The following is a 57,179-nucleotide window of genomic DNA, read 5'->3' as shown; positions in this document are numbered from 1 at the left end:
CGCATCGTGGTCATCCGGGCCGCCGCGGGGCTGTGCGCCTACCTGCGCGACCAGGGCGCCGCCGACGGCGCGAGCGTCGTGATCGGCTACGACGCGCGGCACGACTCCGACGTGTTCGCCCGCGACACCGCCGAGGTCGTCGCCGGCGCCGGCCTCACCCCTCTGCTGCTTCCGCGACCGCTGCCCACGCCCCTACTGGCCTTCGCGATCCGCGAGCTCGGCTGCGTGGCCGGGGTGATGGTGACCGCCAGCCACAACCCGCCGCAGGACAACGGCTACAAGGTCTACCTCGGCGACGGCTGCCAGATCGTGCCGCCCGCCGACGCCGGCATCGCGGAGCGGATCGCGGCCGTCGGGCACCTCGCGGGCGTCGTCCGCGTGCGGGTGGAGGAGAGCGGGGGGCGGGTGCTCGGCGAGGACGTCGTGGACTCCTACCTCGACACCGTCGCGGCCCTGGCCACCGACGGCCCGCGCGACCTGGAGATCGTCTACACCCCGATGCACGGGGTGGGCGGCGCCGCGCTGCCCGCCGTCCTCGAGACGGCCGGGTTCACGTCGGTGACCGTCGTGCCGGAGCAGGAGGCACCCGACCCCGACTTCCCGACCGTGGCCTTCCCGAACCCCGAGGAGCCCGGCGCGATGGACCTCGCGCTCGCGCTGGCGGCCCGCAACGGCGCCGACCTGGTCATCGCCAACGACCCCGACGCCGACCGCTGCGCCGCCGCCGTGGAGGGCCCCGACGGGTGGCGGATGCTGCGCGGCGACGAGGTCGGCGCGCTGCTCGCCGACCACCTGCTGCGCGCGGGCCAGGAGGGGGTGTACGCCACCTCGATCGTGTCGTCCTCGCTGCTCGCCCGCCTCGCCGCCGCCCACGGCGCCCCGCACGCCGAGACCCTCACCGGCTTCAAGTGGATCGGCCGCATCCCCGGCCTCGCCTTCGGCTACGAGGAGGCGCTGGGCTACTGCGTCGACCCGGCCCGCGTCTCCGACAAGGACGGCGTCTCGGCGGCCCTGCTGCTGTGCCAGATCGCCGCGCAGGCCAAGGCCGACGGTCGCACGCTGCTCGACCTCCTCGACGACCTCGCCCGCACCCACGGGCTGCACGCCACCGACCAGCTCTCGGTGCGCGTCGACGACCTGGCCCGCATCGGCGAGGTGATGTCGACCCTGCGCACCAGCCCGCCCGCACGGCTCGGCGGCTCGGAGGTCGCCCAGGTCGACGACCTCGCCTCCCCCGGTGACGACGCCGACGCGCTGCCGCCCACCGAGGGCCTGCGCTACCGCACCGCCGACGGCAGCCGCGTGATCGTGCGGCCGAGCGGCACCGAGCCCAAGCTCAAGTGCTACCTCGAGGTCGTCGTGCCCGTGGCCGAGGACGCCGACGCCGACGCGCTCGCCACCGCCCGCGCCGAGGCCAGCGCGCGACTGCTCGCCCTGCGCACCGACATCGCCGCCGCCGCCGGCCTCTGACGCGGCCCGCCGTCGTCCGCCGGTGGCGCTGGGGCGCCGCCAGGGCGGTGGGGCGCCGCCAGGGCGCTGGGGATGGTTGGTGCCGCCGGGAATGGTTGGCGCCGCCGGGGCCGGCCGCCGGGGCCGGCCGCCGGGATGTAACACGCCGTCCACCCGACTACCTGACACTTCTCAGTCGTTCTGAGCCCGGATCCGGACCCGAAGCGACCGACAACCGGCGGGCAGTCGGGTGGACGGCGTGTTACATCGCGGCCCCGCGCGAGCGGGGCCCAGCGACGCAGGTCGGCGCGGGGGTGGTGCGTCAGAGCAGGGCGAGGACGACGGTCAGGCCGGTCAGCGCGGGCAGCGTCACGAGCAGCCAGGTGGTGCGCTCGACCTCCACGGGGCGGGGGTCGTCGGCGAGGCGACGAGCGTCCTTAGCCCGGCGGGCGATGCGGTCCTCGACGAGGGCGGCGAGCGAGACCCGGTCGACGCGCTGGGGGCCGGCAGCGTCACGGCGCATCCGGGAGCGGCTGCGGCCGAGACCGTTGCAGGTGAGCGCGAGCGAGGCGTCGTCCGCGGTGCCGCCGGGCGGGTCGACCTCGACGACGGTGAACTGCTGCACCGCGATGCGGCGGATCCTGGCGTAGGGGACGGTGGCGACCGACAGGCTGTTGCGCAGCACGATGTCGTCGGGCCCCACCACGATCGCCGGGCGCAGGAGCACGATCCAGATGAGCAGCAGCGCGAGCGCCGCGGCCGTGACGCCCCACGCGGGCGGCGCATCGCCCTGCAGGAGGGGCCCGGCCAGGAACACGAGGACGACGCCCGCCCCGGCCACCGCGCTCGCCGTCCCGCCCGACCGGTGGGTCTGGGTGGCGCTGACGGACTCGGGGCCGGTGGAGCCACCTCGGAGGAACCTCATGGGATTCGAGCCTAGTCAGCGCCGCTCACGCGCAGCGGAAGCGGCTCCCGGGCGGTCGGCTGCCTATGCTGGATCGGTGAGTGCACCCACCCCGAACACCGCGATCGACACCATCGCGCGCGACGACCTCGCGGCGATGATCGACCACACCCTGCTCAAGCCCGAGGCCACCCGCGCCGACGTCGAGGCCCTCGTGGCCGAGGCCGTCGAGCTCGGCACGTTCTCGGTGTGCGTGTCGCCCTCCATGCTGGCCACGGCCCGCGCAGCGCTGCCGGAGGGCACACAGGTGAAGCTCGCGGTCGTGTGCGGGTTCCCGAGCGGCAAGCACGGCAGCGCGATCAAGGCGGCCGAGGCCGCTGAGTCGGTGGCCGGCGGCACCGACGAGATCGACATGGTCATCGACATCGGCGCCGCCCTCGAGGGCCGCTTCGACGACGTGCGCGACGACATCGCGGCCGTGCGCGCGGCGGCGCCGGCGCCCGTCGTCCTCAAGGTGATCATCGAGTCGGCCGCCCTCACCGACGACGCGATCGTCGGCGCCTGCCGCGCCGCAGCCGACGCCGGCGCGGACTTCGTGAAGACCTCCACCGGCTTCCACCCCGCGGGCGGCGCCACCGAGCACGCCGTGCGCCTGATGGCCGAGACCGTGCCGCAGCTGCAGGTGAAGGCCTCGGGCGGCGTCCGCTCCGCCGAGCAGGCCCGCGCGATGATCGCCGCGGGTGCCACCCGGCTGGGCGTGTCCGGCTCGCGCGCCCTCCTCGAGGACGCCGCCGGCACCGCTGCCGCCCCGTCCTCCGACGGCGGGTACTGAGCGCCGATGCTCGACCGCGGACCGGGTGATCGCTGGGGCTCCGGCGGGTCGGGCGGCCCCGAGCCGGACCCCGACGACGCCGAGGGCTTCGAGCCCGAGCGCACCGGACCCCGCGGGGTCGACCGCCAGCGCGCCTACTTCTGGATCATGGGCACCTGCGCGGTGCTCGTCGTCCTGGCGTGGAACGTCGTGCGGCTCTTCTCGGTCCCGCTGGCGATCGCGATGAGCGCGGTGGCGGCCGTGCTGCCGCCGGTCGCGGTCGTGGTCGCGAACTGGCGCCGCCGCCCGCGCGACTGATCGCTCCCCCGCCGCCCACCGAAGACGGTGACGCACCTGCCTATCCTGGGTCTCGTGCGGGGATGGCGAGGACTCATGAGGAGCGTGGTGGCGCTGCTCGCGGTCTCCGGCGTGCTCGCGATGCACGGCCTCGCCCTGCACGGATCGGCCACGGCGGCGCCGTCCGCCTCGGCGGTGGTGATGGGCGAGCCGGCGAGCCCGTCCTCGCCGACAGCGACCCACGCCGGAACGCAGCACGATCACCACGCGAGCGCGCCGCCGCGGTCGCAGGCCCAGACCATGCTCGCGAGCCCCGCCTACGACTCAGACTCCGACTTCGCCTCCGCCTCCGCCTCCGCCTCCGCCTCCGCCTCCGGTGGCGAGGGTCACCTGCACCACGGGATGCACGACGCCATGGCGGCGATGTGCCTGGCGGTGCTGCTGCTGGCGCTGGCCCTGCTGCTGCCCGCCGGCGGACGCGGCCTCCTCGTCGGGCTCGATGCTCGACGTCCGCCGCGGTTCGTGCCGCCGAGCCTGCGGCTCGCGCGCGATCCACCCGACCTGCACGCCCTCTCGATCCTGCGCTGCTGACAGGCACCCGGACGACGCCGCGGACGACACCCGTCCGTCGGCGCCTCCGACCGCGCCCGCCCCAGCAGCGCCACTCGACCGAGAAGGAACACCGACATGACCAGCACGACCAGCACCAACGCGACCACCGCCGCCCCCTCCGCCCGCCGACGCCTCGGCCGCGTCGGCGCGCTGGCGCTCACCGCCGTCCTCGCGCTGAGCACCGCCGCCTGCGGCGGCCACGACGGCTCTCACTCGCCGGCGAAGGGCGAGGGCGCCTCGTCCTCCTCCGTCCCGGCCTCCGAGCCGTTCAACACCGCCGATATCACCTTCGCCACCGACATGATCCAGCACCACGCGCAGGCGCTGGTGATGGTCGACCTCACGCAGGGACGCACCCTCAGCGCGGCCACCTCGAGGCTGGTGGAGGCGATCCGCGAGGCCCAGACGCCCGAGATCGAGACCATGACCGGCTGGCTGCGGACGTGGGATCGCCCGGTGCCCGCCACCGTGCGCGACCACGTCAACGGCGGGCACAGCATGGAGGGCATGGACGGCATGGACGGCATGGATCACGGCGGCGCCCACGACTCGATGCCCTCGATGCCCGGCATGATGAGCCAGCAGCAGATGGACGACCTCGCCGCCAGCTCGGACGCCGACTTCGAGCGCCTCTGGCTGCAGATGATGCTCGAGCACCACGAGGGCGCGGTGACGATGGCGCGCACCGAGGTGAAGCAGGGCGAGGACGCCGACGCGGTGGCCCTCGCGCGCAGCATCATCGCCTCGCAGTCGGCCGAGATCGACCAGATGAGGAAGCTGCTGGACGCGTGACGCCGCGGGCCGTGCGGCCGACCGGACTCCGCGGCCGCACGACCTCCGGCTCCGGCCGCGCTCGCGCGGTTTGGCAGACTACGACCCCATGAGGGCCCGCGTGATCGTTCTGGCAGGCCCCTCCGGCTCCGGCAAGTCGCGCCTGGCCGAGCGTCTCGGGCGCAGCCGCGGCTGGCCGACGCTGCGCCTCGACGACTTCTACCGCGACGGCGACGAGCCCGACCTGCCCCGCATCGCGGACGGCGCCAACGCCGGCCTGGTCGACTGGGACCACCCCGGTAGCTGGCACTGCGACGACGCGGTGGCCGCGATCCGCGCCCTGTGCGAGCAGGGGCGCACCGAGGTGCCCGAGTACTCGATCGCGCAGAGCCGTCGCACCGGCACGCAGAGCCTCGACCTGGGCGGGGCTCGGGTGTTCTGCGCCGAGGGCATCTTCGCCGACGAGGTCGTCGAGCGGTGTCGCGCCGAGGGGCTCCTCGAGGCCGCCTACTGCATCACCCAGCACCCGCTGGTCACCTTCGTGCGTCGGCTCACCCGCGACCTGCGCGAGCGGCGCAAGCCCCCGCTCGTGCTGGTGCGCCGCGGGTGGGCGCTGCTGCGGGCGCAGCGGCGCGTCGTCCGCCGTGCCGTGCAGGTGGGGTGCCGCGTGGCCACCGGCGACCGCGCGCACGCCGAGCTCACCGGCCGGGCGGGCGGAGGGAGCAGCCATGTTCTGGCCGGCTGACCTCGACCCCGCCGTGCTGCGTCAGCCCGACGCCCTCAGCTGCGGGGCCTCGAGCGTGGCGGCCGCGCACGTGCTGGTGGCCGGCTGGCGCCCCATCGACGCCCCCGCGCAGATCGCCGCCCTGCACCGCGAGCTGACCTCCACCCGCAGCGCCCGCGACCGCTTCCAGACGCCGTGGCCGAGGTCGCTCGGCACGCCGCCGTGGGCGGTGGCGAACGCGCTCAACGCCCTCACGGAGCGGCGCATCGCCACGGTGAACGTGCGCCCCCGCCCGCAGGTCGGCTTCGAGGTGCTCGCCGAGCAGGTGGCGCTGCGACCGACCGCCGCCTACATCGGCAGCCGGTGGCTGCCACGCCACGTGGTGCTGGCGGTGCGGCGCATCGGCGATGCGATCGAGGTCTTCGACCCCGCCGCCGGCGCGCTCGTGCGCGTCGAGGAGGAGCGGTGGAGCACCCACACCGTCGGCGTGGCCGGGTGGAGCCACTTCTGGTTCGTGGTCTGACCCCGGGGCCGGGCGCCCGCGGCCGTGACCGACCGCGGGGCGCAGGTCAGCGACCGAGGCGCTCGGCGTACCAGGGCTTGATGGTCTCGGTGATCATCCGGTAGCGCTCGTCGTAGGGCAGGAAGGCCGACTTCATGGCGTTGACGGTGAGCCACTCGACCTCCTTCCAGCCGTAGCCGAAGGCGTCGCTCACCAGCGCGAACTCGTCACTGAGCGTGGTGCGGCTCATCAGCCGGTTGTCGGGGTTCACCGTGACGCGGAAGCGCAGCGAGGCCAGCAGGCGCAGGGGGTGCTCGGCCAGCGAGGACGCCGCACCGGTCTGCACGTTGGACGACGGGCACATCTCCAGCGGGATGCGCTTGTCGCGCACGTAGGAGGCCAGGCGTCCCAGCCGCGGCGTGCCGTCGGGTGCCACCGTGATGTCGTCGACGATGCGCACGCCGTGGCCGAGGCGGTCGGCGCCGCACCACTGCACGGCCTCCCAGATCGACGGCAGGCCGAAGCCCTCGCCGGCGTGGATGGTGAAGTGGAAGTTCTCGCGACGCAGGTACTCGAAGGCGTCGAGGAAGCGGGTGGGCGGGAAGCCGTCCTCGGGGCCGGCGATGTCGAAGCCGACCACACCCCGGTCGCGCCACGCGATGGCGAGCTCGGCGATCTGGGGGCCGCTGGCCGCCTGGCGCATCGCGGTGAGCAGGTGGCGCACGACGATGCGGCCGCCGCTGGCCGCCTCCCCCTGCTCGAACCCGGCGGCGACCGCCGCCACGACCTCCTCGAGGGAGAGGCCACGCTGCAGGTGGAGCTCGGGGGCGTAGCGGATCTCGGCGTACACGACGCCGTCGGCGGCGAGGTCCTCGGCGCACTCGCGCGCGACCCGGGTGAGGGCCTCGGCGGTCTGCATGACGCCCACGGTGTGGGCGAAGGTCTCGAGGTAGCGCTCGAGCGATCCCGAGTCGGCCGACTCGGCGAACCAGCGGGCCAGCGCATCGACCTCGGTGGCGGGCAGCTCGTGGCCGACCGCCGCGGCGAGGTCGATGATCGTGGCCGGGCGCAGTCCGCCGTCCAGGTGGTCGTGGAGCATGACCTTCGGCGCCGGTCGCAGCTGCTCGACGCTCAGCGGGGTCGGGTTCGCGGCGTGGACGCCGTGGGATGCCGGGGTCATGTCAGCCTCCGATGCTGATGCGGTCGAGGACGAGCGGACGCGGAGTGAACGGCTCGCCGGCAGGTGCGATGTCGTAGCCGCCCTCGAGCGCGGCCAGGGCCCGGGCGAAGCGCTCGGGCGTGTCGGTGTGCAGCGTGAGCAGCGGCTCCCCCGCGCGGACGACGTCACCGGGGCGTGCGTGCCAGACGACGCCGGCGCCGGCCTGCACGGGATCCTCCTTGCGCTCGCGTCCGGCACCGAGGCGCCAGGCGGCGACGCCGACGGCGAGGGCGTCGAGGCGGGTGAGAACGCCGTCGGCGGGCGCGGCGACGACGTGGGTCTCGCGCGCGGTGGGCAGCGGGGCGTCCGGGTCGCCGCCCTGGGCGCTGATCATGCGGCGCCAGGCGTCCATCGCGGAGCCGTCGGCCAGCTTGTCGGCGGGGTCGACGTCGCCGCGGCCGGCGGCGGCGAGCATCTCGCGCGCCAGGGCGAGGGTCAGCTCGACGACGTCGGCCGGGCCGCCGCCGGCGAGCACCTCGACCGACTCGGCCACCTCGAGGGCGTTGCCGGCGGTGAGGCCGAGCGGCGTCTCCATGTCGGTGAGGAGCGCGACGGTGGTGACACCGGCGTCGGTGCCCAGGGCCACCATCACCTCGGCGAGCTCGCGCGCCTTCTCGACCGACTTCATGAAGGCGCCGCTGCCGACCTTGACGTCGAGCACCAGGGAGCCCGTGCCCTCGGCGATCTTCTTGCTCATGATCGAGGAGGCGATGAGCGGGATCGCCTCGACCGTGCCGGTGACGTCGCGCAGGGCGTAGAGCTTCTTGTCGGCCGGAGCCAGGCCGTCGCCGGCGGCGCAGATGACGGCGCCCACGTCGTCCAGCTGGGCGAGCATCTCGGCGTTCGACAGCAGGGCGCGCCAGCCGGGGATCGACTCGAGCTTGTCGAGGGTGCCGCCGGTGTGGCCGAGTCCGCGGCCCGACAGCTGCGGGACGGCGACACCGCACGCCGCCACGAGAGGCGCCAGTGGCAGGGTGATCTTGTCGCCCACACCGCCGGTGGAGTGCTTGTCGGCGGTGGGTCGGCTGAGCGAGGAGAAGTCCATGCGCTCGCCGGAGGCGATCATCGCGGCGGTCCAGTCGGCGATCTCGCGGCGGTCCATGCCGTTGAGCAGGATCGCCATCGCGAGGGACGACATCTGCTCGTCGGCCACTGCGCCCCGCGTGTAGGCGTCGATCATCCAGTCGATCTGCGAGGTCGAGAGCTCGCCGCCGTCGCGCTTGGCGTGGATGACCTCCACGGCGTCGTGGTCGGACACGGGTGCTCCTTCGTGCGGTTCGGGTTCGGGTACGGGAGGTGCCGCGGCGCTCAGCCGGCGGCGACGGGAACGGCGGTGTGCCCGCGCAGCACGAAGGTGCCGCGGGAGCGGGGTTCGCCGGCCAGGTGCAGCGAGGGGAATCGGCCGAGCAGGGCGGTGAGCGACTCGGCCAGCTCCATGCGGGCCAGGGGCGCGCCGAGGCAGAAGTGCACCCCGACGCCGAAGGCCAGGTGGGGGTTGCTCGCCCGTTCGGGGTCGAAGGTGTCGGGGTCGTCGAAGACCGCCGCGTCGCGGTTGGCCGAGCCGAGCAGCACGGCCACCTTCTGCCCCGGTTCGATCACCACGCCGGCGAGGTCGACCGGCTCGGTCGCCGTGCGCTCGAAGAGCTGGAGGGCCGAGTCGTAGCGCAGCATCTCCTCGACGCAGCGAGCCGCGGCTCCCCCGTCGTCCTCCCCCGCGGCGGGCAGCTGCGGCAGGCGCCCGGCGCGCAGCATCGCCACCGCGCCGTTGCCGAAGACGTTGACCGAGGCCTCGTGACCGGCGTTGAGCAGCAGGACGACGGCGGCGACGACCTCGTCGTCGCTGAGCTCGGTGGCCACGAGGTCGGTGATGAGGTCGGCGGCCGGGGCGCGGCGGCGGGCCGCGGCGAGATCGCGCACGAGGGCGGCGAACTCCGACGACGCGCGCACGGCGTCGTCCACGACGGCGGCGGAGGGGGCGGGCTCGTACATGCGCACGATCGCCTGCGACCAGCGGCGCAGGTCGTCGGCGTGCGTCGCGGGCACGCCCAGCAGCTCGGCGATCACGAGCACCGGCAGGGGCTCGGCGAAGTCGTGCACGAGGTCGAACCCGGCGGGATCGACGGCGTCGAGCAGCTCGGCGGCCAGCGCACGCACCCGCGGACGCAGGCGCTCGACGTGGCCGCGGGCGAAGGCACCGGCCACCGGACGACGCAGCCGCGTGTGCTCGGGCGGCTCGTTCTCCATCATCTGGTGGCGGTGCAGCAGGTTGAACGGCGCGAGCTGCTCGGCCGGCTCCCGGTCGCTCCAGAGCCGCCCGAGACGCCGGTCGCGCTGCACTGCGCTCACCGCCGCGTGGCTGAACACCAGGTAGGACGACGACGCCTCGTGCCAGGCCACCGCGTGCGCAGCCCGCTCCCGCGCGAGGTGCGGGTAGGGGTCGGCGACGAGTGCGGGGTCGGTGAGGTCAAGCGAGGTCGTCGGCACCGAAGGCATCGGGCAGGACCTCCTCCATGCGGCGCACGCCGGAGCGGGTCATCACCTCGAGCGTCGGCCCGCCGTTCTCCCACAGCAGCTGGCGGCAGCGCCCGCAGGGCATGAGCACCGCGCCGTCGCCGTCCACGCAGACGAAGTGGGTCAGGCGCCCGCCGCCGGTGAGGTGCAGCTGGCTCACCAGGCCGCACTCGGCGCACAGCGCCACGCCGTAAGCGGCGTTCTCGACGTTGCAGCCCGCCACCACGCGGCCGTCGTCCACGAGGGCGGCGGCGCCGACGCGGTAGCGCGAGTAGGGCGCGTAGGCGTGCTGCATCGCCTCGGTGGCGCTCTGCTGCAGCGCGGCCCAGTCGACCGCGCCGACAGCGCCGTCGGGCTCGCTCACCCCGCACTCCCCTTGCGGTAGATCTGCCCGTCGGCCGCCGGCATGCGTAGTCGTTGCGAGGCGAAGGCCAGCACCAGCAGGGTGATCACGTAGGGCGTCATCGAGGTGAAGTCGCCGGGCACCTCGTCGATCGCGAGGTACAGCCCGAGCAGGGCCACGCCCACCACCCCGAGGACGACGCCCAGGCGCGCCTGGCGCCGGTAGACCTGGTAGGCGGCCAGTGCCAGCGCGAGCACCGCCACCGCGAGCAGCAGCGCGTGCACCGACGAGCCGCCCTGGCGCAGGCCGAGGGTCTGGGTGTAGCCGAACAGGCCCGAGCCGGTGAGCAGGCCGCTGGGGCGCCAGTTGCCGAAGATCATCGCCGCGAGACCGATGTAGCCGCGCCCACCGGTCTGCCCGTCGCGGAAATTCGAGGAGGCCACCATCGCCAGGAACCCGCCAGCGAGTCCGGCGAGACCGCCGGAGATGAGCACGGCGGCGAACTTGTAGCGCAGCACCGCCACACCCACCGACTCCGCGGCGGCGGGGCTCTCGCCCACCGAGCGCAGGCGCAGGCCGAAGGAGGTGCGCCACAGCACCACGTAGGTGACCACGAGCAGCAGCAGCGACAGCACGACGAGCAGCGAGAGGTCGGTGACGAGCGCGCGGAGCACGGCCGCGATCTCGGAGACGAGGAAGACGTCCTTGCCCTCGAGGTCGCCCAGTGCGTCGCTGAGCGGCCCGATCGTGATGGCCTGGACGTCGGGCAGGGTCGGCGACTGGGTCTGACCACCACCCGGCAGGCCGACGAAGGTGCGCGAGGCGAGGTACTGCACGGCACCGACCGCGATGATGTTGATCGCGACGCCGGAGATGATGTGGTCGACTCCGAAGATGACGGTGGCGATCGCGTGCACCAGGCCGCCGACCATGCCGAGCACGATCGCGCCGACCACACCGGCCCACGCACCGTAGTGGTAGCCGAAGTAGCCCGCGCCGTAGGTGCCGAGGATCATCATGCCCTCGAGTCCGATGTTGACCACGCCGGCCCGCTCCGACCACAGGCCGCCGAGGCCGGCGAGCATGATCGGCACGAGGGCGATGAGCGTGGCGCGCACGGTGCCGCTCGAGAGCAGGTCGTCGGCGCCGGTGACCAGGCGCAGCACGGAGAGGCCGAGCAGGATCACGGCGGCCAGCACGAGCGGCCACCAGCGCGGGAGCCGGCGGCGGCCGACCGCGGCGCCGGGCTTGGGACGCGAGACGGTCTGGGTCACGCTCATGCGGAGACCTCCTTCGACGACTCGGTGGGACCGGAGGGGTCGACCGGGGCGGCGGCGCGCAGCTGCGCGGCCACCCGGGCCTGCTCGAGGCGCAGGCCGTAGCGGCGCACGACCTCGTAGCTGATGACGACGGTGAGCACGATGACGCCCTGGGTGATCGCGACGATGTCGGGCGAGACGTCGGCGATGATCTGGAGCGGGTTCGACTGCTCGTCGAGGAAGGCGAACAGCAGCGCGCCGAGCGCGATGCCGATCGGGTGGTTGCGCCCGAGCAGCGCGATCGCGATGCCGGCGAAGCCCAGGCCCGACTGGAAGGTCGAGCCGTAGCTGTAGGCGTCGCCGAAGAGGATCGGCAGGCCGACGAGGGCGGCCACTCCGCCGGAGATCATCATGGCGCCCACCGTCATCCGACCGACCGAGATGCCGCTGGCCACGGCCGCGGAGTTCGAGCGACCGGTGGCGCGCAGGTCGAAGCCGAAGCGCGTGCGGTTGAGCAGGAACCAGTAGCCGGCGCCGACGAGCACGGCCACGAACAGGAACCCGTAGACCTCGGTGGCCGCGCCGTCGCCGATCTGGAAGCCCGGGATGCGGCTGCCCTCGGGGATCTGCTTGGTGCCGAGGCTGTTGCTGCCCTCGCTGCGCACCGCGACCTTGCGCAGCAGGTAGGCCACGAGACCGGTCGCGATGAAGTTCAGCATGATCGTGGCGATCACCTCGCTCACGCCGCGGGTGGCGCGGAGCAGGCCCGCGATGCCGGCCCAGGCGGCGCCCACGAGCACGGCGGCGGCGATCGCGAGCAGGGTGTTGAGGTAGCCCGGCAGCCACGCCTCGCCGGCCACGGCGGCCGCGGCGAAGGCGGCCACACGGTACTGGCCGTCGACACCGATGTTGAACAGGTTCATGCGGAACCCGATGGCCACCGCGATGCCCGAGAGGTAGAGCACGGTGGCGTTGTTGATGATGTTGGCCTGGTTGCGCGGCTGCGGCCAGCTGAGGATCGTGCTCCACACCTCGCCGACCGGGTCGCCGGCGACGATGAGCACCAGGCTGGTGATGGCGAAGGCCAGCACGATGGCGAGCACCGGGGCGGCGATACCGAGCCCCAGGCGCACCAGGCGCGGGTCGAGACGGTCGATCACTCGGCACCTCCAGCACCGGTCATGGCGGACCCGAGCGTCTCGGGCGTGACGTCGTCGGGGTCGAAGGAGGCCACCAGGCGACCGCGCAGGATGATCTCGATGCGGTCGGACAGACCGATGAGCTCGTCGAGGTCGGCCGAGATCAGCAGCACCGCGAGGCCGTTGCGTCGGGCCGTGCGGATCTGGTCCCAGATCGCGGCCTGGGCGCCGACGTCGACACCGCGGGTGGGGTGCGAGGCGATGAGCACGAGCGGGTCACCGCTCATCTCGCGGCCCACGATCAGCTTCTGCTGGTTGCCTCCCGAGAGCGCGCGGGCCAGCACGCCCACGCCGGGGGTGCGCACGTCGTACTCCTCGACGATGCGCTCGGTGTCGCGACGCGCGGCGCCGCGGTCGATGAGGCCGCGCCTGACCAGCGGTGCGCGGGTCTGGTGGCCGAGCACGCGGTTCTCCCACAGCGGCGCGTCGAGCAGCAGGCCGTGGCGGTGCCGGTCCTCGGGCACGTAGCCGATGCCGGACTCGCGGCGCACCCGCGTGGACGCCGCACTGAGGTCCTCGCCGGCCAGCACGACCGAGCCGGTGACGCCCGCGCGCATGCCGAGGATGGACTCCACGAGCTCGGCCTGCCCGTTGCCCTCGACACCGGCGATGCCGAGGATCTCGCCGGCGTGGATGGTGAGCGAGACGTCGTCCACGAGGGGGCGGTTCTCACCGGCCAGGGTGAGGTCGCGGACCTCGAGCACCACGCGGTCGGTGACGGTGGAGGCCTCGGTGGACGGCGTGGGCAGCTCGGAGCCGACCATGAGCTCGGCCAGCTGGCGCGAGGTGACCTCGGCGGGGCTGACGCTCGCCACGGTGGTGCCGCGGCGCACCACGGTGATGGTGTCGGCCACCGAGCGCACCTCGTCGAGCTTGTGGCTGATGAAGATCACGGCGAGGCCCTCGGCCTTCAACTCGCGCAGGTTGGCGAAGAGCTCGTCGACCTCCTGCGGCACGAGGACGGCGGTGGGCTCGTCGAGCACGATCACCCGCGCGCCGCGGTAGAGGACCTTGAGGATCTCGACCCGCTGGCGGGCACCGACACCGAGGTCCTCGACGAGTCGGTCGGGCTCGATGCCCAGGCCGTAGGCGGTGGAGAGGCGCTCGATCTCGGCGCGCGCCTTGGCCCCGATGCCGTGCAGCGACTCCGCACCCAGCACGACGTTCTCGAGCACGGTGAGGTTGTCGGCCAGCATGAAGTGCTGGAAGACCATGCCGATGCCGCTCTTGATCGCATCGGCCGGGGAGCTGAAGGAGACCGTCTGGCCGTCGACCTCGATGGTGCCCGAATCGGGCGGCTGGACCCCGTAGAGGATCTTCATCAGCGTCGACTTGCCGGCGCCGTTCTCACCGACGATGGCGTGGATGGTGCCGCGGTCGATGGTGATGTTGATGTCGTCGTTGGCGATGACGCCCGGGAATCGCTTCCCGATGCCGCGCAGGCGCACCACGGGCACGCCGGACGCCTGCGGCACGGCTGAGGTGTCGACCACCTCGGACCTCCTTGTCGATAGCGGCGGCGGGGCCTCGTCGGCCCCGCCTCAGCACCCTATGCGGGGCAGCAGGCGCTGGTGCAACCGGACGGGGCCACGTGCCGGATGCACCGGCACGTGGCCCCGTCACAGGGTTTCGTCGGTCGATCAGGGGGCGGTGGGCACCGTGATCTTGCCGTCGATGATCTGCTGCTTGTAGTCGTCGAGCTTCGACTTGATGTCGTCGACCTTGCCACCGCTGGTGGAGTAGCCGACGCCGTCGACCTTGAGGTCGTAGGAGGTGATGCCCGTGGGCACATCGCCGTCGACGACCTTCTGCAGGTAGTTGTAGACCGCCACGTCGACGTTCTTGAGCATCGAGGTGAGGATGACGTCCTTCACCGACGGGTCGGCGGTGTTGTACTGGTCGGAGTCGACGCCGATGGCCAGCTTGTTCGCGGCCTTGGCAGCCTCGAACACACCGGCGCCGGAGCCGCCGGCGGCGTGGTAGACGATGTCGGCGCCGCCGTCGAACATGCCCTCGGCAGCGGTCTTGCCCTTGGCGGGGTCACCGAAGCCGGAGAAGTCGGGGGCCTGGGTCAGGTAGGTGACGTCGACCTTGATGCTGGGGTTGACGGCCTTGGCGCCCGCCTCGTAGCCCGCCTGGAACTTCTGGATGAGCGGGGTCTCGACGCCGCCGACGAAGCCGACCTCGCCGGACTTCGACTTGAGCGCTGCGGCCGCGCCGACCAGGAACGAGCCCTGCTCCTCGGCGAAGACGAGGCTGGCCACGTTGGCGACCTTCTCGTTGGCGCTGTCGTCGATGATGGCGAAGTTGACGTCGGGGTACTCGGCCGCGACCTTGCCCACGGCCGCCGAGTAGGCGAATCCGACGGCGATGATCGGGTTGTAGCCGGCGTCGGCGAAGGTGCGCAGGCGCTCCTCGCGGGCCGACTCCGACTCGCCGTCCTCGGCCTCGGACTCCTGCGAGTCGAGGCCGAACTCCTCCTTGGCCTTGTCGAGGCCGGCGGCGGCGGAGTCGTTGAACGACTGGTCGCCACGGCCGCCGACGTCGTAGGCCATACCGACCTTGACGTCGCTCTTGGCGGCGCCGCCGCCGTCGCTGCCGCCGTCACCGTTGTCGGAGCCGCAGCCCGACAGGGCCAGCATCGCCACCATGGCGGCTGCTGCGAAACGAGCCGTCTTCTTCACGGCCGACCTCCATCTGCTCTGAGTACGCCCGACAGGCTCGCGGGCACTGGCGCTCACCCTAGGGTTCGCAGCGGCGCGTGGGGCGTCCGGCGAGAAGTTTTATCGCGTCGTTACCGGATAGTGACCCGCGAGCGGCCGGATCGGGGCGCCGCGCCGTACGTCGTCCGTTCACCGCGTCGTCACCCACTGGTCGTCACAGGACGACGCAGCGCCGGCTGAGCGGGCCGGCTCAGTCGGCCAGGGTGCGCAGCGCAGCGCCGGCGAGCATGCGCGCGCCGTGACCGATGGCGGACTCGTCGACCTCGAGGTCGCCCTGGTGCAGGTCGTAGCGCGGGCCACCGGGGGCGCGGGTGCCGAGCCGGAACAGCGCCCCGGGCACCTGCTCGAGGTACCACCCGAAGTCCTCGCCGCCGAGGCTCTGCTCGGCCTCGGTGCGGTGCAGCGGGCCGAGCACGCGGTCGGCGGTGGCGGCGAGGATCGCCACGCTGGAAGCGTCGTTGACCACCGGCGGCACGCCCTGCAGGTAGTCGACCGTGGCGGTGACGCCGTAGGGCCGCACGATGTCGAGCACCGCCTCGCGCACCACCGCCTCGCACGACGCCCACGCGCCGGCCTCGAGGATGCGCACGGTGCCGCTCGCCACGCCGTGGTCGGGGATGACGTTGGCGGCCGCGCCCGCGCGGATGACCCCCCACACCACGCTCACGCCGGCGCGGGGGTCCATGCGGCGGCTCAGCACCGACGGCAACTCGGAGATGATCTTGGCGAGGGCGAAGGTGAGGTCCTCGGTGAGGTGCGGGCGCGAGGTGTGCCCGCCGCTGCCCTCGAGCCGCACGTCGACGCGGTCGGCGGCGCTGGTGATCGGACCGCTGCGCAGCGCGACGGCGCCGACGTCGACCGACGGGTCGCAGTGCAGGGCGAAGATGCGGTCGACGCCCTCGAGGGCGCCGTGGCTGATGAGGTGCTTGGCGCCGCCGGGCATGACCTCCTCGGCCGGCTGGAACAGCAGCCGCACGCGTCCGGGCAGCAGCCCGGCGCGGTGCACGTCGGCCAGGGCGAGGCCCGCGCCCACCAGCGCCGAGGTGTGGACGTCGTGCCCGCAGGCGTGCGCGACGCCCGCCACCGAGCTGCGCCACGGGTCGTCGGTGAGGTCGGCGACCGGGAGGGCGTCGAGGTCGGCGCGCAGGGCCACGCGTCGTCCACCCTCGCCGAGGTCGGCCACCACGCCCGATCGCGGGGTGCGGGTGATGGACCACCCGGCCGGCTCGAGCTGCTCGATCACGCGGGCGACGGTGCGCTGCTCGTGCCAGGCGAGCTCGGGGTGGCGGTGGAGGTCGCGGCGCAGCTCCACGAGGTCGTGCTCGTGCTTCTCCACGACGGCAGCGGCGAGTGCCGTCGACTCCTCGACTCCGGTGGGCTCCACCCGCTCAATCTACGCCTGCCACGAGGAGCCGGCGCAGGCGCCGCTCAGCCCTCGTCGTAGGCGGCGAGCAGGCGGTCGGCAGCCAACGGCGCGGTGAGGTCGCCGCCGAGCACCGCCGCGCGCACCTCGGCCTGCACCGCGCGGACGCCGGGGTGGTGGCGCAGCCGCTGGTCGAGCTCGTCGCGCACGAGGGCCCAGGTGAAGTCGAGCTGCTGCTCGGCGCGCTTGCGGGCCAGACCGGCGTGGCCCAGGTGCTCGCGGTGCGTGCCGATCTGCTCCCACACCTCGTCGACGCGCGCTCCGGTGAGGCCCGAGCAGGTGACGACGGGCGGCGCCCACTCGGCGTGGCCGCGCACGAGGCGCAGGGCGCCGGCCAGCTCGCGGGCGGCGCCGCGGGCCTCCATCTCGCGGGCGGGGTCCTCGGGGTCGGCCTTGTTGACCGCGATCACGTCGGCGATCTCGAGGATGCCCTTCTTGATGCCCTGCAGCTGGTCGCCGGTGCGGGCGAGGGTGAGGAACAGGAAGGTGTCGACCATGCCCGCCACGGTCACCTCGCTCTGGCCGACGCCGACGGTCTCGACGAGGACGACGTCGAAGCCGGCCGCCTCGAGCACGGTCATCGCCTGCGCGGTGGCGCGGGCGACGCCGCCGAGGGTGCCGGCCGACGGCGAGGGACGGATGAAGGCACCCGGGTGGGTCGAGAGCGTGGCCATGCGCGTCTTGTCGCCCAGCACCGAGCCGCCGGTGCGCACGCTCGAGGGGTCGACCGCGAGCACGCCGACGCGGTGCCCCGCCTCGACCAGCTGCGTGCCGAGGGACTCGATGAAGGTCGACTTGCCGACGCCCGGCACACCCGAGATGCCGACCCGCGTGGCCAGGGGCGCGGATGCGTCCGTGCCCTCGGCCAGCGTGGTCAGCAGCTCCCGAGCAGCCTCACGGTGTCGGGGTGCGGTGGACTCGACGAGGGTGATGGCACGCGCCACCTGGGCCCTGCGGCCCTCCCGGATCCCCTCGACGAGCGCAGCGACGTCCACGCCCGCGCGCTCAGTGACCGAGCTCGGCGCGGAGCTTGGCCAGCAGGTCGAGCGCCGACTCGGCGATGACCGTGCCGGGCAGGAACACCGCGGCGGCGCCCATCTGCTTCAACGTCGGCACGTCGTCGGGCGGGATGACGCCACCGATGACGACCATGATGTCGTCACGGCCCTGCTCGGCCAGCGCCTGCTTGAGCGCCGGGAGCAGGGTGAGGTGGCCGGCGGCCAGCGAGCTGACACCGACGATGTGCACGTCGGCGTCGATCGCCTGCTGCGCGACCTCCTCGGGCGTCGAGAACAGCGGGCCCACGTCGACGTCGAAGCCCATGTCGGCGAAGGCCGACACGACGACCTTCTGGCCGCGGTCGTGGCCGTCCTGGCCCATCTTGGCCACGAGGATGCGCGGGCGGCGTCCCTCGGCCTCGGCGAACTCGTCGGTGGCGTCGCGCACCTGGCCCAGCAGGGTGTCTCCGGCTTCGTTGGCCTCGTCGCGGTACACGCCCGAGATCGTACGGATCACCGCCTGGTGGCGGCCGTAGACCTTCTCGAGCGCGAGCGAGATCTCACCCACGGTGGCCTTGGCGCGCGCGGCGTCGACGGCCAGGGCGAGCAGGTTGCCGTCGAGCGATCCGCCGCCGGCACCGCCGCGCTCGGCGGAGTTGGTGAGCGCCTCGAGTGCGGCGTCCACCTGGTTCTGGTCGCGCTCGGCGCGCAGGCGCTCGAGCTTGGCGATCTGCTGGCGGTAGACCTCGTCGTTGTCGACCTTGAGGACGTCGAGCTTGTCCTCGGCGGCGAGGCGGAAGGTGTTGACGCCGATGACCTTCTGGGCGCCGGAGTCGATGCGCGCCTGGGTGCGGGCGGCCGCCTCCTCGATGCGCATCTTCGGGATGCCCTGCTCGATGGCGGCGGCCATGCCGCCGGCGGCCTCGGCCTCGGTGATGTGCGCCCACGCGCGCTCGGCGAGGTCGTGGGTGAGCTTCTCGACGTAGTAGGAGCCGGCCCACGGGTCGATCGAGTAGGTGGTGCCGCTCTCCTGCTGCAGCAGCAGCTGGGTGTTGCGGGCGATGCGGGCCGAGAAGTCGGTGGGCAGCGCGATCGCCTCGTCGAGGGCGTTGGTGTGCAGCGACTGGGTGTGGCCCTGGGTGGCGGCCATCGCCTCGATGCAGGTGCGGCCGACGTTGTTGAAGACGTCCTGCGCGGTGAGCGACCAGCCGGAGGTCTGGCTGTGGGTGCGCAGCGAGAGCGACTTCGGGTTCTGCGGGTCGAACTGGCGCACCAGCCGGCTCCACAGCGCCCGGGCCGCGCGCATCTTCGCGACCTCCCTGTAGAAGTTCATGCCGATCGCCCAGAAGAACGACAGGCGCGGCGCGAACTGGTCGATCGTGAGGCCCGACTCGAGGCCCGCGCGGATGTACTCCACGCCGTCGGCCAGGGTGTAGGCGAGCTCGAGGTCCGCGGTCGCGCCGGCCTCCTGCATGTGGTAACCGGAGATCGAGATCGAGTTGAAGCGCGGCATCCGCTGGCTGGTGAAGGCGAAGATGTCGGAGATGATCCGCATCGACGGCGCCGGCGGGTAGATGTAGGTGTTGCGGACCATGAACTCCTTGAGGATGTCGTTCTGGATGGTCCCCGACAGCTGCTCCGGCGTCACCCCCTGCTCCTCGGCAGCGGCGATGTAGAGCGCGAGCACCGGCAGTACGGCGCCGTTCATGGTCATCGACACCGACATCTGGTCGAGCGGGATGCCGTCGAACAGGGTGCGGGTGTCGTAGATCGAGTCGATCGCCACGCCGGCCATGCCGACGTCGCCGCGCACGCGCGGGTGGTCGGAGTCGTAGCCGCGGTGGGTGGCGAGGTCGAAGGCCACCGAGAGGCCCTTCTGACCGGCCGCGAGGTTGCGGCGGTAGAAGGCGTTGGACTCCTCCGCGGTGGAGAAACCGGCGTACTGCCGGATCGTCCACGGCTGGGTCGTGTACATCGTGGGGTACGGCCCGCGCAGGAACGGGCTCAGGCCCGGCAGCGTGTCGAGACCGTCCAGGCCGGCGAGGTCGTCGGGGCCGTAACCGCCCTTGACCTCGATGCCCTCGGGGCTGCGCCAGGTCTCGCCGCCGGCCGGCGTGGACGCCGTGCGGGCACTCTCGCCGATCAGCGGCAGGCCGGAGAAACTCTTCGGAACGCTCATGCCAGGGCCTCCCGGGTGCGGTTGAGGAACGCGAGGGCGTCGACGCCCATCGCGGCACTGTCGTCGACGTAGTCGCTCGCCTTGCCGGCCACGATCACGCGGGTCGCGCCCGCCTCGCGGAGGGCGGAGGCGACCTCGGCGCCCCGCTCCTCGTAGGCGGCGTCGGTGCCCGCCAGGCACACCACGGGCGGCGCGCCGGCGGCGGTGTAGGCCGCCACGACGTCGTCCACGGCCGAGGTGGGGCCGGCCTGCTCGACGGCGATGCCGCCGGCAGCGAACAGGTTGGAGATGAACGTGGCGCGGGCCGTGTGCTGGGCGATCGTGCCGAGCGTGGCGAGGAACACCGGTCGCTCGGCGGGGGCGTCGCGCAGGGCCTCGAAGGCGGCGCCGTAGCGGCGGACGCGGTCGTTGAGCGGGTCGGCGGCGCGCTCGGGCAGCGTCTCGGCGAGGTTCGGGAACTCGCTGACGCCGGTGAGGGGGCGCTTGCGCTTCGCGATGTCGGCGTCGCGGCGGGCCACGACGTCGGCGATGCGGGCCAGGAACGGCGCGAGGTCGCGCGAGCCGTCGGCCCACTCCTCCTCGAGCCGGCCGAACTCCGCCCAGCCGGCCTCCGCGAGGTCTCCGGTGAGCTGCTCGACGGCGTAGGAGCCGCCGGCGGGGTCGGCGACGACGGCCACGTGCGACTCGTCGATGAGCAGGTGGCTCACGTTGCGGGCGATGCGGCGACCGAAGCCCTCGGGGCGGCCGTTGGCGCTGTCGAAGGGCAGCACGGTGACGGCGTCCGCGCCTCCGACGCCGGCGGCGAAGGCCGCCACGGTGCCGCGGAGCATGTTCACGTAGGGGTCGTACTTGCTGAGCATCGGGCGGCTCGTCGTGGCGTGCTGGCGCTGGGCCGGCGCGTCGTCCAGACCGCTGAGCTCGAGCACCCGCGCCCACAGCACGCGCGCGGCACGCAGCTTGGCGATCGTCGGGAACTGCTCGTCGGTGGCGGCGTAGCGGAACTCGATGAGCCCGGCCGCCTCGGCCACCGAGAAGCCGGCGTCCACGAGCTCGCGCAGGTAGCTCACGCCCGCGGCGATGGACCAGCCGAGCTCCTGGGCGTCGCTGGCGCCGAGGTCGTGGGCGGCGGTGGCGTCGACCACGATCGCGCGGACGTCCTGCTGGCGGGCGGTGCGGGCCAGGGCGACGAGGTCGAGCGCAGGAGCGCTGATCTCGCGCAGCGCAGCGCCGAGCGGGTCGGCGCCGAGGTTGGAGTCGGGGTGCTTGGCACCCGGGAGGGCCAGGAAGGCCTCGGCCACCGCCGCCGTGGCCGTGGGCGCCTCGAGGACGACGGGGGCCAGGTCGAGCAGCACGCTAGCGAGCGTGGCAGCCAGATCGGTGTCGGCGTCGGCCGCGACCCACAGGCTGGTGACGCCGCCCTCGAGGTCGACGAGCGCCTCCTCGTTGGCCGTCTTCTCGCTGCCCGCCGGGTGGGCGACGAGCGCGCGGATGTCCCACGCGCCCTCGCGCGCCGGGCGCACCGGGGCGGCCTCACCGCCGGGCAGGCCGAGCGGGGTGATGCCGATGCCGTCGAGCGTGGTGCGGGTCAGCTTGTCCCACACGGCGTCGTCGGGGTCGGTCTCGCCGAGACGGCGCGACTTGCGCAGGACGGCGGCGGTGGCGGCCTCCCAGTCGGCGCGCGTGTGCGCGTCCTCGGGTTGCGCCAGCGTGAGGGGCGAGTCGGTCACGAGAGCAAAGGGTAACCGTGACACCACTGGTGTCACCGGCGCGCGCCCACTCTCCGAGCCGACGACACGCAAGCGATCTAGTCTGCGGCCGTGAAGGTGCGCGATCCCGAGGGTCAGGTGTGGCGGGTCACCCGCCGCTGGGTGCCGTGGCGCTGGCGGCGGCGCCGCCCCGGCATCGACCTGGCCGATCTCAGCCTGGGCGAGGACCTCTTCTCCTTCGTGATCTTCCTCGTGCTGGCGATCCTCGTGGTGCCCCTGCTGGGCGCACTGATCATCGGCGTCCTCGAGGGGCTGCTGCTGCTGGCCCTCGTGCCGGTGCTCGCCGTGGTGCGCATCGTCTTCGGGCGCCACTGGTGGGTCGAGGCACGTCGCGGCTTCCGCCCCTACTGGGAGACCGAGGCCGGAGCGTGGGTCGAGTCGAAGACCGTCATCCGCGACACCGCCCACCGCATCGAGCGCGGGGACCCGCCCCCGCATACCCTCGGGCTGCCGCCGGCGGAGGGCGGGACGGGCGCCGAGGGCGAGGCGGACGACCCCGACGCGAAGGCTCGCTAGTCCGTCTCGGGGCGCGAGCGCCACGCGCGGTTCGCCCGTTCGTCACCTCGACCATGCACACGCGCAACATCGGCCCACCAGGCTCGGGCCATGCGCATCGTCCTGGTCACCGAAAGCTTCTACCCGGCCGTCGACAGCACCACCACCACGCTCAAGGCGGTGGTCGACCGCCTCGTCGACCTCGGGCACGACGTCCGCATCATCGCTCCCGGGCCGGGTCTGGCCACCTACCGCGGCTGCGACGTCGTGCGGGTGCGACCGCTCGAGCCCACGGGCGCCCAGGTGCGCGAGGCGATCGCCTCCTTCTCCCCCGACCTCGTGCAGGCCCACTCGCCGCGCGCGGTCGGCCGCAAGGCCCTCAAGCACGCTCGCCGGCTCGGGGTGCGCACGCTCGTGGTGGAGCAGTCGCCGGTGCTCGACCTCGCTGCGGACTACTGGCGCGCCAAGGTCGCCGAGCGCGCGGACGACGTGCTCGTCACCGCTCCCTGGATGGTCGAGCGGGCCGCCGAGTTGGGCGTGCGCGCCTCCCTGTGGGCTCCCGGCGTCGACACCGACGCCTTCACCCCCGCCCTGCGCGACCAGTGGCTGCACGGGTCGTGGTCGCGCAAGGGCGAGCAGGTGGTCGTCGGCTACCTCGGCGGACTCCACCGCTCGGCCAACGTGCGGCGCCTCGCCGAGCTCACCGCGGTGGACGGCGCCCGCCTCGTCGTCATCGGAGCCGGACCCGAGCGCGAGTGGCTGGCCCGACGCATGCCCGGCGCCCGCTTCACCGGCCCGCTGAGCACCGGCGACCTCACCGTCGCGCTGCCCACCCTCGACGTCCTCGTGCACCCGGGCGAGCACGAGACCGACTGCCACGCGCTGCGCGAGGCGGCCGCAGCGGGCGTGCCGGTGGTGGCCCCGCGCGCCGGCGGCGCGCGCGACGTCGTCCGCCACCTCGAGACGGGCGTGCTCTACGACCCCGCCGACCAGCGCGACCTCGTGCGCGCGGTCGGTGCGGTGGTGGCCGACCGACACCGCCGACTGCTCGGCGAGGCCGCCCGCGAGCACGCGCTCACCCGCACGTGGGACGACGCCGTGGCCGAGCTGCTCGAGCGCCACCTGTCGCCGCTGGCCTCCGCCCGCGCCTGAGCCCGCGCCGGGCGCGTCTCGCGGGCCGTCCGGCAGCCGTCGCCGGCGGGGCAGCGAGGTGATATCCATGCACCATGATGCTGCGCCAGCTGGAGTACCTCGTGGCGCTCGCCCAGGAGGGGCACTTCGGGCGTGCGGCGCAGGCCTGTCACGTCACGCAGCCGGCCCTCTCGGCGGGCATCCGCAAGCTCGAGTCCGAGCTCGGGGTGCGCGTCGTGCGACGCGGGCAGCGCTTCGAGGGGTTCACCCCCGAGGGTGCGGAGGTGCTCACCTGGGCCCAGCGGATGCTCGCCGAGCGCACCTCCCTCACGCAGACGCTCGACTCGATGCGCGACGGCCTCTCCGGCACCCTGCGCATCGGCGCCATCCCCACCGCGCTGAGCATGTCCGCGCTGTTGACCGGGAGGGTGCGCCAGGAGCACCCGCTCGTCCGCTTCCGCATCGAGTCGTCGACCTCGCGCGAGATCGTGCGCCGCGTCAACGACTACGAGATCGACGCCGGGCTCACCTACATCGACGGTGAGCCGCTCGGCACCGTCCGCACGGTGCCGCTCTACCGCGAGCGCTACCTCCTGCTCTCCCCCGCCCCGGAGGGTGCAGCCGAGGCCGACGCCGCACCCGGCGTCGACGACGAGCCCGCCACGTGGGAGGAGGCCGCGGCCTCGCCGCTGTGCCTGCTCACCCCCGACATGCAGAACCGCCGCATCCTCGAGGGCCACCTCACCGAGGCGGGCGGGCCCGTCGACGTGATCGTCGAGGCCGACACCATCTCCGCCATCTACGCCCACGTCGTGGCGATGGGCCTCAGCAGCGTCGTGGCGCACACCTGGGTGGCCACCCTCGGGATCCCTGCAGGCATGAGGGTGCGCCGCCTGCCCGACCCTAAGCGCGGGGTGCACGTCGGCATCGTGCTCGCCGGCCAGGGGCCCGAGCCGCTGCTGGCCCGCGCACTCGTGGACGCCGTCCGCGATCTCGACCTCGACGGGCTGCTGAAGCCGGCGGTGGATCCCCTCGGCGCACCGCTGGGGTGACACCCTCCTCGGCAGTCACCCTGCTCGGCCGGCACCCGAGTTGGAGGACCGCGCGACGATAGATGCCGGTGATGGCGGCATGAGCAGCACTTCTTTGACCGACGTCACACCGGCTGCCTACGTTGGCAGGCGATCTCGGGCGCCATGGCGCCTCTCGGAGCACTGGCGAAAGGTGGGCGCATGGCCGCGCTGTCATTCCTCGATCGGGGACGCTCGGTGGCGAAGCCGGGCCACAGCAGGTGGCTCGTGCCACCCGCAGCCCTGGCGATCCACCTGTGCATCGGCCAGGTGTACGCCACCAGCGTCTACAAGGACGCACTGGTCGACCACTTCGACACCAGCCTCACCGCGGTCGGCCTGATCTTCTCGATCGCCATCGTCGCGCTCGGCCTCTCGGCGGCGGTGTTCGGCACGTGGGTCGACCGGGTCGGCCCACGCCGCACGATGTTCGCCTCGGCCTGCTGCTGGGGCGCCGGCTTCCTCGTGGCCGCCGCCGGCATCGGACTCGAGCAGATCTGGCTGGTGTACCTCGGCTACGGCGTGATCGGCGGCATCGGCCTCGGCCTCGGCTACATCTCGCCGGTCTCCACCCTCATCAAGTGGTTCCCCGACCGCCCCGGCCTGGCCACCGGCATGGCGATCATGGGCTTCGGCGGCGGCGCGATGGTCGCCGCACCGCTCTCGCGCGAGCTGCTCGCCCGCTTCGGCGGCGCCGCCCCCGACGGCGACGCCGTGATGAAGCTTTTCCTCACCCTCGGCGTCGCCTACTTCATCGTGATGATGTTCGGCGTCTTCACCGTGCGGGTGCCCGCCCCCGGGTGGACGCCGGCCGGTTTCGACCCCTCCACGGTGGCGGCGAAGCCGATGGTCACCACCGCCAACGTGTCGGCGGCCAACGCCATTCGCACGCCGCAGTTCTGGCTGCTGTGGGTGGTGCTGCTGTGCAACGTCACCGCCGGCATCGGCATCCTCGAGCAGTCGGCCGAAATGATCCAGGACTTCTTCCGCAGCGCCGCCGACCCCGCGAACTCGGGCGTCACCGCGGCGGTGGCCGCCGGCTTCGTCGGCCTGCTGTCGCTGGCCAACATGGGCGGGCGCATCGTGTGGTCGAGCACCTCGGACCGCATCGGGCGTCGCAACACCTACGTGATGTACCTCGGCGTCGGCATCGTCCTCTACGTGCTGCTCGCCACCGTCGGCTCCAGCTCCACCGCGCTCTTCGTCGTGCTGTGCGCCGTCATCATCAGCTACTACGGCGGCGGCTTCGCCACCGTGCCGGCCTACCTGCGCGACCTGTTCGGCACCTACCAGGTGGGCGCCATCCACGGTCGCCTGCTGACCGCCTGGTCGACCGCCGGCGTGCTCGGGCCCCTCATCGTCAACGGCGTGCTCGACTCCCGCACCGGCGTCGAGATCCCGGACGCCGAGACCGGCGGCACCGCCCGCGTCCTGCTCGCCGACGACTACCGCGTCGCGCTGCTCATCATGGTCGGCGTGCTCGCGGTGGGCTTCGTGGCCAACCTGCTCATCCGCCCCGTCGACGCCCGCTTCCACGAGACCTCGCCGGTCACCGACGCCGCCGACGGCGCCACCGCCCCGGCCACCCGCTGAAGGAGCCGCATCATGAGCACCTCCCCCACGCCCTCGCACGACGCCCAGCACACGACGACCACCCCCGCCCGCAACCAGGCCCCGCTCGTCGCGGGCGCCTGGGCGGTCGTCGCCGTCCCGCTCGCCTACGGGCTCTACAACGCGGTCAAGGCCGCCACCCAGCTCTTCACCGGCTGAGCGAGCGAGGGACGCACGCCCCGCGGGACTAGCCGCGAGGGGCCTCGCGCCGCTCCTGCAGGCGCGCCTGCGCCTCGGGCAGGTACGCCAGGCAGGGCGCCTCCGCCTCGGGGTGGCGGGCGGTGAGGTGCAGGATCCAGCGGTCCATCGCCGCCAGGTACCCGTTGTCCTCACCGCGCCGTTTCGTGCTCCACGCACGGGTGCCCGTGCCGGGCCTCGGGACCTCGCACTCGGTGCAGGAGATCGTGTAGACGAACGAGTCGTCGGCATCGACGTCGATGCGCACGCTCGCCAGCCCGCCGGCGTCGACGCCGGCCTTCCTCTGACGGGCGGAGCGGCTGGCGGGCACGGGTGAACCTCTCGGGCGGGCGGACGACGGGTCCTCAGCCTAGGCGGCCGATCCGCCCGTACCCCCACGCCCGTCGAACGGGGCTGCTCAGGACGGCTCGGAGCGGATCAGGACAGGTCGATGCGCTGCGCGCCCGCGTAGACGTTCATCGACTCACCGCGCAGGAAGCCCACGAGCGTGAGCCCGAGCTCCTCGGCCAGCTCGACGGCGAGCGAGGAGGGCGCCGACACCGCCGCGAGTGCCGGGATGCCGGCCAGCGCCGCCTTCTGCACCAGCTCGAAGGACGCTCGCGAGCTCACCATGAGCACCGTCTCGCGCAGTGGCAGCAGCCCCGAGCGGGCGGCGTGGCCGATCACCTTGTCGACGGCGTTGTGGCGACCGACGTCCTCGCGGGCGGCGATGAGGCGGCCCTCGGAGTCGAACAGGCCGGCGGCGTGGATGCCTCCGGTGCGGTCGAACACCTGCTGCGCGCGCCGCAGGGCGGTCGGCAGCACGGCGAGTCGCTCGGGGGTCAGGCGCAGCGGGTCGTCGTCCACGGCCCACGTGGTGGTGGCGCGCACGGCGTCGAGGCTGGCCTTGCCGCACAGCCCGCACGAGGAGGTCGTGTAGAAATTGCGCTCCACCGACGCATCGGGCGGGGTCACGTGGGGGGCGAGGGTGACGTCGACGACGTTGTAGGTGTTCGTGCCGTCGGCCGTGGCTCCGGCGCAGTAGCGGGCGGCCAGCACGTCGTCCGCGCTGCGCACCACGCCCTCCCCCACCAGGAAGCCGACGGCGAGGTCGAAGTCGTCGCCGGGGGTGCGCATGGTGATCGTGAGCGGGCGTCCGCCCACCCGGATCTCCATGGGCTCCTCCACCGCTAGGGTGTCGGGACGCCGGTCGACACCGCCCTCGCGGATGCGGAGCACCGGACGCCGAGCCGTCACGCGCCCCATCGCTCAGCCCGCCCGCTTCTCGAGCCGCACGATGACGCCCTTGGAGGTGGGCGTGTTGCTGACGTCGGCAACGCTGTCGAGCGGCACGAGCACGTTGGTCTCGGGGTAGTAGGACGCCGCCGAGCCCCGCGCCGCCGGGTAGGCGACCACGCGGAAGCCCTCCGCGCGACGCTCGCGGCCGTCGGTCCACACGCTGACGAGGTCGACCAGGTCGCGGTCGGCGAGGCCGAGCTGCGCGAGGTCGTCGGGGTTGACCAACACCACGTGCCGCCCGCCGTGGATGCCGCGGTAGCGGTCGTCGAGGGCGTAGGGGATGGTGTTCCACTGGTCGTGCGAGCGCAGGCTCTGCAGCACCAGGTGGCCCTCGGGCGCCTCGATGGTCTCCATCGGGTTGCAGGTGAGCACGGCCTTGCCCTGCGGGGTGGTCCAGCGGCGCTCGTCCACCGGGCTCGGCAGGCGGAAGCCGCCGGGCTCGGCCAGGCGCTCGTTGAACCGCTCGAACCCGGGGACGACGCGCGCCACGCTCTCGCGGATGCGTCCGTAGTCGCGGGTGAAGTCCTCCCACGGCACCGGGTGCTCGGGGCCGAGCACGAGGCGCGCGAGGCGGCACAGGATCGCGACCTCGCTCAGCAGGTGCTCGGACGCCGGCTCCAGGCGCCCGCGCGAGGCGTGCACCTGGCTCATGGAGTCCTCGACCGTGACCTCCTGCTCGCCGCTCTCCTGCACGTCGCGGTCGCTGCGGCCGAGCGTGGGCAGGATCAGCGCGGTGGTGCCGGTGACGGTGTGCGAGCGGTTGAGTTTGGTGGAGATCTGCACGGTGAGGTCGAGCTTGCGCAGGGCCTCCTCGGTGACGTCGCTGTCGCTCATGGCGCGCACGAAGTTGCCGGCCACGCCGACGAAGATCCTGGCCCTGCCGTCGGCCATGGCGCGGACGGCGTCCACGGAGTCGACGCCGTGCTCCCGCGGCACGTCGATGGCGAACTCGTGCTCGAGGGCCGAGAGGAACCACTCGGGCATCTGCTCCCAGATGCCCATCGTGCGGTCGCCCTGCACGTTGCTGTGGCCGCGCACCGGACACACGCCCGCACCGGGCCGGCCGATGTTGCCGCGCAGGAGCAGGAAGTTGACGATCTCGCGGATCGTGGGCACGCCGTGCTTGTGCTGGGTCAGGCCCATCGCCCAGCACACGATGATCTTCTTCGACTCCAGCACCATGGCCAGGGTCTGCTCGATCTCCTCGCGGGTCAGGCCGGTGGCGGCGAGCACGTCGTCCCACTCCACCTCGCGCAGATGCGCCTGGAGCTCGGCGAGGCCGATCGTGTGCTCGTCGAGGAACTGGCGGTCGAGCACGGTGCCGGGGGCGGCGTCCTCGGCCTCGAGGAGCAGCCGGTTGAGCATCTGGAAGAGCGCCAGGTCGCCACCCGGGCGGATCTTGAGGAAGTGGTCGGCGATCGCGGTGCCGCGACCGATGACCCCGCGCGGCTTCTGCGGGTTCTTGAATCGCTTGAGGCCGGCCTCGGGCAGCGGGTTGACCGCCACGATGCGCCCGCCGTTGCGCTTGGTGTGCTCGAGCGCGGTGAGCATGCGGGGGTGGTTGGTGCCGGGGTTCTGCCCCACGACGAAGATGAGGTCGGCCTCGTAGATGTCGTCGAGGGTCACCGTGCCCTTGCCGACGCCGAGCGTCTCGCCCAGGCCCGCACCGCTGGACTCGTGGCACATGTTCGAGCAGTCGGGCAGGTTGTTGGTGCCGAAGGACCGGGCGAGCAGTTGGAGCACGAACGCGCCCTCGTTGCTCAGGCGCCCCGAGGTGTAGAAGATCGCCTCGTCCGGGCTGGCCAGTCCCCGCATCTCGTCGGCCAGGAGGCCGAGGGCCTCGTCCCAGCCGAGCGGCTCGTAGTGGGTGGCGCCCGGGCGCAGCACCATCGGCTCGGTGAGGCGCCCCTGCTGGTTGAGCCACATGTCGCTCTGCGTGGCGAGCTCGGCCACCGAGTGGCGGGCGAAGAACTCGCGCGTCACGCGCTTGGTGGTGGCCTCGTCGCTGACGTGCTTGGCGCCGTTCTCGCAGTACTCGTTGGTGGTGCGGTGGCCCGGCTCCGGCCAGGCGCACCCGGGGCAGTCGATGCCGTCGACCTGGTTGAGGTTGAGCAGCGTGAGCGCCGTGCGCTTGGGCCCGGCGGTGGGCAGCGCGTACTCCATCGCATGCGCGACCGCGGGCACGCCGGCGGCCCACTCCTTCGGCTCACCGACCTTCAGCTTCTCCTCGAGGGCGGGCAGCGGTGCCTCGGCGGGTGAGGAGGCATCGGGCGAGGCGTCGGGGGTGGCCATGCTTCGAGACTGCCTCGCCCCTGGTGAGGCGTCAAAGAACCTTCGCGGATGGGTCGATAGGCGGCCGCGATCGCAGCAGGCCGAAACCGGTCCTACGAACGGGCTGCACCTAAGGTTCCCCTAACGGACATATGTCACATGATCCGCGTCACCTACTCCTCGGTAGCGCAGGTACCGTTGGTCCTTGTGGCAACGACGACGCGTCCCGAACTGATCAAGGGCTCCCGAGCAGCCCGCTCCACCATCGCCTTGAAGCTCACGATGGCGGTCAGCGGCCTGCTGTTCATCGGCTTCGTGCTGGGGCACATGTACGGCAACCTCAAGGCCTTCGGCGGCGAGGAGAAGTTCAACGAGTACGCCGAGCACCTGCGCACCCTCGGCGAGCCGCTGCTCCCCTACTCCGGCCTGCTGTGGATCATCCGCGTCGGCCTGATCGCGGCCCTCGTCGTCCACGTCACCAGCGCGGTGCTCCTCACCCGCCGCGCTGCCGCCGCGCGCCCGGTGAAGTACGCCGTCAAGCGCAACGTCGGCACCTCGCTCTCCTCGCGCACCATGCGCTGGGGCGGACTGACCCTGCTGGTCTTCATCGTCTGGCACCTGCTCAACTTCACGATCACCAAGATCGACGTGAGCAACGGCGCGACGGGCGTGGACAACCCCTACCAGCTGATGGTGTCCAACTTCGAGGTCTGGTGGCTCACCGTCATCTACCTCGTGGCGATGCTCGCGCTCGCCTTCCACCTGCACCACGGCACGTTCAGCTCCCTGCAGACGCTCGGGCTGACCAACTCCGCGACCGCACGAGCCCGAGCCCGCGCTGCCGGCTGGGTCGTGGCCATCGTCGTCGCGGGCGGGTTCTCGCTCATCCCGCTCTCCGTCCTCACCGGCATCATCGAGAAGTAAGGAGCACCCCTCATGGCAGGCAGCACCCTCCACGACGGACTCACCCCGCTGAACCAGGCGCCGGAGCAGAAGTCCGACGACGCCCGCGGCTACTACACCCCCGGTGAGAAGATCGTCGACGCCGCAGCCCCCACCGGCCCGATCGCCGACCGCTGGACGACGCGCAAGTTCGAGAACCGCCTGGTCAACCCGGCCAACCGTCGCAAGCTCGACATCATCATCGTCGGCACCGGCCTGGCCGGCGGCGCCGCCGCCGCCACGCTCGGCGAGGCCGGCTACAACGTGAAGTCCTTCTGTTACCAGGACTCGCCCCGCCGCGCCCACTCGATCGCCGCCCAGGGCGGCATCAACGCGGCCAAGAACTACAAGGAGGACGGCGACTCCGTCTTCCGCCTCTTCTACGACACCGTCAAGGGCGGCGACTACCGCAGCCGCGAGTCGAACGTGTACCGCCTCGCCGAGGTCAGCACGAACATCATCGACCAGTGCGTGGCCCAGGGCGTGCCCTTCGCCCGCGAGTACGGCGGCCTGCTCGACAACCGCTCGTTCGGCGGCGTGCAGGTCTCGCGCACCTTCTACGCCCGCGGCCAGACGGGCCAGCAGCTGCTGCTCGGCGCCTACCAGGCCATGGAGCGCCAGGTGGCGGCCGGCACGGTGCAGCAGTTCACCCGCCACGAGATGCTCGAGCTGATCGTCGTCGACGGCAAGGCCCGCGGCATCATCGCCCGCGACCTCGTCAGCGGCGAGATCGAGACTCACCTGGCCGACGTCGTCGTCCTCGCCTCGGGCGGCTACGGCAACGTGTTCTACCTCTCGACCAACGCGATGGGCTCCAACGTCACCGCCGCGTGGCGCGCGCACCGCAAGGGCGCCTACATGGCCAACCCCTGCTACACGCAGATCCACCCCACCTGCATCCCGGTCTCCGGCGAGCACCAGTCGAAGCTCACGCTCATGTCCGAGTCGCTGCGCAACGACGGTCGCATCTGGGTGCCGAAGAACAAGGAGGACTGCACCAAGGACCCCCGCGACATCCCCGAGGAGGACCGCGACTACTACCTGGAGCGGATCTACCCCTCCTTCGGCAACCTGGTGCCCCGCGACATCGCCTCGCGCCAGGCGAAGAACGTCTGCGACGAGGGTCGCGGCGTGGGCCCGATGGTCGGCGACTTCCGTCGCGGCGTCTACCTCGACTTCTCCGACGCCATCAAGCGTCTGGGCGAGGACGCCGTGCGCGAGAAGTACGACAACCTCTTCGACATGTACGAGCGCATCACGGGTGAGAACCCCTACGAGGTGCCGATGCGCATCTACCCCGCCGTGCACTACGTGATGGGCGGCCTGTGGGTCGACTACCACCTGCAGTCGAACATCCCCGGCCTGTTCGTCACCGGCGAGGCCAACTTCTCCGACCACGGCGCGAACCGCCTCGGCGCCTCGGCCCTCATGCAGGGTCTGGCCGACGGCTACTTCGTGCTTCCGAACACCATCCGCGACTACCTCGCCGACGGCCCGTTCGAGAAGGTCGACGAGGGCCACCCGGCCGTCGTCGAGGCCCAGCAGGCGGTGCAGAACCGCGTGGAGAAGTTCCTGTCGATCAACGGCACCCGCTCGGTCGACTCCTACCACCGCGAGCTCGGCCACATCATGTGGGAGTACTGCGGCATGGAGCGCACCGAGGCCGGCCTGCGCAAGGCGATCGACATGATCCGCGAGCTCAAGGCCGACTTCTGGACCAACGTGCGCGTGCTCGGCGCGGCCGACACCCTCAACCAGAGCCTCGAGAAGGCCGGCCGCGTGGCCGACTTCATCGAGCTGGGCGAGCTCATGTGCATCGACGCCCTGAACCGGCGCGAGTCCTGCGGCGGCCACTTCCGCGCCGAGTCGCAGACCGACGACGGCGAGGCGCTGCGCCACGACGACGAGTTCGCCTATGTGGCGGCCTGGGAGTGGGGCGGCGACGAGGGCCAGCCCGTCCTCCACAAGGAGGATCTGATCTACACCGCCATCGAGATGAAGCAGAGGTCGTACAAGTGAGCGCCGGCAGCATGAACCTGACCCTCAAGATCTGGCGTCAGGCCGGTCCGGAGGCCCAGGGCGGCCTGCACACCTACCAGGTGTCCGGGATCTCCGAGGACATGAGCTTCCTGGAGATGCTCGACATCCTCAACGAGCAGCTCAACGAGCAGGGCGAGGAGCCCGTCGCCTTCGAGCACGACTGTCGCGAGGGCATCTGCGGCTCGTGCTCGCTGATGATCAACGGCCAGGCCCACGGTCCCGAGGTCACCACCACCTGCCAGCTGCACATGCGCTCGTTCAAGGACGGCGACACCATCACCGTCGAGCCGTGGCGCGCGGCCCCGTTCCCGGTGGTCAAGGACCTCGTGGTCGACCGCTCGGCGTTCGACCGCATCATCCAGGCCGGCGGCTTCATCTCCGCCAACACCGGCTCGGCGCCCGAGGCCAACTCGGTGCCGGCGCCGCGTGACAAGGCGATGCGCTCGTTCAACATGGCCACCTGCATCGGCTGCGGCGCCTGCGTGGCGTCGTGCCCCAACGGCTCGGCCTCGCTGTTCCTCGGCGCGAAGATCACCCACCTCGGTGAGCTGCCGCAGGGCCAGCCCGAGCGTTACTCGCGCGTGGTCGACATGGTCGGCCAGCACGACCACGAGGGCTTCGGCGGTTGCACCAACATCGGCGCCTGCGCGCAGGCGTGCCCGAAGGGCATCCCGCTCGACGTCATCTCGCAGCTCAACAAGGACCTGCGCACCGCGCTGAAGCAGGGTCTCTGACCCCGCTCCCGTCCGCACGCCGCGGCCCGGTTCGTCTCCACGAGCCGGGCCGCGGCGCTTTTCGAACGCCCGACGGCGCCCCGGCCGAGGTCTGGCAGCATGACCTCCCGTGGCGGTGGTGACGGGCTTCAGGTCGGCGGCGACCTGGGTGCAGGAGCAGCACCACCAGCTGCACATGCAGCGCTGGATGCTCGACTTCGACGAGGCCGAGGCGGAGGAGGACTTCCGCGCCTACGACGACCTCATGGGGCTCGCCCAGGCGTGGTTCGCCCTCGCCATCGCGCTGCTCCTCGACGTCGGCTACGGCGTGGTCGACGTCCTCCTCCTGGACGACGGCCTGGCGGAGGCCCTGCTCGTGCGCGCCGGCGCGGCGGCCCTGATCGTGGTCTCCGGCCTCGTGATGGCCCGCTCCACGACCGTGAGCCGACACCCCCAGTTCGCGAGCTTCCTGCTCCTCACGTTCCTGCTGCTCTGGCTCGGCACCGGGCTCGGGCTGGCCGCCGACTTCCCACTGGAGTACCTGCGCACCTCCTGCACGATCACCCTGCTCGGTGCCGTCGGCCTGCTGCGCCTGCGCATGCACGCCGCCCTCGGCATGGCCGGCGCCTACGTGGTGGTGTGCCTGACCCTGCCGGGCACCGGCGGACTGGGCCGCGACCCCGGCGTGATCGCCGCCGAGGTGACGCCGGTGCTGGGCCTGGCGGCGATCGCCGTCCTCGTGGCCTACGCGCTCGAGCGGGTGCGGCGCACCGAGTTCGAGCGCCAGCGCGAGGTCGAGATCGAGCAGGCGCGCAGCGACGAGCTGCTCCACAACGTGCTGCCCGTGGCGATCGCGAGCCGGCTGCGCACCGCGCAGGGCACGATCGCGGAGTCGGCCGAGGAGGTGAGCGTGCTGTTCTCCGACATCGTCGGCTTCACCGCGATCGCCGAGCACCTGCCCGCCGAACGTCTCGTCGGGCTGCTCGACACGATGTTCCGCGAGTTCGACGCCCTGTGCGATCGGCGGGGCGTGGAGAAGATCAAGACCGTCGGCGACGCCTACATGGCCGTCGCCGGCCTCCCGACCCCGGACGCCGACCACGCGTCGTCCTTGGCCGAGCTCGCACTCGACATGCAGCGCGCCTCCGCCCGCCTCGCGCGCGACTGGCCGGGCCCGATCGCGATGCGCATCGGCATCGCGAGCGGTCCGGTGGTCGCCGGCGTGATCGGGCGGCGCAAGTTCACCTACGACCTGTGGGGCGACACGGTCAACACCGCCAGCCGCATGGAGTCGCACGGGCGCCCGCACCGCATCCAGGTGTCCGAGCGCACCCACGAGCTGCTGGCCGACCGCTACGCCTTCAGCGACCCCCAGCAGGTCGAGGTCAAGGGCAAGGGACCGATGACGACCTACTTCCTGCTCGGCCGCATGCCCCTGTGAACCCCGGTCGGGCCGTCCCTACCGCTCCTGGTAGCCGCGCCCGCTGTGGACGTCGGCCTTGCCCTCGGCGATCTGACCGAGCATCGCGTTGTAGGCGTTGAGCTCGGCGTCGCCGTCGCGGTCGGCGGCACGGTCGCGGCGACGGGCCTCGCGCTGGTCCGAGCGCCACCACTGCAGCAGCAGCACGATGATGACCATCACCATCGGCACCTCGCCGAGCGCCCAGTTCATCGCCCCGGCGAGATTCTGGTCGTCGAGCAGGCTGTCGATCCACGGCACGTCGAGCAGGCGGTAGTACTGCTCGCCGATGATGCGGTCCGAGCCCATCACCGTGACCGAGAAGAAGGCGTGGAACGGCATGCTCACGAGCAGCATCAGCAGGCGCCCGACGTAGGTGAGCCGGTGGCCCGGTCCCTCGCCGATCAGCACCTCGAAGAACAGCAGCCCGGCGAGCAGGAAGTGCACCTCCATCGCCACGTGGCCGAGGTGGTTGCGCATGAGGGCGTCGAATAGGCCGTCGCTCAGGTAGACCACCCACAGGCTGCCGATGAGCAGCAGCGAGGCCGTGACGGGGTTCATGAACACCTTGGCCACGCGGGAGTCGAGCACCCCGGCGAGGAGCTGACGCGGCCCGGTGCCGCCCGGCACGTCGCTGCCTGGCAGCGCCCGCAGGGCCAGCTGGATCGGGCGTCCGCTCACCAGGAAGATCGGCGCGACCATCGACAGCGCCATGTGGCTGGCCATGTGGGCGCTGAAGGCGACCTTGGCGTAGACACCGAGGCCGCCCATCGTGGCGTAGGCGACCACGAGGATGCCGGCGAACCACAGCACCGTGCGCCCGACCGGCCACGCGTCGCCACGGCGCCGCAGGGTGCGCAGCCCGGCGATGTAGGCGGCAGAGCCCAGCAGCACCACGAGCATCCCGAGCCCGGAGGGGGTGAAGGAGAACAGCAGGCGTCCGAGCGTCGGCTCGGGGGGCACCGCGCCGCCGATCAGGCTCTGCGCGGCTGTGGGGTAGAGCGAGTCGGGCACGGGCGGGGGCGTGCGGCTCAGCGCCACGCCGAGCCCGATGGCCGTGGCCATCACGATCACCTCGAGGCCGGTGAGGCGCAGGAGGAGGGCGGCGTCCTGCACGGGCGCGGCGATGACGCGCCGGCGCAGCTGCAGGGCGACCAGGCCGACGAGCGTGACCAGGACCAGCTTCACGCCCGCTGCCGCGCCGTAGGCCGAGGCGAGGCCGTCGACGCCGCCGGTGCGCACGAGGGTGCCGATGACGCCGGAGATCACCACGGCGGCCAGGCACCAGCTGGCGATGCCGGAGAAGCGGTGGAGCGCACGCTCGCGCATCTTGCGCGACAGCGCCAGGTGCCACCACAGCGCCACCACGCCGCCGACCCAGATGACCGCGGCGATCACGTGCACCACGACGCCGATGACGGCCGTGTCGTGGTTGCCGGCGCCCGCGGCGTGGCCGGTGAGCAGGGGCGGCACGACCGCGGCCAGGGCGAGCACCAGCAGCGCCAGCACCGACCGGGTGAGCAGCACCCAGCGCGAGACGACGACGAGCGCGAGCACCAGCCCCGCCTGGACGAGCAGGGACTTCGCCTGGTCAGCGGTGGTGAGGAAGCCCCGCAGCTCGGTCCAGCCGACCTGGCTCAGCGGCACGGCGAACTGGTCGGAGTAGGTGAGCACGATCTGCGCGAGCACCGCCACGAACCAGCCGAGGGCCAGCAGCCGCACGCTGCGCAGACCGCGGAAGGCCGAGGCGCCGACCTCGTCGCCGATGCGTCGCATGGTGAGCGGGGTGACCAGGAGTCCGCCGATCACGGCCACGGCCAGGAGGTCGGCGGCCAGCCGTACGGCGGGGAGCCCCCACCCGACGACCGGGCCGGGGTCGGGCAGGCCCGCGATGGGCTCCTGGGGGCCCCCACCGCCGAGCGCCAGCAGCAGGACGGCGGCCGCCGCCGAGGTCGCGACGGCGACCAGCGCGACCACGGGGTCGCGACGCACCCCCGCACCGGCGGGCTCAGGGGCCGGGGCCGTCTCCTGCTGCTGGTCGACACTCATGCGCGCTGCCTCCTACTGAACCAGAAGAGTCCGCCGGCGACGACGAACAGGGCGATGCCGACCCCCACCTGCACCTCGCCGATGCCGGAGTCGTCGTCGGTGGTGGCCGAGGTCGGGCGCACGGCCGCCGACTCCGGCTCGCTGCCGGTCGACGCACCAGCGCTCGGTGCTGTGCTCGGCGCGGTGCTGGGGCTCGCGCTCGGGGCCGTGCTGGCCCCGGCGCTCGGCGAGGCCGAGGCGGTGGAACCGCCCGCGACGGTGAAGGAGAACTGGCCGGTGACCGGGTGGCCGTCGGCCGACACCGCACGGAAGGCCACCTGGTAGCGGCCCGCGAGGCCGGGGTCGTCAACGGCGACGCTGACCTCCGCCCCCTTCACCGCGACCTCGCCCGCATCGACGCGCTGGTCGTCGGGGTCCTTGACGACGAGGTAGGCCGGAGCGCTCATGTCCTCGCTGAACTCCAGCGCGATGCGGGCCGGCAGCGCGTCGAGGCGGGCGCCGTCCTCGGGGTCGGAGCCCAGGAGGGCGGCATGGGCCGAGGCCGGCTGCGCCCAGCCGAGCGCAAGGACGCCGACGAGCGCGGCGAGCAGGACCGACGCCGCAGCGAGCGGGCGTCGTCCACGGGGGGTGGTGGCCCCGACGGGGGCGGTGATCACGGGGGCGGTCACAGGAGGGTCTCCCAGTAGCTCCAGAACTGCACGAGGGCGAGCACGATGACGAGCACGTACGCGCCGAGGACGATGAGGAAGCGAAGGTCCCACAGCAGCTCGACGGCTGCGGACGAGGGACGGTGCGCGCGGGCGGCGAGCAGGGTGGTCCACACGAAGATCGGGATCGTCACCGACCACACGACCAGGCACCACGGGCAGAGCGCGCCGATCGAGTAGAGGCTCTGCGAGATCAGCCACGCCACGAACGCCAGGCCGAGGGTGCCGCCGACGGCGAGGCCGTCGAGCACCCAGCGCGGCAGCCGCACCTGCGAGGCGAGCAGCACCCCCAGCGTGAGGACGACGCTGAACGCGCCGATCCCGAGGAAGGGGTTCGGGAAGCCGAAGGCACGGGCCTGCTCGGTGACCATGACCGAGCCGCAGGACAGCAGCGGCGAGAGGTCGCAGGAGAGCCGGTGGTTGGGGTCCTCCAGCAGCTTCACGCGCTCGACAGCGAGGGTGAAGGCCGCCGCGAGCCCGATGGCCGCCCAGACGGCGAGGGCGATGCCGCTGGTGCGCGGCACCGGCGCGGCCTCGGAGCCGTCCGGGTCGACGTCGTCGTCCGGTCCGAGATCGTCGGGGTCGAGGTCGGCTCGGTCCAGGACCTCCACGTCCTCCTCCTTGCTGGCGGGCCGGGTGATGTCGCCTGCGCTCATCGGGGCCCTCCTCGGCGAGCCCGCGCTGCGGGCTTGAACGACTCCAGTTTCTCACCCGCACCGAAGCGAGCCGGATTCGCCGCGATCGTGGCGGCTCTCACGCCCCGCTCCTCGTCGCTCCGGGCTCCAGCAGGGTGGAGCCGACGTAGTCGCGCGGATCGTCCTCGCGAGCCGCCGGCGGCACCGCGTAGACCGCGGAGCCGATCGTGGTGATCCAGGCGTTGAGGCGGTCGAGCTCGTGCAGGCGGCGCTGCACCGGCACGAACTGACGCTGCGGGTCGGCGGCGAACGCGACGAACAGCAGCCCGCTGTCCTCCCCGTCGGGGCGGGTCGGATCGGGGTCGGTGTAGTTGAAGCCGCGGCGCAGGAACCGCTCGGTGGGGTCGGTGCTGCGGGCGCGGGCCACGTGGCTGGCCGGGTCGATCACCGGCAGGCCGAACTTGTCGGTGGCCTGCAGGTCGACGGGATCGAACTCCCCGGTGCCCGTCAGGGGGGCGCCGGTGTCGAGGCGTCGTCCGATGGTGGCCTCGCGCCCCAGGCGGTCGACCTTGTCCCAGCTGTCGAGGTGCATGCGGATGCGTCGCAGCACCAGGCAGGTGCCGCCCGCCAGCGGACCGTCGTCGATCCACACGAGCGGGTCGAAGTCGGGCAGTGCCGGGTCGGGGTTGGCCGTGCCGTCGACCTGGCCCATGAGGTTGCGCATGGTGGAGCCCGGGGCAGTGCCGCGGGCGTTGCGGAAGCCGCTCTGGATCCACCGCAGGCGCGCGAGCGGGCGCGCGTCCTTGGTGAGCACGCGTCGGGCGTGAGCGAGGGTGAGCGGGTCGTCACAGGCCACCTGGGCGATCACGTCGGTCTGGCCCCACGGCTCCTTCAGCTCGTCGCGGGCGAAGCGCGGCAGGTCCTCCAGCGGACGACGACCGATCGGCGCCGTCGCCTCCCCTCCCCCGACGCCGGGCGCGAGCTCGCGCAGCACGCGCGGGCCGAATCCGAAGGTCACGGTGAGCCGCGACGGGTGCGCGGCGAGCTCGGGCTCGGTGTCGGCCAGCGCCGGGCGGCCGTTGCCGAGGCGTCGGGCGTCATCGGTGAGCAGCCGCATCAGTCGGATCAGGTGGGGGGTGTCGCTGCCGGGCAGCAGGTCCCACCCCAGCAGCGAGGCGTGGGCCTGCGTCGGGGTGTCGACACCCGGCTGGTGGCGCCCGCCGAGCGCCACGGTCTCCGCACCGGCCGACGGGCCGACCCGGACCACCCCGTCCCCGGCCCTGCCGGCCGCGTCCAGCCCGGCCGCGTGCGCGGTGTTCGTCACGACCGCCGACGTGCTCCACCCCACCCCGGCGCCGCCAACGGCGGCGGCGCCGGTGCGGAGCAGGCGGCGGCGGTCCCAGCGGGGACCGCCGCTCATCGCGACGCGCCCTCGCTCGCCTTCTGCGAGCCGGAGTGACCCATGCCGGAGTGGTCCATCCCGCTCATGTCGCCCATGTCACCCATGTCGCCCGAGCCGCCGCCCTGGTACTTCTCGTCGGCACCCTCGAACGGCTTGACCGTCGCCTCGATCACGGCGGTCGAACCGTCGTCGAGGGTCAGCGTGACGGGCACGACCTCGCCGGCGGCGAGGCTCGCGGTGAGATCCATCAGCATGATGTGGTTGCCACCGGGCTCCAGGGTGAGCGAGCCACCGGCCGGCACGACGAAGCCGCCCTTCTTCGGCTGCATCGCCATCGATCCGTCGCTGTTCTGCACCGTCTCGTGCAGCTCGACGAGACCGGCGGCCTTCGTGGCCGCGCCCACCACCGTGATCGCCTCGCTGCCGGTGTTGGTCAGCGTGCCGAAGGCGGCCGTCATCGCCTCGCCGTCGGGGGTGGCGTCGGTGGCCTTGATCCACGGGTCGCTCACGGTCAGGGACGCGGCCTGGCCGCTGGCCGCGGAGCCGCCGGTCGAGGCGGCGCCGCCGGTCGAGGCGGAGCCGCCGGTGGCCGCGCTCGAGGGCGCGTCGGCCGCGCCCGGGGAGTCGTCGGAGCCGCAGGCCGCGAGAGCCGGCAGCAGGGCGGCCGCCAGGACGGCGGCGGGGAGGCGCTTCTTCATGGGTGCATCGATTCTTTCCGCTCGTGGGCGCGCGCAGGCGCCGCAGGTGGCTGCGCCGTCGGCGCGATGCGACCTCGAACGAGCGGGTGCGTCAGCGCAGCGGCGCGATGCCGGGGACCCGACGCAGGGTCTGCGTCGGTAGGACGGGTAGGAGCATCGCCCGCGGCGGGGCGCGGGGGCGGGCCCCGGCGTCGAGGGCGCGCGGCCGCAGGACCCGCGCGACGCCGATCGCGGCGAGGCGTCGGAGCGCGGGCAGGGACACCGCCCGAGGACCACGCGGCAGCACCGCAGCGAGCACCGCACGCGCGAGCGAGACGAGGGCACGGTCGAGTCCGGCCCCGACCGCCACCGTGGCCAGCGCCACGAGGAGGTGGTGGGCCACCATGGCGGGCCCGAGACCGGCCGCTCCGGCGAGCGCTCCCCCGGCGCCGTGGTGCTCGTGCCCGGCACCGGCGGTGGGGGCGAGCATCAGCGAGCCGTGGGCCACCGCCTGAGCGGCTGCGGCCACGAGTACCAGCCGCGGCGGGCTGAGGGCCTGCGGCCGGGCGCCGTCGCGACCCACGAGCAGGAGACCGAGCGGCAGCGCGCAGGCCGCCACGGCGAGCCCGGGCACGACCTCCACCTCGCCGCCGCCGGTGACGTGGGCGATCAGTGCGCCGAGGGCGGCGACCAGGCCGGCGCCGAGCCCGCGCACGCCCGCAACGCCGCGGACGCGTCGTCCACGGGTCGGGCGGTGGCGGGCAGGTGTCACGGCAGGTTTCCTGGTGGGCTTCCTGGTCGGGTGGGCCGGAGGGGGCCGGGAGGGGATCAGCCCTCGCGCGTGGCGCGGAAGGCCTTGACGCCCAGCGCTCCGAGCACGCCGGCGATGGCGAAGTTCACGACGATGAGCACGGTGTGGGCGACCCAGTAGCCGGTGGGCCGGTCCTCTCCGCCCTCGTAGGCCGAGTAGAGGTTCTTGGCGAAGTTGCCGAAGGAGAAGACGTTCCAGGCGGCGACGGCCAGCAGCAGGACGGCGTGCTTGCGCTCGAACTTCACGGGGTGACCTCCTCGGTGGCGACCTCGGCGGAGTCCTCGGTCGGGGTGCGCCCGGCGGCCCGGGCATCGGTGTGCGCCCAGGCCGCGGCGTACAGCACGACCCGGGAGAAGTAGTTGATCCAGACGAGCAGGATCAGCGCGGTCCCGAAGGCCTGGAAGGCCGGCTGCCCCCGGCTCGCGGCGAGCAGCACGTTGGAGGCCTGCTTGAGCACCTCGAAAGCCACTGCTCCCAGGATCGCACCCGACCACAACGCCGCAGCGGGCAGATCGGGTCGGGCGAGCACGCGGAACATCAGGAAGAAGAGCGCAGCGCCGGCGGCGAGGCCGAGCGCGAGACCGAGGACGCCGATCAGCACCGCCGAGACGGCCCCCAGTCCGAGCGTGTCGGCGAGGGCGCCCGAGATCCACACCACCGCTCCCGAGACCACCACGCTGCCGAGCAGCGTGCCTCCGAGGACGACGAGCGCCTCGAGGTCGCGCAGCTTGCCGGGGATGAAGCCGGGCTGCTCCTCCTGGGGCACGACGAACAGGGCGGCCAGGGCGGTGCGCAGCGACGACACCCAGCCGAGACCGGCGTAGAGGACGCCGACCAGACCGATGAGGCCGACGCGGCCGGCGGCGTCCTGCACGTCGGTGAGACTGACCTGGCTCGACCCGCTGCCCACCAGACCGGGGAGCACCTGGTCGATGGCGGTGAGCAGCCAGTCGCGCGAGTCGGGGGCGAAGCGCGCCACGATGCCGACGAAGAAGAAGGCGAGGGCGAGCACGGGGAAGATCGAGAGGAAGCCGAAGTAGGTGACGCCGCCCGCCTGCTGCGAGCCCTGGACCGCACCGAAGTGCTCCTGGGTGCGGATCGCGTGGTCGACGGTGCCGGAGCGCTCGCGCAGCGCGGTGACGCGGGCGCCGACGCGCTCCTTGACCGAGTCGATGAGCTTCACCGCGACTCCTCCCCCCACGGCCCCGCGGGCGTGTCGGCGGGAGCGAGATCGAAACGCCGGGTCGGTACCCAGCCCTCGTCGCCGCGATGCACGTAGAGGTGGAAGTCGCCCACCTCGAAGCTGCACTCGAAGTCCGCGAGCTCCTCGAAGGCGCGATCGAGGGCGTCGTCCGGGAGGTGGTGGGCGACCGTGACGTGCGGGTGGTAGGGGAACTCGAGCTCGACGGCGAGCGGCCCCTCGCGCACGGCGTCAGCCAGCACCTCGCACTGGCCGATGCCCTCGGCCAGCGCCACGAACACCACCGGTGAGACCGGGCGGAAGGTGGCGGTGCCGCGCAGGTGCACCTCGAAGGCCGGCACCGCCGCGGCAGCCGCGGCCAGATGCTGCTCGAGGGCGTCGACGTCGACGTCCACCTCGATCGGCGGCACGAGGGTGATGTGGGTGGGGACGCCGTCGGCGGTCGGGTCGCCGATCGCGGTGCGGTAGTCCTGCAGCTGGGTGGCCCAGGGCTCGGGCACGGCGAGGGCGACGCCGATCACCGGCATCTCAGCGGTCCGCCCGCAGCGCCGCCGGCGCGACGAAGCCGACGCGCTGGTAGACGTCGCGCAGGGTGGCCTCGGCCACCTCGTTGGCCGCGGCGGCGCCCTGGGCGAGCACCTGCATCAGGTAGTCCTGGGCGTCGAGCAGCTCGAGGGTGCGGTCGCGGAACGGGGTGACGAAGGAGACCACGACGTCGGCGACCTCCTTCTTCAGGTCGCCGTAGCCGCGCCCGGCGAACTGCTCCTCGAGGCTGGTGATGCTCTCACCCGACAGCGCCGAGTGGATCGTGAGCAGGTTGCTCACGCCCGGCTTGGCGTCGGGGTCGAAGCGGATCTCGGTGTCGGAGTCGGTGACGGCGGAGCGGATCTTCTTCGCGGTGACCTTGGGGTCGTCGAGCATGTCGATGAGCCCGCTCGGCGAGGAGCTCGACTTCGACATCTTCGCCGTGGGCTCCTGCAGGTCGTAGAGCTTCGCGGTGGCCTTGAGGATGTAGGGCTCGGGCAGCCGGAAGGTCTTCTTGAACCGGCTGTTGAAGCGCTGGGCGAGGTCACGCGTGAGCTCGAGGTGCTGGCGCTGGTCCTCGCCCACCGGCACGTAGTGCGGGCGGTAGAGCAGGATGTCGGCGGCCTGCAGGATCGGGTAGGTGAGCAGGCCGACGCTGGCGGCGCCCTCGCCACCCTTGGCCGACTTGTCCTTCCACTGCGTCATCCGCCGGGCCTCGCCGAAACCGGTGAGACCGTTGAGCACCCAGCCGAGCTGGGCGTGGGCCGGCACGTGGCTTTGCACGAAGATCGCCGAGCGGGCGGGATCGAGGCCGGCCGCGATGAGCTGGGCCGCACTGCGCAGGGTGCGCTCGCGCAGCACCTTGGGGTCCCAGTCGACGGTGATCGCGTGGAGGTCGGCGATGAAGAAGAACGGCTGGTGGTCGCGCTGGAGGTCGACCCACTGCCGCACCGCGCCGACGTAGTTGCCCAGGTGGAAGGAGTCGGAGGTCGGCTGGATGCCGGAGAGAACACGAGGGCGGGCGGCCCCCTCGGCCGCCGCCGGCCGCGCGGTCTCCGGCACGGGCGGTTGCTCGGTGGTCGCAGGCGTGGGCACGGACATGGGCTCGATTCTCGCAGGCTCCCCGCCCAGCGCCGAACCGGCACTCCTGGTGCGCCGACGTGGCAACTCTGGTGCGCCGAGGTGGCTGCTCTGCGCGGTCGATGGAGTGAGTTCAGGCGGCCGACGCGGCGGTGCGGCGGTGGACGACGGCCGAGACCAGCAGGATCGCCACGCCGACGACCGCCAGCACTGCCCCCACCAGCGCCGGTGCGCGGTAGCCGTAGCCGGCAGCGATGACAAGCCCGCCGAGCCACGCGCCGAGCGCGTTGGCGATGTTGAGGGCGGCGTGGTTCATCGCCGCGCCGAGGGTCACCGCGTCGCCGGCGACGTCCATCAGGCGCAGCTGCAGGTTGACCACGAGCACCGAGCCCACGGCGGTGACCGCGAAGGCCACCGGCAGCAGCACCCAGCCGTGGGGGGCGGCCGCGAAGTAGAGCAGCATCAGCGCGATGCCGACGACCCCGGCGCCGAGCAGGCTGCGGAACACCGACCACGCGGCGAGCTCGCCGGCGATCCAGGTGCCCACGACCATGCCGAGGCCGAGCGCCAGCACGAACACGGGGACGACGCCCCGCTCGAGGCCGCCCACCACGGTCACCGTCTTCGCGATGTAGGAGTAGACCGCGAACATGCCGCCGAAGCCCACGGCGCCGACGCCCAGGGTGAGCCACACCTGCAGGTTGCCGAAGAAGGCGCGGGCCTCGCGTCGTCCACTGGCCTCGGGGTCGCCGGGGGTGGAGGGCACCCAGGCGAGCACGAGCGCGACGGTGGCCACGGCGAGCACGGCGCCGAGCAGGTAGCAGGCGCGCCAGCCGATGTTCTGGCCGATGACCGTGGCGAGCGGGACGCCCACGACGTTGGCCACCGAGAGGCCCAGCATGACGCTGGCCACGGCTCGACCGCGGCGCGCGGGCGCGACGAGGCCGGCCGCCACCAGGCTGGCGATGCCGAAGTAGGCGCCGTGGGGCAGGCCGTCGAGGAAGCGCGCCCCGGCGAGCACGTGGTAGCCGGGCGCGATCGCACTCAGCAGGTTGAAGACGGCGTAGGCGCCCATCAGGCCCACCAGGGCGGCGCGCCGCGGGAGCGCGGCACCGAAGAACGCCAGGATCGGCACGCCCACCACGACGCCGAGCGCGTAGGCGGAGATGACGTGCCCGGCCGTCGGCACGGAGACGTCGACGCCGTCGGCGATCTCGGGCAGCACGCCCATCGTCATGAACTCGGTGGTGCCGATGGTGAACCCGCCCACCGCCAGCGCCAGGATCGCCAGCGCGGGGCGGCGGGCGGGTGGCATCGAGGACCCGTGCTCCGTCGGGGCAGCGGCGTTCGTGGGAGTCGTCGGGGTGGACGAGGAGGTCGAGGTCGCGGGCGCCGAGGTCACTGAGGCCGCAACGGGCGACCACCGCCCCCTATTCCCTCCGCGACCGGGCGGGTGGCGGTGGAGGCGCTCACTCCGCGCCGGTGCGGCGGGCGCGGTCCTCGTAGCCTGCGCGGGCGGCGCTGTCGGCGTCCTTGAAGACGTGGTCGGCCGCGGTGAGCCGCGTCATCACCGTCTGGACGACGCGGGGCATCGCGAGCGTGGGCTTCGTCAGGCCCTGCGTCCAGCGCGGCACCCACAGCTCGGCCTTCGGCTCGCGCACAGCCGACTCGATGACCTCGGCCACCTGCTCGGCGGTGACCGGCTTGATGCCGCGGGCGGCCGGCACGCCGGCGGCGAGCTCGGTCTGCACGACGGTGGGCAGCACGACGGTGACGTCGATGCCCTCGGGCTCGAGCTCCTGGCGCAGCGCCTCGCTAAAGCCCACGACCGCGAACTTCGACGCCGAGTAGGTGGCGCCGTAGGGCACGGCCACGCGGCCGACGGCCGAGGCGACGTTGACGATGTGGCCGCGGCCGCGCTCGACCATGCCGGGCGCGAGCGCCTTGGTGCCGTTGATGACGCCGTGGACGTTGACGTCCATGATCAGCTTCGTCGTCTCGTCGGTCTCCTTGAGGATGGAGCCGATCGGCATGATCCCGGCGTTGTTGATCAGCACGTCGAACGGCCCGAGGTGCGCGACCTCGTCCAGGAAGCTCGCCCACGAGGCGGCGTCGGTGACGTCGAGGCGCGCCGCCACGACCTTGTCGCCGTGGGCGTCGACGGCCTGCTGGGCCACCGCGAGGTCGAGGTCGCCGATCGCGACCCGGGCGCCGGCGCGCACGAAGCGGTCGACCGTGGCGCGGCCGATGCCGCGGGCGCCCCCGGTGACGATGACGGACAGGCCGGCGATGCTGCGGCTCATGGGATTCCTCTTCTCGAAAGTGGTGCTGCGGGGTTCGCGGAGCCGACGTCAGAGCCGGCGCAGGTCGATGGGCTGGCCGTCCTTCGGGAAGGGCAGCGAGTGGTTGTCGAGCGGGGCGACGTAGGCGGGGTCGACGCTCCAGCGGCGCGTGCGCAGGAGGCGGTGGACGATCGCCTTGATCTCCGCTCCGGCGAAGTGGAGTCCGATGCACTTGTGCACTCCCCCGCCGAAGGGCGCCCACGCGTAGCGGTGGGCGCGGTCCTCGCGGCGCTCGGCGCCGAAGCGATCGGGGTCGAAGCGGTGCGGGTCGCTCCACAGCTGCGGCATCAGGTGGTTGAACTGCACGCCGACCGACACGTGGGTGTCGGCCGGGATGCGCACCCCCTGCAGCACGGTGTCGCGCAGGGTGCGGCGCGCGAAGAGCGGCACGGGCGCGCGCAGGCGCAGCGCCTCCTTGATGACCAGGTCGAGGCTGGTGAGCTGCTCGAGCTCACCCAGGGAGGGCGCGTCGCCGAGCGCGAGCGACTCCTCGCGGCACCGCTCCTGCCAGGCGGGGTGCTGGCCGAGGTACTGCAGGATCGTCGAGGTGGTGATCGTCGAGGTGTCGTGCGCGGCCATCATCAAGAAGATCATGTGATTGACGACGTCGTCGTCGCCGAAGCGGCGCCCGTCGTCGGTCTCGATGTGGCACAGCACCGAGAACAGGTCGCCGGTGCGCTCGGCGCGCTTGGCGGGCAGGTAGTGGCGCAGGAACTCCTCGAGCACGCGTCGTCCTCGGTGGGCGCGGCCCCACCGGGTGAACGGCACGTCGACGCGCACCAGGCCACCGGCGGCCTGCACGCAGTCGATGAAGGCGGCGTTGACGCGGTCCATCTCCGCTCGCGAGGTGTCGGTGGCGCCGCCCATGAAGATGTCGGCGGCGATGTCGAGGGTCATCGTCTTCAGCGCGGGGTACGAGCGGAAGCCCGCCCGATCGGGCCAGGCGTCGACGCCGCGAGCCACGGCCGGGTGCATCCGCTCGACGTAGCCCTCCAGCCGCGTGCGGGTGAAGGCCTCCTGCATGATCCGCCGGTGCAGGTGGTGCTCCTCGAGGTCGAGCAGCATGAGGCCGCGCTCGAAGAACGGGCCGATGAAGGGGCTCCAGGCCGGGCCGTTCGCGAAGGCCTTGTCGGCGTTGCGCATCACCTCCTCCACCGCGTCGGGGCCGAGTGCGATGGCGAAGGTCTGCCCGAGGAAGCGGAACGGCGACACGGGCCCGTAGGTGTCCCACTGGTGCTGCATGAAGGCCAGGGGGTCGCGGGTGTAGGCGAACGCCTTGCCCAGCACGGGCACGCCGCGGTCGCCGCGGCGCACCTCGGGCAGCGGTCGGACCTCGGTGGGAGCAAGCATCGAGACCTCCGGCGACGGTGGTGGTGGGCGAGGTGGGACGGGGCGCCGAGGCGCACCCGGAGCACCTGCGAGGCACCAGACTGATTCAGGAAGGACGTCCTGTCAACCTTTGGCGCGAGCGCGTCGGACGTGTCAGGGTGGGGGCGTGGCCGTGCAGTCAGGCACCTACCGAGGCGTGAGCGCCGCCGATCGTCGCGCCGAGCGGCGCGAGAGGCTGGTCGAGGCGACCCTCACCGTCTGGGCCGATCCCGACACCCGGACGACGATGACGGCCGTGTGCAGCGCGGCCGGCCTCTCCGAGCGCTACTTCTACGAGAGCTTCACCGGCCTCGACGAGGCCCAGAGCGCCGTGCTCGCGGAGGTCGCCGCCGAGATCGAGCAGACCACGCTGCGGGCCGCCGAGGCCGCCGGCGCCGACCCGGCAGCGCGCATCCACGCCTCGGTGCGCGCCTTCCTCGACCTGCTCGAGGTCGACCCCCGCAAGGGTCGCGTGGCGATCATCGAGGCCGGCGCCATCGCGCCGCTGCGCGCGCGGCGCACCGAGCTGCTGCGTCACTTCGCGCGACTGTCCACCAGCGAGGCCCACGAGCTGGGCCTGCGCCGCCGCGAGCGCGAGGACGACCTCGCGGGACTGCTGTTCATCGGAGGCGTGGCCGAGCTGATCACCGCCGTGCTCGAGGGCGCGATCGAGGCCACCGCCGACGAGATCGTCGACACCGTGGCCCGCTCCTACCTCGGCCTGTACGGCTGAGGCGGGAGCGGAGCCCGGGCGCGGAGGCCGCCGCACGGACGAGGCGATCAGCCCGCCAGGTGCCCCCAGCCGGCCTCGAGGTCGGCCCACGAGCCGGCGGCCGCCACCTCGCCGTCGACGAGCACCACCACGCGATCGGCGAGTGCCAGCGCGGCACGCTTCGAGGTGGCACCGAGCACGGTGGCTCCCCGCGCCCGCAACGCCGACCACAGCTCGATCTCGGTGGTGGCGTCGAGAGCGCTCGAGACGTCGTCGGCGAGCAGCACCTCGGCGTCGGTGGCCAGGGCCCGCGCCAGCGCCAGGCGCTGCACCTGACCGCCCGAGAGCCGCACGCCGCGGTGACCCACGAGCGCGTCGCGTCCACCGGCCTCGCGAACGTCGGACTCCAGCCGCGCCGTCGCCACAGGACCGTCGAAGCCGCGGTCGTGGCCCAACCGGACGTTGTCGACGAACGAGCCCGACAGCACACGCGGTACCTGCGCGACGTGCGCCACCTGGCCCGGGCGCAGGAAGAGCTGCGGGTCGCGCACCTCCTCGCCGTTCCAGCACAGCGCACCCCGGTGCTCGATGAGCCCCGCGAGGGCCGAGAGCAGGCTGGACTTGCCCGCACCCACCTGGCCCACGAGCAGCACGAGCTCGCCGCTGCGCACCGTCAGGTCGACCCCGTGGACGCCGATCGTGCCGTCGTCGTGGATCGCGGCGAAGTCGCGCAGCTCCAGGGCGCGCAGGGGCACCCGCGCGGGGGCGTCCGGCTCGGGAGCGCTGCCGTCGAGCAGGTCGACGCCGGCCGGGAGGTCCATGAGGTCGACCCCGCCGGCGAAGCGACTGGTCTCGCGCTGCCACGCCCGCGTGCCGGGGGCCTCGGTGACCACCATGCCGGCGACCCGGCCGAACCAGTCGAAGCCCGACACCGCGTTGGCCACGAGCAGCGTGGTGCCCAGGCCCCAGCCGCCGGCCAGGTAGCCGCCCCAGGCGGCCACGACACCGATCTGCACCATCACCACGGGGACGCCGTCGAGCGCGGCCTGCACGCGGTGCTCGCGCACGGCGGCGCCCACGCGGCCGGCGTCCACGGCGCGCAGGTGCGCGCGCACGTCGGCGGTGGCTGCGGCCAGCTTGACCGTGCGCGCGCACTCCAGCGCCGAGACGACCGCGCGCCCGAAGCGGGCTCGAGCGGCTGAGGCCGCCGCTGCGCTGCGCCCGGCGATCGGGCGCCCGAGGGCCGAGGCCAGCGCCGAGACCACGAGCACGGTGAGGAGCACGAGCCCGGCCAACCACGAGCGGGCCAGCACCGCGGTGGTCGCGGCGATCGCGAGACCGTTGACCGCATCGACCCAGCGGTCGGCGTAGCGGGCGTAGCGGTCGGCGTCCATCGAGCGCGCGACCACCTCCCCCGCCGGCGTGCGCGGGAGTCGTCGCTGGGCGGTCTGCCCGCTCAGCACCGACAGACGTGTGCGCAGGAGCACCTCGACCCACCACCGCGGGTAGCGCCAGAAGGCATCGGCCAGCAGCACGGGAGCGGCCAGCAGCGAGACGGTGAGACCCGCCATCAGCAGCCAGGGACGATCCCCGGCGTCGCGGACCTGCTCGACCACGTGGCCCCACAGCAGACCCGTGACCGCACCCTGCGCGCCCGCCAGCGAGGCGAGCAGGAAGCCCAGCGCGCCCGCCAGACCCCAGCCCGGACGCACCCGCAGGGCGTGCCAGATGCCGCGGCCCAGCGTCGGGCCGGTGCCGACTTCCGGCAGATCGGGCGGTGGTCCCGTGCGGCGGCGACCACCCACCGAGCGCGCGTCCGCGCGGGCCTCGGGTCGCTCGTCGGCGTCGGCGTCGGCGTCGGCGTCGAGGTGGACGTCGAGGTCGGGCGCGGCGTCGTCACCGGCCGCGAGCCGGGCGTCGGGGCGGGCGTCGGGGCGGGCGTCGTCCACGGCGTGGGCGCGGCTGTCGCGCAGAAGGTCGCGGAAGGGCCCGGGCACGAGGGCGAGCTCGGCGCGGGTGCCCTGCTGCACCACCCGCCCGTGGTCGAGCACGGCCACCAGCGGCGCGCGCTCGATGGTGGTGAGGCGATGGGCGATCAACACGCCGGTGCGCCCCGTGAGCAGGCGATCGGCCGCGGCCACCACCCTGCGCTCGGTGTGGGGGTCCATCCGCGCCGTGGCCTCGTCCAGGACGACGACCCGCACGTCGCGCACGAGCAGCCGGGCGAAGGCCACGAGCTGCTCCTCGCCGGCCGAGAGGCGCGTGCCGCCAGGGCCGAGCAGGGTGTCGAGACCCTGGGGCAGGCCGCCGACCCAGTCGGCGAGGCCGAGCTCCTCGACCGCCCGCTCGACCCGGGCGCGGGGCTCGTCGCCGAACAGGGTGATGTTCTCGGCCAGCGTGCCGGCGAGGATCTCGGTGCGCTGGGTGACCACGCCGACCACCGCCCGCAGCTGCTGGAGGTCGAGCTCGGTGACGTCGGCGCCGCCGAGCAGCACCGTGCCGGGCGGCGGCTCGACCGCGCGCGAGAGCAAGGAGGCCAGCGTCGACTTGCCCGATCCGGACCGACCGACCAGGGCGATCGTCTGACCCGCCGGCACGTGGAGGTCGACCCCGCTCAGCACGAGGCGATCGGGGGTGTAGGCGAAGTCGAGGTCGCGCACCGACAGCTCGAGCGCCCGGGCCGAGGGCACGGGGCGCCCGCCCACCGGCTCGGGGACGACGGCCAGCAGCTGCCGCAGCCGGATGACGGCCCCGAGGCCGGCCTGGATGTCGGGCAGGTGGTTGGTGAGCATCGCCACCTGGCCCACGAAGGTGGAGGTGACGAGGAAGAGCGTGACCAGGCGCGCCGTCGACAGCGACCCGCCCGAGGCGAGGACGACGCCCGCCACCGCCACGCCCACGAGCAGCGCGTGGAGGAGCACGCCGGCGCGGCGCACCAGCCGGCTCTCGACGAGCACCACGTCGCGGAAGCGCGCGTGGACCTGCGCGGAAAGCCTCGCCACCCGCTGGACGACGTGGGCCTGGCCCAGGCTGGTGCGCAGGTCGTCGCGCCCGGCGATGCCCTCCTCGAGGGCGGCCGCGTGGTCGGTCCAGGCCATCTCCTCGATGACCTTGCGTCGGGCGATCTCGCCGAGCAACCCCCGCACCGAGGCGATCGCAAGGCCGGCGAGGAGCGGGAAGAGCAGCCACGCGGGCCACCACGTCAGGCCCGCGACGACCCAGAGCACCACCGAGGCGAACACGGTGCGTGCGGCCATCCACACCTGCCAGCGCACCAGGTTGCCAACCTCGTGGGTGTCGTCGTCGACGCGGTCGAGGATCTCACCGACCGCCTGCTCGCCGAGCGTGGCGAGCGGCTGGGCGAGGGCGGCGTCCAGCAGGTCGTCGCGCAGACGGCCCTCGGCGCGGTCGGAGTTGGCGACCCAGGCCACCTTGCCGACGGTGTCGATCAGCGCCGCGCCGACCACGCATACCGCCAGCGCGACGACGAGGGAGACCCGCGGATCCTGCGCCAGGCGACCCGCGGCCACGGTGCCCAGTCCGGTGCCGACGGCGGCGATCGCCGAGCACACCAGCGCCCACCCTGCGCTGCGCGAGGCCAGGCGTCGCCAGTCGACCTGGCGGCGCGGATCGTCGGGTGCGGGCGGCAGGGCGGAGGCCACGGTGGGGGCGGTCGTCGTCGACATCGCGACCACCGTAATTCCCGCCCCCGACACTCGTCGCATCAATATCTGCGGTCACCGGCGCAGCAGGCGGCAGGTTTACCGGGCCAGGACGCGACAGCGCCCCGGGGCGGGTGCCCCGGGGCGCTGCTGCGGTGACGACGGACCAGGCTCAGAAGGCGGCGAGCGCCTCGTTGAAGGTCGCGCTCGGGCGCATGACCGCCGACGCCTTGTCGGCGTCGGGGCGGTAGTAGCCGCCGATGTCGGCCGGGTTGCCCTGCACGGCGATCAGCTCGCCCGCGATCGTCTCCTCGTTCTCCCGCAGCGTGGCCGCGAGCGGGGCGAAGACCTCGGCCAGGGCGGCGTCCTCGGTCTGGGCCGCGAGCTCCTCGGCCCAGTAGAGGGCGAGGTAGAAGTGCGAGCCGCGGTTGTCGGTGGTGCCGAGCTTGCGGCCGGGCGAGCGGTCCTCGTTGAGGAAGGTGCCGGTGGCGCGGTCGAGGGCGTCGGCGAGCACCTTCGCGGCCGGGGCACCGGCCTGCTCGGCGTACTTCTCGAGCGAGGGCACGAGGGCGAAGAACTCGCCGAGGCTGTCCCAGCGCAGGTAGTTCTCCTCGACCAGCTGCTGCACGTGCTTGGGCGCCGAGCCGCCGGCGCCGGTCTCGAACAGACCGCCGCCCGCGATGAGCGGCACGACCGAGAGCATCTTGGCCGACGTGCCGAGCTCGAGGATCGGGAACAGGTCGGTGTTGTAGTCGCGGAGCACGTTGCCGGTGACCGAGATGGTGTCCTCGCCGCGGCGCATGCGCTCGAGCGAGTAGGCGGTGGCGAGCGACGGCGCGAGGATCTGGATCTCGAGCCCGTCGGTGTCGTGCTCGGGCAGGTAGGCGTTCACCTTCTTGATGAGCTCGGCGTCGTGGGCACGCGCCTCGTTGAGCCAGAAGATCGCCGGGGTGGACGACGCCCGGGCACGGTCGACGGCCAGCTTCACCCAGTCGCGCACCGGCACGTCCTTGGTCTGGCAGGCGCGCCAGATGTCGCCGGCCTCGACGTCGTGCTCGAGCAGCACGGTGCCGTCGGCGCCCAGCACGCGCACGGTGCCGGCGGCCGGGATCTCGAAGGTCTTGTCGTGCGAGCCGTACTCCTCGGCCGCCTGGGCCATGAGGCCGACGTTGGGCACGGTGCCGATCGTGGCGGGGTCGAGCGGGCCGTTCGCCTTCACGTCGTCGAAGACGGCCTTGTAGACGCCGGCGTAGGAGGAGTCCGGGATGACCGCGAGGGTGTCGTCCTCGCCGCCGTCGGCGCCCCAGAGGCGACCGCCGTTGCGCACCAGGGCCGGGATGGAGGCGTCGATGATGACGTCGCTCGGCACGTGCAGGTTGGTGATGCCCTTGTCGGAGTTCACGTACGACAGGCGCGGGCCGGCAGCGAGGCCGGCCTCGAAGGCGGCCTTGATCTCGGCGCCGTTCGGCAGCGCGTCGAGTCCGGCGAGGATCGCGCCGAGGCCGTCGTTGGCCGACAGGCCGGCGGCGGCGAGGTCGTCGCCGTACTTCTCGAACACGTCGGCGAAGTAGGCCTTCACCACGTGGCCGAAGATGATCGGGTCGGAGACCTTCATCATCGTGGCCTTGAGGTGCACGGAGAAGAGCACGTCGTCGGCGGCGGCCTTCGCGATCGCGTTGCGCAGGAAGCCGTGCAGGTGCGCGACCTCCATCTTCGTGGCGTCCACGATCTCGCCCGCGAGGACCTTCAGGCCCTCCTTGAGCACGACCTTCTCGCCGTCGGCCTTCTCCAGCACGATCGACAGCGTGTCGTCGGCGGCCAGGGTCACCGACTTCTCGTTGGCCGCGAAGTCGTGCTCGCCCATGGTGGCGATGTCGGTCTTGGAGCCCTCGGCGAAGGGCTTGTTGCGGTGCGGGTGGGTCTTCGCGTAGTTCTTGACCGAGGCGGGCGCGCGGCGGTCGGAGTTGCCCTCGCGCAGCACGGGGTTGACCGCGGAGCCCTTGACCTTGTCGTACTTCGCGCGGATCTCCTGCTCCTCGGGCGTCGAGGGCGCCTCGGGGTAGTCGGGGATGTCGAAGCCCTGCGCCTGCAGCTCCTTGACCGCGGCCTTCAGCTGCGGGATCGAGGCGGAGATGTTGGGCAGCTTGATGATGTTGGCCTCGGGGGTCTTCGCCAGCTCGCCGAGCTCGGTGAGGGCGTCGTCCGCGAGACCGAACTGGGCGAGGATGCGCGCGGCGACGGAGATGTCGCGGGTCTCGAAGGCGACGCCTGCCTTGGCGGCGTAGGCCTCGACGACCGGGAGGAAGGAGTACGTCGCCAGCAGCGGCGCCTCGTCGGTGTGGGTGTAGATGATGCTCATGCTCGGCCGTCACTCCTACGACGTAGAGATTGCTTGACATCAAGATATCTGACGCGGCGGCGCGCGGGGAACCCGCGGCCCGGCCCACCCTCGCACCAGCGGCGCCGGGGGTCCAGACCGCGCCCGGGAGCGCTCGGCGAGGGACCACCCGACGTCCACCCTCGACCGCGGGGACGACGCGGGGCCCGGGGCTAGGGTGCGAAACAGACGCCGGAGGGTTTCCGTCGCACGACCCGAGGAGAAGGTGCACGACATGAGCCACGACCCGCACGAGCCTGCGGCGCCCGCAACGGACGCCGACCCCGCTCCCCCGACCCTCGTCCAGAAGCTGCTCGCCGAGTTCCTCGGCACCGCCGTCCTCGTCCTGCTCGGCTGCGGCGTGGCCGTGGTCAACCAGGGCGCGGTGCTTCCGACGGGCCTGGCCTTCGGCCTCACCGTCACCTTGATGGCCTACGCGTTCGGCCGCATCTCGGGCGGTCACTTCAACCCGGCCGTCTCGGTGGGCGCGGCGATCAGCGGGCGGATCTCCTGGCGCGAGACCGGGCTCTACGTCGCCGCCCAGTTCGTCGGCGGCATCGTCGGCGCGTTCGTGCTCCTGCTGCTGGCTCTCGGCATCAACGGCTACGAGCCCTTCGACTCCGCCACCCCGCTCGGCACCAACGGGTTCAGCGCCGGCAACTACGACTACGCGGTCGGCGCGGCCTTCTTCGCCGAGCTCGTGATGACCTTCCTGTTCGTGCTCGTGATCCTCGCCGTCACCGACGAGCGCAACCGCGCCGTGGCCGTGCTCGCCCCCCTGGCGATCGGCCTGACGCTCGCGATCATCCACTTCTTCCTCGTGCCGCTCACGGGCACCTCGGTCAACCCCGCGCGCTCCTTCGGCCCCGCGCTGCTCAGCGGCGGCGACTGGCTCCTGCAGCTGTGGCCCTTCCTCTTCGCCCCCACGATCGGCGGCGCCCTCGCCGGCCTGGCCTACCCGGCGATCTTCGGCCGCGGCGCCGAGCCGGTGCCCGGCTCGGGCCTGAGCCTCGGCAGCGGCGGGTCGTCGTCCCCCGGCTTCACCCAGCAGTGGAACCAGGGCCAGCAGTGGCCCCAGGGCGGCGTGCCCGGCGCAGTGCCCGGCGGCGTCACCGGCTACGACCAGCAGCCGGGCGCCCAGCAGCCCGTCCAGCAGGGCTACGGCGCGGGCTCCTACGCGGGCGATGCCGCCACCACCCAGGCGCTGCCGACCGACCAGAGCGCCCAGGGCGTCCAGGGCGTCCAGGGCGCCCAGCCCGCCGAGCAGCAGCCGATCATCCAGGACGGCTGGCAGTGGGACCCCGCCGCCCAGCAGTGGATCCCCGCTCAGCAGCAGGCGACCCCGCCGTCGTCCACGGGGTGGAGCGACCCGGGCAGCGACCGCACCCAGATCCGCCCGCCCCAGTGAGCCGCGGCCGGGCCCGCCCGGCCGCACGCTCATCGATCCCCACCGCGGCGGGTGCGCTGCGGACCGGCACCGGTCCGCAGGGCACCCGCCGCGGCTCGTCTCGTGGCTCCCGCCCGGGTGCCGCCGGGGGCTCCGGCGCTGCTAGCGTCGCCAGCGTCCCCGCCTACCACTTCAGGAGTGACCAGTGAGCACCACCCCGCTCAAGGTGGCCGTGACCGGCGCCGCCGGCCAGATCGGCTACAGCCTGCTGTTCCGTCTCGCGAGCGGCGCCCTCGGCGTCGACCGTCCGATCGAGCTGCGCCTGCTCGAGATCGAGCCCGCGCTCAAGGCCCTCGAGGGCGTCGTCATGGAGCTCGACGACTGCGCGTTCCCGGGCCTGGCCGGCGTGCAGATCGGCTCCGACCCCGAGAAGATCTTCGACGGCGTCAACCTCGCGCTCCTGGTGGGCGCGCGCCCCCGCGGCCCGGGCATGGAGCGCGGCGACCTGCTCTCGGCCAACGGCGCGATCTTCACCGCGCAGGGCAAGGCCCTCAACAAGGTCGCCGCGGACGACGTGCGCATCGGCGTCACCGGCAACCCGGCGAACACCAACGCGCTCATCGCCGCGAGCAACGCCCCTGACATCCCCAAGGAGCGCTTCTCGGCGCTCACCCGCCTCGACCACAACCGGGCGATCTCGCAGCTGGCCACCAAGACCGGCGCGGCGGTGACCGACATCAAGAAGGTCACCATCTGGGGCAACCACTCCGCCACCCAGTACCCCGACCTGTTCCACGCCGAGATCGGCGGGCGCAACGCCGCCGAGGTCGTCGGCGACCAGGCCTGGGTCGAGGACTACTTCATCCCCACCGTCGCCAAGCGCGGCGCGGCCATCATCGACGCCCGCGGCGCCTCCTCGGCCGCCTCGGCCGCCTCCGCCACCTGCGACGCCGCCCGCGACTGGCTGAACGGCTCCCCCGAGGGCGACTGGGTCTCGATGGCCGTGGTCTCCGACGGCTCCTACGGCGTGCCCGAGGGTCTCGTCTCCTCCTTCCCCGTCACCACCTCGAACGGCGAGTGGAGCATCGTGCAGGGCCTCGAGATCGACGACTTCTCCCGCGGGCGCATCGACGCCTCGGTGGCCGAGCTGGCCGACGAGAAGAACGCCGTCACCGAGCTGGGCCTCATCTGAGCCCGCCCACACCGCTCAGCCGCCTCGGCTGAGAGCACCCCGCGACGGGGCCGGCGCCGCATGGCGCCGGCCCCGTCGTCGTCCGCGGGGTCGGGCGGGCGGGGCTGGCGGGGCGGGCCGGGCCGGGCCGGGCGAGGGTTGGGGGGGGGGGGGG

General features: G+C 73.0%; 50 protein-coding genes (1 of these 50 running past the window's edge). 19 read left to right on the top strand and 31 right to left on the bottom strand.

All coding sequences use genetic code 11. The features are described from left to right. Window positions 1–1,470, top strand: the 3' portion of a protein-coding gene (locus ACERUN_RS15975) for a phospho-sugar mutase (protein ID WP_370291024.1). It extends 222 nt beyond the left edge of the window; 1,470 of the gene's 1,692 nt are visible here — the last part of the coding sequence; the start codon falls outside the window, past its left edge; the stop codon is at window positions 1,468–1,470. 301 nt (window positions 1,471–1,771) lie between these two features. On the opposite strand, the gene ACERUN_RS15970 is transcribed toward ACERUN_RS15975, so the two are convergent. After that, window positions 1,772–2,374: a hypothetical protein gene (locus tag ACERUN_RS15970; RefSeq protein ID WP_370291023.1), complete on the bottom strand. Its 603-nt coding sequence runs from the start codon at window positions 2,372–2,374 to the stop codon at window positions 1,772–1,774. A gap of 136 nt (window positions 2,375–2,510) precedes the next feature. Between ACERUN_RS15970 and deoC the strand changes: the two genes are divergently transcribed. From deoC to ACERUN_RS15940, 6 genes are all read left to right on the top strand, one after another. Continuing rightward, window positions 2,511–3,185, top strand: a complete 675-nt coding sequence (gene deoC, locus ACERUN_RS15965) for a deoxyribose-phosphate aldolase (protein ID WP_370291041.1) — start codon at window positions 2,511–2,513, stop codon at window positions 3,183–3,185. Window positions 3,186–3,191: 6 nt separating this feature from the next. Beyond that, on the top strand, window positions 3,192–3,482 hold the full coding sequence (locus tag ACERUN_RS15960; RefSeq protein ID WP_370291022.1) for a DUF3099 domain-containing protein: 291 nt from the start codon (window positions 3,192–3,194) through the stop codon (window positions 3,480–3,482). Window positions 3,483–3,557: 75 nt separating this feature from the next. After that, window positions 3,558–4,052, top strand: coding sequence for a DUF6153 family protein (locus ACERUN_RS15955; RefSeq protein WP_370291021.1), 495 nt, complete (start codon window positions 3,558–3,560; stop codon window positions 4,050–4,052). Between the two features lie 96 nt (window positions 4,053–4,148). Beyond that, on the top strand, window positions 4,149–4,865 hold the full coding sequence (locus tag ACERUN_RS15950; protein WP_370291020.1) for a DUF305 domain-containing protein: 717 nt from the start codon (window positions 4,149–4,151) through the stop codon (window positions 4,863–4,865). A 100-nt stretch (window positions 4,866–4,965) separates the two neighbouring features. Beyond that, window positions 4,966–5,589, top strand: coding sequence for an ATP-binding protein (locus ACERUN_RS15945; RefSeq protein WP_370291019.1), 624 nt, complete (start codon window positions 4,966–4,968; stop codon window positions 5,587–5,589). Continuing rightward, window positions 5,573–6,091 carry a hypothetical protein gene (locus ACERUN_RS15940; protein WP_370291018.1) on the top strand — a complete coding sequence of 173 codons (519 nt, stop codon included), beginning with the start codon at window positions 5,573–5,575 and terminating at the stop codon, window positions 6,089–6,091. Before ACERUN_RS15945 ends, ACERUN_RS15940 begins: the two co-directional genes overlap by 17 nt. Before the next feature lie 46 nt (window positions 6,092–6,137). Here ACERUN_RS15940 and ACERUN_RS15935 read toward each other — a convergent pair whose 3' ends face one another. The 12 genes from ACERUN_RS15935 to ACERUN_RS15880 all read right to left on the bottom strand — a co-directional run bounded on the left by ACERUN_RS15935 (window position 6,138) and on the right by ACERUN_RS15880 (window position 21,651). Then, window positions 6,138–7,250: an adenosine deaminase gene (locus ACERUN_RS15935; protein ID WP_370291017.1), complete on the bottom strand. Its 1,113-nt coding sequence runs from the start codon at window positions 7,248–7,250 to the stop codon at window positions 6,138–6,140. A 1-nt stretch (window position 7,251) separates the two neighbouring features. After that, window positions 7,252–8,547, bottom strand: coding sequence for a thymidine phosphorylase (locus ACERUN_RS15930; protein WP_370291016.1), 1,296 nt, complete (start codon window positions 8,545–8,547; stop codon window positions 7,252–7,254). Between the two features lie 50 nt (window positions 8,548–8,597). After that, entirely contained in the window at window positions 8,598–9,782 is a 1,185-nt protein-coding gene (locus ACERUN_RS15925) for a cytochrome P450 (RefSeq protein ID WP_370291015.1), read from the bottom strand. Next, complete coding sequence (locus ACERUN_RS15920; RefSeq protein ID WP_370291014.1) at window positions 9,754–10,164, bottom strand: cytidine deaminase; 411 nt, start codon at window positions 10,162–10,164, stop codon at window positions 9,754–9,756. The genes ACERUN_RS15925 and ACERUN_RS15920 overlap by 29 nt, the downstream gene beginning before the upstream one ends. Continuing rightward, complete coding sequence (locus ACERUN_RS15915) at window positions 10,161–11,423, bottom strand: ABC transporter permease (protein WP_370291013.1); 1,263 nt, start codon at window positions 11,421–11,423, stop codon at window positions 10,161–10,163. Before ACERUN_RS15915 ends, ACERUN_RS15920 begins: the two co-directional genes overlap by 4 nt. Further along, window positions 11,420–12,562 (bottom strand): ABC transporter permease, encoded by a 1,143-nt coding sequence (locus ACERUN_RS15910; RefSeq protein ID WP_370291012.1) that lies wholly within the window; start codon window positions 12,560–12,562, stop codon window positions 11,420–11,422. Before ACERUN_RS15910 ends, ACERUN_RS15915 begins: the two co-directional genes overlap by 4 nt. Continuing rightward, on the bottom strand, window positions 12,559–14,094 hold the full coding sequence (locus tag ACERUN_RS15905; RefSeq protein WP_370291011.1) for an ABC transporter ATP-binding protein: 1,536 nt from the start codon (window positions 14,092–14,094) through the stop codon (window positions 12,559–12,561). The genes ACERUN_RS15910 and ACERUN_RS15905 overlap by 4 nt, the downstream gene beginning before the upstream one ends. 147 nt (window positions 14,095–14,241) lie before the next feature. Then, window positions 14,242–15,285 carry a BMP family protein gene (locus ACERUN_RS15900; RefSeq protein ID WP_370291010.1) on the bottom strand — a complete coding sequence of 348 codons (1,044 nt, stop codon included), beginning with the start codon at window positions 15,283–15,285 and terminating at the stop codon, window positions 14,242–14,244. A gap of 229 nt (window positions 15,286–15,514) precedes the next feature. Next, the gene (locus ACERUN_RS15895; RefSeq protein WP_370291009.1) at window positions 15,515–16,708 is read right to left on the bottom strand and encodes an amidohydrolase; all 1,194 of its coding nucleotides are present in this window, start codon (window positions 16,706–16,708) and stop codon (window positions 15,515–15,517) included. 44 nt (window positions 16,709–16,752) lie between these two features. Beyond that, window positions 16,753–17,742, bottom strand: coding sequence for a methylmalonyl Co-A mutase-associated GTPase MeaB (meaB, locus tag ACERUN_RS15890; protein WP_370291008.1), 990 nt, complete (start codon window positions 17,740–17,742; stop codon window positions 16,753–16,755). Between the two features lie 10 nt (window positions 17,743–17,752). Further along, window positions 17,753–19,924: a methylmalonyl-CoA mutase gene (gene scpA / locus ACERUN_RS15885; protein ID WP_370291007.1), complete on the bottom strand. Its 2,172-nt coding sequence runs from the start codon at window positions 19,922–19,924 to the stop codon at window positions 17,753–17,755. Continuing rightward, window positions 19,921–21,651 (bottom strand): methylmalonyl-CoA mutase family protein, encoded by a 1,731-nt coding sequence (locus tag ACERUN_RS15880; protein WP_370291006.1) that lies wholly within the window; start codon window positions 21,649–21,651, stop codon window positions 19,921–19,923. Before ACERUN_RS15880 ends, scpA begins: the two co-directional genes overlap by 4 nt. 90 nt (window positions 21,652–21,741) lie before the next feature. Between ACERUN_RS15880 and ACERUN_RS15875 the strand changes: the two genes are divergently transcribed. From ACERUN_RS15875 to ACERUN_RS15855, 5 genes are all read left to right on the top strand, one after another. After that, the gene (locus ACERUN_RS15875; RefSeq protein ID WP_370291005.1) at window positions 21,742–22,206 is read left to right on the top strand and encodes a hypothetical protein; all 465 of its coding nucleotides are present in this window, start codon (window positions 21,742–21,744) and stop codon (window positions 22,204–22,206) included. A 90-nt stretch (window positions 22,207–22,296) separates the two neighbouring features. After that, window positions 22,297–23,337: a glycosyltransferase gene (locus ACERUN_RS15870; protein ID WP_370291004.1), complete on the top strand. Its 1,041-nt coding sequence runs from the start codon at window positions 22,297–22,299 to the stop codon at window positions 23,335–23,337. A gap of 74 nt (window positions 23,338–23,411) precedes the next feature. Continuing rightward, window positions 23,412–24,368 (top strand): LysR family transcriptional regulator, encoded by a 957-nt coding sequence (locus tag ACERUN_RS15865; RefSeq protein WP_370291003.1) that lies wholly within the window; start codon window positions 23,412–23,414, stop codon window positions 24,366–24,368. A 180-nt stretch (window positions 24,369–24,548) separates the two neighbouring features. Further along, window positions 24,549–25,979, top strand: a complete 1,431-nt coding sequence (locus ACERUN_RS15860; RefSeq protein ID WP_370291002.1) for an OFA family MFS transporter — start codon at window positions 24,549–24,551, stop codon at window positions 25,977–25,979. A gap of 12 nt (window positions 25,980–25,991) precedes the next feature. After that, window positions 25,992–26,156, top strand: coding sequence for a hypothetical protein (locus ACERUN_RS15855; protein ID WP_370291001.1), 165 nt, complete (start codon window positions 25,992–25,994; stop codon window positions 26,154–26,156). 28 nt (window positions 26,157–26,184) lie between these two features. Here ACERUN_RS15855 and ACERUN_RS15850 read toward each other — a convergent pair whose 3' ends face one another. From ACERUN_RS15850 to ACERUN_RS15840, 3 genes are all read right to left on the bottom strand, one after another. After that, complete coding sequence (locus ACERUN_RS15850) at window positions 26,185–26,505, bottom strand: hypothetical protein (protein WP_370291000.1); 321 nt, start codon at window positions 26,503–26,505, stop codon at window positions 26,185–26,187. A 107-nt stretch (window positions 26,506–26,612) separates the two neighbouring features. Beyond that, window positions 26,613–27,440, bottom strand: a complete 828-nt coding sequence (gene fdhD, locus ACERUN_RS15845; protein WP_370290999.1) for a formate dehydrogenase accessory sulfurtransferase FdhD — start codon at window positions 27,438–27,440, stop codon at window positions 26,613–26,615. Window positions 27,441–27,443: 3 nt separating this feature from the next. Continuing rightward, window positions 27,444–29,765 carry an FdhF/YdeP family oxidoreductase gene (locus ACERUN_RS15840; RefSeq protein ID WP_370290998.1) on the bottom strand — a complete coding sequence of 774 codons (2,322 nt, stop codon included), beginning with the start codon at window positions 29,763–29,765 and terminating at the stop codon, window positions 27,444–27,446. Between the two features lie 186 nt (window positions 29,766–29,951). Here ACERUN_RS15840 and ACERUN_RS15835 point away from each other — a divergent pair, with 186 nt between their 5' ends. The 4 genes from ACERUN_RS15835 to ACERUN_RS15820 all read left to right on the top strand — a co-directional run bounded on the left by ACERUN_RS15835 (window position 29,952) and on the right by ACERUN_RS15820 (window position 34,880). After that, window positions 29,952–30,668, top strand: a complete 717-nt coding sequence (locus ACERUN_RS15835) for a succinate dehydrogenase cytochrome b subunit (RefSeq protein ID WP_370290997.1) — start codon at window positions 29,952–29,954, stop codon at window positions 30,666–30,668. Between the two features lie 12 nt (window positions 30,669–30,680). Next, complete coding sequence (locus ACERUN_RS15830) at window positions 30,681–32,705, top strand: fumarate reductase/succinate dehydrogenase flavoprotein subunit (protein ID WP_370290996.1); 2,025 nt, start codon at window positions 30,681–30,683, stop codon at window positions 32,703–32,705. An 11-nt stretch (window positions 32,706–32,716) separates the two neighbouring features. Then, window positions 32,717–33,460 carry a succinate dehydrogenase/fumarate reductase iron-sulfur subunit gene (locus ACERUN_RS15825; protein WP_370291040.1) on the top strand — a complete coding sequence of 248 codons (744 nt, stop codon included), beginning with the start codon at window positions 32,717–32,719 and terminating at the stop codon, window positions 33,458–33,460. 118 nt (window positions 33,461–33,578) lie between these two features. Next, complete coding sequence (locus ACERUN_RS15820; protein ID WP_372740699.1) at window positions 33,579–34,880, top strand: adenylate/guanylate cyclase domain-containing protein; 1,302 nt, start codon at window positions 33,579–33,581, stop codon at window positions 34,878–34,880. Window positions 34,881–34,898: 18 nt separating this feature from the next. Here the strand turns inward: ACERUN_RS15820 and ACERUN_RS15815 are convergent, their stop codons facing one another. The 13 genes from ACERUN_RS15815 to ACERUN_RS15755 form a co-directional block, all read right to left on the bottom strand. Continuing rightward, complete coding sequence (locus ACERUN_RS15815) at window positions 34,899–36,947, bottom strand: cytochrome c oxidase assembly protein (RefSeq protein ID WP_370290994.1); 2,049 nt, start codon at window positions 36,945–36,947, stop codon at window positions 34,899–34,901. Next, window positions 36,944–37,615, bottom strand: coding sequence for a copper resistance protein CopC (locus ACERUN_RS15810; protein WP_370290993.1), 672 nt, complete (start codon window positions 37,613–37,615; stop codon window positions 36,944–36,946). The genes ACERUN_RS15815 and ACERUN_RS15810 overlap by 4 nt, the downstream gene beginning before the upstream one ends. Next, the gene (locus ACERUN_RS15805) at window positions 37,612–38,310 is read right to left on the bottom strand and encodes a vitamin K epoxide reductase family protein (RefSeq protein ID WP_370290992.1); all 699 of its coding nucleotides are present in this window, start codon (window positions 38,308–38,310) and stop codon (window positions 37,612–37,614) included. Before ACERUN_RS15805 ends, ACERUN_RS15810 begins: the two co-directional genes overlap by 4 nt. Before the next feature lie 97 nt (window positions 38,311–38,407). Further along, window positions 38,408–39,709, bottom strand: a complete 1,302-nt coding sequence (locus ACERUN_RS15800; RefSeq protein ID WP_370290991.1) for a Dyp-type peroxidase — start codon at window positions 39,707–39,709, stop codon at window positions 38,408–38,410. Continuing rightward, the gene (locus tag ACERUN_RS15795) at window positions 39,706–40,389 is read right to left on the bottom strand and encodes a copper chaperone PCu(A)C (RefSeq protein WP_370290990.1); all 684 of its coding nucleotides are present in this window, start codon (window positions 40,387–40,389) and stop codon (window positions 39,706–39,708) included. Before ACERUN_RS15795 ends, ACERUN_RS15800 begins: the two co-directional genes overlap by 4 nt. 91 nt (window positions 40,390–40,480) lie before the next feature. After that, window positions 40,481–41,140: a hypothetical protein gene (locus tag ACERUN_RS15790; RefSeq protein ID WP_370290989.1), complete on the bottom strand. Its 660-nt coding sequence runs from the start codon at window positions 41,138–41,140 to the stop codon at window positions 40,481–40,483. A 56-nt stretch (window positions 41,141–41,196) separates the two neighbouring features. Further along, window positions 41,197–41,424 carry an SCO4848 family membrane protein gene (locus ACERUN_RS15785; RefSeq protein WP_370290988.1) on the bottom strand — a complete coding sequence of 76 codons (228 nt, stop codon included), beginning with the start codon at window positions 41,422–41,424 and terminating at the stop codon, window positions 41,197–41,199. Then, complete coding sequence (locus ACERUN_RS15780) at window positions 41,421–42,362, bottom strand: YihY/virulence factor BrkB family protein (RefSeq protein ID WP_370290987.1); 942 nt, start codon at window positions 42,360–42,362, stop codon at window positions 41,421–41,423. Before ACERUN_RS15780 ends, ACERUN_RS15785 begins: the two co-directional genes overlap by 4 nt. Beyond that, a complete protein-coding gene (locus ACERUN_RS15775; protein WP_370290986.1) occupies window positions 42,359–42,907 on the bottom strand; it encodes a 2'-5' RNA ligase family protein in 549 nt (182 codons plus the stop codon). The genes ACERUN_RS15780 and ACERUN_RS15775 overlap by 4 nt, the downstream gene beginning before the upstream one ends. A gap of 1 nt (window position 42,908) precedes the next feature. After that, on the bottom strand, window positions 42,909–44,006 hold the full coding sequence (gene trpS / locus ACERUN_RS15770; protein ID WP_370290985.1) for a tryptophan--tRNA ligase: 1,098 nt from the start codon (window positions 44,004–44,006) through the stop codon (window positions 42,909–42,911). A gap of 112 nt (window positions 44,007–44,118) precedes the next feature. After that, the gene (locus ACERUN_RS15765; RefSeq protein ID WP_370290984.1) at window positions 44,119–45,300 is read right to left on the bottom strand and encodes an MFS transporter; all 1,182 of its coding nucleotides are present in this window, start codon (window positions 45,298–45,300) and stop codon (window positions 44,119–44,121) included. 154 nt (window positions 45,301–45,454) lie between these two features. Continuing rightward, window positions 45,455–46,288, bottom strand: a complete 834-nt coding sequence (locus tag ACERUN_RS15760) for an SDR family oxidoreductase (RefSeq protein ID WP_370290983.1) — start codon at window positions 46,286–46,288, stop codon at window positions 45,455–45,457. 48 nt (window positions 46,289–46,336) lie between these two features. Then, complete coding sequence (locus ACERUN_RS15755) at window positions 46,337–47,677, bottom strand: cytochrome P450 (protein WP_370290982.1); 1,341 nt, start codon at window positions 47,675–47,677, stop codon at window positions 46,337–46,339. A 145-nt stretch (window positions 47,678–47,822) separates the two neighbouring features. Between ACERUN_RS15755 and ACERUN_RS15750 the strand changes: the two genes are divergently transcribed. Next, a complete protein-coding gene (locus ACERUN_RS15750; RefSeq protein ID WP_370290981.1) occupies window positions 47,823–48,428 on the top strand; it encodes a TetR/AcrR family transcriptional regulator in 606 nt (201 codons plus the stop codon). A gap of 47 nt (window positions 48,429–48,475) precedes the next feature. Here the strand turns inward: ACERUN_RS15750 and ACERUN_RS15745 are convergent, their stop codons facing one another. Both ACERUN_RS15745 and ACERUN_RS15740 read right to left on the bottom strand, forming a co-directional pair. Continuing rightward, on the bottom strand, window positions 48,476–52,093 hold the full coding sequence (locus ACERUN_RS15745; protein ID WP_370290980.1) for an ATP-binding cassette domain-containing protein: 3,618 nt from the start codon (window positions 52,091–52,093) through the stop codon (window positions 48,476–48,478). A 148-nt stretch (window positions 52,094–52,241) separates the two neighbouring features. After that, window positions 52,242–54,428, bottom strand: a complete 2,187-nt coding sequence (locus tag ACERUN_RS15740; protein WP_370290979.1) for an NADP-dependent isocitrate dehydrogenase — start codon at window positions 54,426–54,428, stop codon at window positions 52,242–52,244. A 253-nt stretch (window positions 54,429–54,681) separates the two neighbouring features. Here ACERUN_RS15740 and ACERUN_RS15735 point away from each other — a divergent pair, with 253 nt between their 5' ends. Together ACERUN_RS15735 and ACERUN_RS15730 are read left to right on the top strand one after the other, a co-directional pair. Further along, a complete protein-coding gene (locus ACERUN_RS15735) occupies window positions 54,682–55,854 on the top strand; it encodes an MIP/aquaporin family protein (RefSeq protein WP_370290978.1) in 1,173 nt (390 codons plus the stop codon). A gap of 184 nt (window positions 55,855–56,038) precedes the next feature. Then, window positions 56,039–57,025, top strand: a complete 987-nt coding sequence (locus ACERUN_RS15730; protein WP_370290977.1) for a malate dehydrogenase — start codon at window positions 56,039–56,041, stop codon at window positions 57,023–57,025. The last annotated feature ends 154 nt before the right edge of the window (window positions 57,026–57,179 follow it).

The sequence above is a fragment of the Nocardioides sp. genome (assembly GCF_964229035.1).
Classification (GTDB): Bacteria; Actinomycetota; Actinomycetes; order Propionibacteriales; family Nocardioidaceae; genus Nocardioides.
The sequence above is the reverse complement of the archived record's forward strand: the minus strand, read 5'-3'. Positions and strand labels throughout refer to the sequence as shown.

What these genes read in the sequence shown, in the direction of transcription:
- ACERUN_RS15970 (WP_370291023.1), bottom strand. Translation starts at nt 2,374, where the DNA reads ATGAGGTTCCTCCGAGGTGGCTCCACCGGCCCCGAGTCCGTCAGCGCC.
- deoC (WP_370291041.1), top strand. Translation starts at nt 2,511, where the DNA reads ATGATCGACCACACCCTGCTCAAGCCCGAGGCCACCCGCGCCGACGTC.
- ACERUN_RS15960 (WP_370291022.1), top strand. Translation starts at nt 3,192, where the DNA reads ATGCTCGACCGCGGACCGGGTGATCGCTGGGGCTCCGGCGGGTCGGGC.
- ACERUN_RS15955 (WP_370291021.1), top strand. Translation starts at nt 3,558, where the DNA reads ATGAGGAGCGTGGTGGCGCTGCTCGCGGTCTCCGGCGTGCTCGCGATG.
- ACERUN_RS15950 (WP_370291020.1), top strand. Translation starts at nt 4,149, where the DNA reads ATGACCAGCACGACCAGCACCAACGCGACCACCGCCGCCCCCTCCGCC.
- ACERUN_RS15940 (WP_370291018.1), top strand. Translation starts at nt 5,573, where the DNA reads ATGTTCTGGCCGGCTGACCTCGACCCCGCCGTGCTGCGTCAGCCCGAC.
- ACERUN_RS15935 (WP_370291017.1), bottom strand. Translation starts at nt 7,250, where the DNA reads ATGACCCCGGCATCCCACGGCGTCCACGCCGCGAACCCGACCCCGCTG.
- ACERUN_RS15925 (WP_370291015.1), bottom strand. Translation starts at nt 9,782, where the DNA reads ATGCCTTCGGTGCCGACGACCTCGCTTGACCTCACCGACCCCGCACTC.
- ACERUN_RS15915 (WP_370291013.1), bottom strand. Translation starts at nt 11,423, where the DNA reads ATGAGCGTGACCCAGACCGTCTCGCGTCCCAAGCCCGGCGCCGCGGTC.
- scpA (WP_370291007.1), bottom strand. Translation starts at nt 19,924, where the DNA reads ATGAGCGTTCCGAAGAGTTTCTCCGGCCTGCCGCTGATCGGCGAGAGT.
- ACERUN_RS15870 (WP_370291004.1), top strand. Translation starts at nt 22,297, where the DNA reads ATGCGCATCGTCCTGGTCACCGAAAGCTTCTACCCGGCCGTCGACAGC.
- ACERUN_RS15865 (WP_370291003.1), top strand. Translation starts at nt 23,412, where the DNA reads ATGATGCTGCGCCAGCTGGAGTACCTCGTGGCGCTCGCCCAGGAGGGG.
- ACERUN_RS15860 (WP_370291002.1), top strand. Translation starts at nt 24,549, where the DNA reads ATGGCCGCGCTGTCATTCCTCGATCGGGGACGCTCGGTGGCGAAGCCG.
- ACERUN_RS15855 (WP_370291001.1), top strand. Translation starts at nt 25,992, where the DNA reads ATGAGCACCTCCCCCACGCCCTCGCACGACGCCCAGCACACGACGACC.
- fdhD (WP_370290999.1), bottom strand. Translation starts at nt 27,440, where the DNA reads ATGGGGCGCGTGACGGCTCGGCGTCCGGTGCTCCGCATCCGCGAGGGC.
- ACERUN_RS15840 (WP_370290998.1), bottom strand. Translation starts at nt 29,765, where the DNA reads ATGGCCACCCCCGACGCCTCGCCCGATGCCTCCTCACCCGCCGAGGCA.
- ACERUN_RS15830 (WP_370290996.1), top strand. Translation starts at nt 30,681, where the DNA reads ATGGCAGGCAGCACCCTCCACGACGGACTCACCCCGCTGAACCAGGCG.
- ACERUN_RS15825 (WP_370291040.1), top strand. Translation starts at nt 32,717, where the DNA reads ATGAACCTGACCCTCAAGATCTGGCGTCAGGCCGGTCCGGAGGCCCAG.
- ACERUN_RS15815 (WP_370290994.1), bottom strand. Translation starts at nt 36,947, where the DNA reads ATGAGTGTCGACCAGCAGCAGGAGACGGCCCCGGCCCCTGAGCCCGCC.
- ACERUN_RS15805 (WP_370290992.1), bottom strand. Translation starts at nt 38,310, where the DNA reads ATGAGCGCAGGCGACATCACCCGGCCCGCCAGCAAGGAGGAGGACGTG.
- ACERUN_RS15800 (WP_370290991.1), bottom strand. Translation starts at nt 39,709, where the DNA reads ATGAGCGGCGGTCCCCGCTGGGACCGCCGCCGCCTGCTCCGCACCGGC.
- ACERUN_RS15795 (WP_370290990.1), bottom strand. Translation starts at nt 40,389, where the DNA reads ATGAAGAAGCGCCTCCCCGCCGCCGTCCTGGCGGCCGCCCTGCTGCCG.
- ACERUN_RS15775 (WP_370290986.1), bottom strand. Translation starts at nt 42,907, where the DNA reads ATGCCGGTGATCGGCGTCGCCCTCGCCGTGCCCGAGCCCTGGGCCACC.
- trpS (WP_370290985.1), bottom strand. Translation starts at nt 44,006, where the DNA reads ATGTCCGTGCCCACGCCTGCGACCACCGAGCAACCGCCCGTGCCGGAG.
- ACERUN_RS15765 (WP_370290984.1), bottom strand. Translation starts at nt 45,300, where the DNA reads ATGCCACCCGCCCGCCGCCCCGCGCTGGCGATCCTGGCGCTGGCGGTG.
- ACERUN_RS15760 (WP_370290983.1), bottom strand. Translation starts at nt 46,288, where the DNA reads ATGAGCCGCAGCATCGCCGGCCTGTCCGTCATCGTCACCGGGGGCGCC.
- ACERUN_RS15755 (WP_370290982.1), bottom strand. Translation starts at nt 47,677, where the DNA reads ATGCTTGCTCCCACCGAGGTCCGACCGCTGCCCGAGGTGCGCCGCGGC.
- ACERUN_RS15745 (WP_370290980.1), bottom strand. Translation starts at nt 52,093, where the DNA reads ATGTCGACGACGACCGCCCCCACCGTGGCCTCCGCCCTGCCGCCCGCA.
- ACERUN_RS15740 (WP_370290979.1), bottom strand. Translation starts at nt 54,428, where the DNA reads ATGAGCATCATCTACACCCACACCGACGAGGCGCCGCTGCTGGCGACG.
- ACERUN_RS15735 (WP_370290978.1), top strand. Translation starts at nt 54,682, where the DNA reads ATGAGCCACGACCCGCACGAGCCTGCGGCGCCCGCAACGGACGCCGAC.